At 46.6% G+C, this 57,553-nt stretch carries 56 protein-coding genes (1 of these 56 only partly in view); 19 read left to right on the top strand and 37 right to left on the bottom strand.

The features are described 5' to 3' along the window. From QUA88_RS07285 to QUA88_RS07270, 4 genes are all read right to left on the bottom strand, one after another. On the bottom strand, positions 1-2,686 hold the 5' portion of the coding sequence (locus tag QUA88_RS07285) for a tetratricopeptide repeat protein (RefSeq protein ID WP_333208254.1). It extends 134 nt beyond the left edge of the window; only the first 2,686 of its 2,820 coding nucleotides appear in the window; the start codon lies at positions 2,684-2,686; the stop codon falls past the left edge of the window. Between the two features lie 35 nt (positions 2,687-2,721). Then, positions 2,722-3,591 (bottom strand): DUF928 domain-containing protein, encoded by an 870-nt coding sequence (locus tag QUA88_RS07280; RefSeq protein ID WP_333054781.1) that lies wholly within the window; start codon positions 3,589-3,591, stop codon positions 2,722-2,724. A gap of 489 nt (positions 3,592-4,080) precedes the next feature. Beyond that, positions 4,081-6,012 carry a CHASE2 domain-containing protein gene (locus tag QUA88_RS07275; protein WP_333271023.1) on the bottom strand — a complete coding sequence of 644 codons (1,932 nt, stop codon included), beginning with the start codon at positions 6,010-6,012 and terminating at the stop codon, positions 4,081-4,083. A gap of 95 nt (positions 6,013-6,107) precedes the next feature. After that, positions 6,108-6,779: a response regulator transcription factor gene (locus QUA88_RS07270; RefSeq protein WP_333054779.1), complete on the bottom strand. Its 672-nt coding sequence runs from the start codon at positions 6,777-6,779 to the stop codon at positions 6,108-6,110. Positions 6,780-7,142: 363 nt separating this feature from the next. Between QUA88_RS07270 and QUA88_RS07265 the strand changes: the two genes are divergently transcribed. Next, on the top strand, positions 7,143-7,961 hold the full coding sequence (locus QUA88_RS07265; protein WP_333054778.1) for a class I SAM-dependent methyltransferase: 819 nt from the start codon (positions 7,143-7,145) through the stop codon (positions 7,959-7,961). A 601-nt stretch (positions 7,962-8,562) separates the two neighbouring features. Here the strand turns inward: QUA88_RS07265 and QUA88_RS07260 are convergent. From QUA88_RS07260 to QUA88_RS07235, 6 genes are all read right to left on the bottom strand, one after another. Beyond that, the gene (locus QUA88_RS07260) at positions 8,563-9,162 is read right to left on the bottom strand and encodes a Uma2 family endonuclease (protein ID WP_333208252.1); all 600 of its coding nucleotides are present in this window, start codon (positions 9,160-9,162) and stop codon (positions 8,563-8,565) included. Between the two features lie 117 nt (positions 9,163-9,279). After that, positions 9,280-9,879: a Uma2 family endonuclease gene (locus tag QUA88_RS07255; protein ID WP_333054776.1), complete on the bottom strand. Its 600-nt coding sequence runs from the start codon at positions 9,877-9,879 to the stop codon at positions 9,280-9,282. Between the two features lie 79 nt (positions 9,880-9,958). Beyond that, positions 9,959-12,172 carry a phosphoketolase gene (locus tag QUA88_RS07250; RefSeq protein ID WP_333054774.1) on the bottom strand — a complete coding sequence of 738 codons (2,214 nt, stop codon included), beginning with the start codon at positions 12,170-12,172 and terminating at the stop codon, positions 9,959-9,961. 328 nt (positions 12,173-12,500) lie between these two features. Continuing rightward, positions 12,501-13,724, bottom strand: a complete 1,224-nt coding sequence (locus QUA88_RS07245; RefSeq protein WP_333054773.1) for a COP23 domain-containing protein — start codon at positions 13,722-13,724, stop codon at positions 12,501-12,503. A gap of 414 nt (positions 13,725-14,138) precedes the next feature. Further along, complete coding sequence (locus QUA88_RS07240) at positions 14,139-14,366, bottom strand: hypothetical protein (protein WP_333054772.1); 228 nt, start codon at positions 14,364-14,366, stop codon at positions 14,139-14,141. A gap of 442 nt (positions 14,367-14,808) precedes the next feature. Further along, on the bottom strand, positions 14,809-15,375 hold the full coding sequence (locus QUA88_RS07235) for a COP23 domain-containing protein (protein WP_333233495.1): 567 nt from the start codon (positions 15,373-15,375) through the stop codon (positions 14,809-14,811). 694 nt (positions 15,376-16,069) lie between these two features. Between QUA88_RS07235 and QUA88_RS07230 the strand changes: the two genes are divergently transcribed. The 3 genes from QUA88_RS07230 (at position 16,070) to QUA88_RS07220 (ending at position 18,305) form a co-directional block, all read left to right on the top strand. Beyond that, positions 16,070-16,675, top strand: a complete 606-nt coding sequence (locus QUA88_RS07230) for a hypothetical protein (protein WP_333054770.1) — start codon at positions 16,070-16,072, stop codon at positions 16,673-16,675. A gap of 138 nt (positions 16,676-16,813) precedes the next feature. Next, positions 16,814-18,190, top strand: coding sequence for a cytochrome P450 (locus QUA88_RS07225; protein ID WP_333054769.1), 1,377 nt, complete (start codon positions 16,814-16,816; stop codon positions 18,188-18,190). Further along, positions 18,165-18,305: a hypothetical protein gene (locus QUA88_RS07220; protein ID WP_333054768.1), complete on the top strand. Its 141-nt coding sequence runs from the start codon at positions 18,165-18,167 to the stop codon at positions 18,303-18,305. Before QUA88_RS07225 ends, QUA88_RS07220 begins: the two co-directional genes overlap by 26 nt. Before the next feature lie 424 nt (positions 18,306-18,729). Here QUA88_RS07220 and QUA88_RS07215 read toward each other — a convergent pair whose 3' ends face one another. Continuing rightward, a complete protein-coding gene (locus tag QUA88_RS07215; RefSeq protein ID WP_333054766.1) occupies positions 18,730-19,017 on the bottom strand; it encodes a hypothetical protein in 288 nt (95 codons plus the stop codon). A 494-nt stretch (positions 19,018-19,511) separates the two neighbouring features. On the opposite strand from QUA88_RS07215, the gene QUA88_RS07210 reads away from it, so the two are divergent. From QUA88_RS07210 to QUA88_RS07200, 3 genes are all read left to right on the top strand, one after another. Beyond that, positions 19,512-19,772, top strand: a complete 261-nt coding sequence (locus QUA88_RS07210; protein WP_015179186.1) for a MoaD/ThiS family protein — start codon at positions 19,512-19,514, stop codon at positions 19,770-19,772. Between the two features lie 490 nt (positions 19,773-20,262). Continuing rightward, positions 20,263-21,561 (top strand): threonine synthase, encoded by a 1,299-nt coding sequence (gene thrC, locus QUA88_RS07205; protein WP_333054764.1) that lies wholly within the window; start codon positions 20,263-20,265, stop codon positions 21,559-21,561. 199 nt (positions 21,562-21,760) lie between these two features. Next, positions 21,761-22,036, top strand: a complete 276-nt coding sequence (locus QUA88_RS07200; protein ID WP_333054763.1) for a MoaD/ThiS family protein — start codon at positions 21,761-21,763, stop codon at positions 22,034-22,036. Positions 22,037-22,511: 475 nt separating this feature from the next. On the opposite strand, the gene QUA88_RS07195 is transcribed toward QUA88_RS07200, so the two are convergent. The 4 genes from QUA88_RS07195 to QUA88_RS07180 form a co-directional block, all read right to left on the bottom strand. Continuing rightward, positions 22,512-24,398, bottom strand: coding sequence for a ribonuclease J (locus tag QUA88_RS07195; protein ID WP_333054762.1), 1,887 nt, complete (start codon positions 24,396-24,398; stop codon positions 22,512-22,514). A 297-nt stretch (positions 24,399-24,695) separates the two neighbouring features. Next, entirely contained in the window at positions 24,696-25,589 is an 894-nt protein-coding gene (dapA, locus tag QUA88_RS07190; protein WP_333054761.1) for a 4-hydroxy-tetrahydrodipicolinate synthase, read from the bottom strand. A 106-nt stretch (positions 25,590-25,695) separates the two neighbouring features. After that, positions 25,696-26,739 carry an aspartate-semialdehyde dehydrogenase gene (locus QUA88_RS07185; RefSeq protein ID WP_333054760.1) on the bottom strand — a complete coding sequence of 348 codons (1,044 nt, stop codon included), beginning with the start codon at positions 26,737-26,739 and terminating at the stop codon, positions 25,696-25,698. A gap of 132 nt (positions 26,740-26,871) precedes the next feature. Continuing rightward, complete coding sequence (locus QUA88_RS07180) at positions 26,872-27,075, bottom strand: hypothetical protein (RefSeq protein ID WP_333208246.1); 204 nt, start codon at positions 27,073-27,075, stop codon at positions 26,872-26,874. A gap of 675 nt (positions 27,076-27,750) precedes the next feature. Between QUA88_RS07180 and tig the strand changes: the two genes are divergently transcribed. The 3 genes from tig to clpX all read left to right on the top strand — a co-directional run bounded on the left by tig (position 27,751) and on the right by clpX (position 31,718). Further along, positions 27,751-29,169 (top strand): trigger factor, encoded by a 1,419-nt coding sequence (tig, locus tag QUA88_RS07175; protein WP_333054759.1) that lies wholly within the window; start codon positions 27,751-27,753, stop codon positions 29,167-29,169. A 506-nt stretch (positions 29,170-29,675) separates the two neighbouring features. Next, positions 29,676-30,365 carry an ATP-dependent Clp endopeptidase proteolytic subunit ClpP gene (gene clpP / locus QUA88_RS07170; protein WP_333041644.1) on the top strand — a complete coding sequence of 230 codons (690 nt, stop codon included), beginning with the start codon at positions 29,676-29,678 and terminating at the stop codon, positions 30,363-30,365. A gap of 9 nt (positions 30,366-30,374) precedes the next feature. Further along, positions 30,375-31,718 carry an ATP-dependent protease ATP-binding subunit ClpX gene (gene clpX / locus QUA88_RS07165; protein ID WP_333138491.1) on the top strand — a complete coding sequence of 448 codons (1,344 nt, stop codon included), beginning with the start codon at positions 30,375-30,377 and terminating at the stop codon, positions 31,716-31,718. Between the two features lie 301 nt (positions 31,719-32,019). Here clpX and QUA88_RS07160 read toward each other — a convergent pair whose 3' ends face one another. Further along, positions 32,020-34,101 (bottom strand): DNA polymerase III subunit gamma/tau, encoded by a 2,082-nt coding sequence (locus tag QUA88_RS07160; protein ID WP_333054757.1) that lies wholly within the window; start codon positions 34,099-34,101, stop codon positions 32,020-32,022. On the opposite strand from QUA88_RS07160, the gene QUA88_RS07155 reads away from it, so the two are divergent. Then, positions 34,078-34,314, top strand: a complete 237-nt coding sequence (locus QUA88_RS07155) for a hypothetical protein (protein ID WP_333208245.1) — start codon at positions 34,078-34,080, stop codon at positions 34,312-34,314. The genes QUA88_RS07160 and QUA88_RS07155 overlap by 24 nt on opposite strands. A 325-nt stretch (positions 34,315-34,639) precedes the next feature. Next, positions 34,640-35,551 (top strand): hypothetical protein, encoded by a 912-nt coding sequence (locus QUA88_RS07150; RefSeq protein WP_333054755.1) that lies wholly within the window; start codon positions 34,640-34,642, stop codon positions 35,549-35,551. A 17-nt stretch (positions 35,552-35,568) separates the two neighbouring features. On the opposite strand, the gene QUA88_RS07145 is transcribed toward QUA88_RS07150, so the two are convergent. The 4 genes from QUA88_RS07145 to QUA88_RS07130 all read right to left on the bottom strand — a co-directional run bounded on the left by QUA88_RS07145 (position 35,569) and on the right by QUA88_RS07130 (position 40,219). After that, a complete protein-coding gene (locus QUA88_RS07145; protein WP_333054754.1) occupies positions 35,569-36,291 on the bottom strand; it encodes a DevA family ABC transporter ATP-binding protein in 723 nt (240 codons plus the stop codon). 125 nt (positions 36,292-36,416) lie between these two features. After that, positions 36,417-37,577, bottom strand: coding sequence for an ABC transporter permease DevC (devC, locus tag QUA88_RS07140; RefSeq protein ID WP_333054753.1), 1,161 nt, complete (start codon positions 37,575-37,577; stop codon positions 36,417-36,419). A 189-nt stretch (positions 37,578-37,766) separates the two neighbouring features. Then, entirely contained in the window at positions 37,767-39,410 is a 1,644-nt protein-coding gene (locus tag QUA88_RS07135) for an HlyD family efflux transporter periplasmic adaptor subunit (RefSeq protein ID WP_333233488.1), read from the bottom strand. 71 nt (positions 39,411-39,481) lie between these two features. Beyond that, positions 39,482-40,219 (bottom strand): phycocyanobilin:ferredoxin oxidoreductase, encoded by a 738-nt coding sequence (locus tag QUA88_RS07130; protein ID WP_333208240.1) that lies wholly within the window; start codon positions 40,217-40,219, stop codon positions 39,482-39,484. Between the two features lie 90 nt (positions 40,220-40,309). Between QUA88_RS07130 and tatA the strand changes: the two genes are divergently transcribed. Continuing rightward, positions 40,310-40,540 (top strand): twin-arginine translocase TatA/TatE family subunit, encoded by a 231-nt coding sequence (gene tatA / locus QUA88_RS07125; RefSeq protein ID WP_333271011.1) that lies wholly within the window; start codon positions 40,310-40,312, stop codon positions 40,538-40,540. Positions 40,541-40,601: 61 nt separating this feature from the next. Here tatA and panB read toward each other — a convergent pair whose 3' ends face one another. From panB to QUA88_RS07070, 11 genes are all read right to left on the bottom strand, one after another. Beyond that, entirely contained in the window at positions 40,602-41,378 is a 777-nt protein-coding gene (gene panB, locus QUA88_RS07120) for a 3-methyl-2-oxobutanoate hydroxymethyltransferase (RefSeq protein WP_333271008.1), read from the bottom strand. Between the two features lie 20 nt (positions 41,379-41,398). Further along, positions 41,399-41,698 (bottom strand): type II toxin-antitoxin system RelE/ParE family toxin, encoded by a 300-nt coding sequence (locus QUA88_RS07115; protein ID WP_333054748.1) that lies wholly within the window; start codon positions 41,696-41,698, stop codon positions 41,399-41,401. Then, positions 41,695-41,961, bottom strand: a complete 267-nt coding sequence (locus tag QUA88_RS07110) for a type II toxin-antitoxin system ParD family antitoxin (RefSeq protein ID WP_333054747.1) — start codon at positions 41,959-41,961, stop codon at positions 41,695-41,697. Before QUA88_RS07110 ends, QUA88_RS07115 begins: the two co-directional genes overlap by 4 nt. A 148-nt stretch (positions 41,962-42,109) precedes the next feature. Beyond that, positions 42,110-42,526: an aspartyl protease gene (locus tag QUA88_RS07105; protein ID WP_333054746.1), complete on the bottom strand. Its 417-nt coding sequence runs from the start codon at positions 42,524-42,526 to the stop codon at positions 42,110-42,112. Positions 42,527-42,678: 152 nt separating this feature from the next. Continuing rightward, positions 42,679-43,143 carry a hypothetical protein gene (locus QUA88_RS07100; protein WP_333054745.1) on the bottom strand — a complete coding sequence of 155 codons (465 nt, stop codon included), beginning with the start codon at positions 43,141-43,143 and terminating at the stop codon, positions 42,679-42,681. A 54-nt stretch (positions 43,144-43,197) separates the two neighbouring features. Continuing rightward, positions 43,198-44,004: a hypothetical protein gene (locus QUA88_RS07095; protein WP_333271003.1), complete on the bottom strand. Its 807-nt coding sequence runs from the start codon at positions 44,002-44,004 to the stop codon at positions 43,198-43,200. A 58-nt stretch (positions 44,005-44,062) separates the two neighbouring features. After that, on the bottom strand, positions 44,063-44,542 hold the full coding sequence (locus QUA88_RS07090) for a hypothetical protein (RefSeq protein ID WP_333054743.1): 480 nt from the start codon (positions 44,540-44,542) through the stop codon (positions 44,063-44,065). Positions 44,543-44,632: 90 nt separating this feature from the next. Next, a complete protein-coding gene (locus QUA88_RS07085; RefSeq protein ID WP_333054741.1) occupies positions 44,633-45,016 on the bottom strand; it encodes a toxin-antitoxin system TumE family protein in 384 nt (127 codons plus the stop codon). Between the two features lies 1 nt (position 45,017). After that, positions 45,018-45,395 carry a hypothetical protein gene (locus QUA88_RS07080; protein WP_333054740.1) on the bottom strand — a complete coding sequence of 126 codons (378 nt, stop codon included), beginning with the start codon at positions 45,393-45,395 and terminating at the stop codon, positions 45,018-45,020. 83 nt (positions 45,396-45,478) lie between these two features. Continuing rightward, positions 45,479-47,236: a serine/threonine-protein kinase gene (locus tag QUA88_RS07075; RefSeq protein WP_333054739.1), complete on the bottom strand. Its 1,758-nt coding sequence runs from the start codon at positions 47,234-47,236 to the stop codon at positions 45,479-45,481. 19 nt (positions 47,237-47,255) lie between these two features. Beyond that, positions 47,256-47,552, bottom strand: coding sequence for a hypothetical protein (locus QUA88_RS07070; RefSeq protein ID WP_333208236.1), 297 nt, complete (start codon positions 47,550-47,552; stop codon positions 47,256-47,258). A 557-nt stretch (positions 47,553-48,109) separates the two neighbouring features. On the opposite strand from QUA88_RS07070, the gene QUA88_RS07065 reads away from it, so the two are divergent. The 3 genes from QUA88_RS07065 to QUA88_RS07055 all read left to right on the top strand — a co-directional run bounded on the left by QUA88_RS07065 (position 48,110) and on the right by QUA88_RS07055 (position 50,468). Next, positions 48,110-49,540, top strand: coding sequence for a form I ribulose bisphosphate carboxylase large subunit (locus QUA88_RS07065; protein WP_333045238.1), 1,431 nt, complete (start codon positions 48,110-48,112; stop codon positions 49,538-49,540). Between the two features lie 136 nt (positions 49,541-49,676). Continuing rightward, on the top strand, positions 49,677-50,087 hold the full coding sequence (gene rcbX, locus QUA88_RS07060; RefSeq protein ID WP_333054738.1) for a RuBisCO chaperone RbcX: 411 nt from the start codon (positions 49,677-49,679) through the stop codon (positions 50,085-50,087). Between the two features lie 45 nt (positions 50,088-50,132). Then, complete coding sequence (locus tag QUA88_RS07055) at positions 50,133-50,468, top strand: ribulose bisphosphate carboxylase small subunit (RefSeq protein ID WP_333054737.1); 336 nt, start codon at positions 50,133-50,135, stop codon at positions 50,466-50,468. Positions 50,469-50,548: 80 nt separating this feature from the next. Here the strand turns inward: QUA88_RS07055 and QUA88_RS07050 are convergent, their stop codons facing one another. The 3 genes from QUA88_RS07050 to QUA88_RS07040 form a co-directional block, all read right to left on the bottom strand. Next, the gene (locus QUA88_RS07050) at positions 50,549-51,184 is read right to left on the bottom strand and encodes a restriction endonuclease subunit R (RefSeq protein ID WP_333270997.1); all 636 of its coding nucleotides are present in this window, start codon (positions 51,182-51,184) and stop codon (positions 50,549-50,551) included. Positions 51,185-51,429: 245 nt separating this feature from the next. Next, on the bottom strand, positions 51,430-51,663 hold the full coding sequence (locus tag QUA88_RS07045) for a hypothetical protein (protein WP_333208234.1): 234 nt from the start codon (positions 51,661-51,663) through the stop codon (positions 51,430-51,432). Between the two features lie 10 nt (positions 51,664-51,673). Next, entirely contained in the window at positions 51,674-52,897 is a 1,224-nt protein-coding gene (locus tag QUA88_RS07040) for a hypothetical protein (RefSeq protein WP_333208233.1), read from the bottom strand. Between the two features lie 220 nt (positions 52,898-53,117). On the opposite strand from QUA88_RS07040, the gene QUA88_RS07035 reads away from it, so the two are divergent. Next, entirely contained in the window at positions 53,118-53,387 is a 270-nt protein-coding gene (locus QUA88_RS07035; protein WP_333054733.1) for a hypothetical protein, read from the top strand. 127 nt (positions 53,388-53,514) lie between these two features. Here QUA88_RS07035 and QUA88_RS07030 read toward each other — a convergent pair whose 3' ends face one another. Beyond that, positions 53,515-53,889, bottom strand: a complete 375-nt coding sequence (locus QUA88_RS07030) for a hypothetical protein (protein ID WP_015179219.1) — start codon at positions 53,887-53,889, stop codon at positions 53,515-53,517. A 261-nt stretch (positions 53,890-54,150) separates the two neighbouring features. Here QUA88_RS07030 and QUA88_RS07025 point away from each other — a divergent pair, with 261 nt between their 5' ends. Continuing rightward, on the top strand, positions 54,151-54,720 hold the full coding sequence (locus tag QUA88_RS07025) for a Uma2 family endonuclease (protein WP_333054732.1): 570 nt from the start codon (positions 54,151-54,153) through the stop codon (positions 54,718-54,720). 7 nt (positions 54,721-54,727) lie between these two features. Here QUA88_RS07025 and ruvC read toward each other — a convergent pair whose 3' ends face one another. Continuing rightward, on the bottom strand, positions 54,728-55,261 hold the full coding sequence (ruvC, locus tag QUA88_RS07020; protein WP_333054731.1) for a crossover junction endodeoxyribonuclease RuvC: 534 nt from the start codon (positions 55,259-55,261) through the stop codon (positions 54,728-54,730). A gap of 95 nt (positions 55,262-55,356) precedes the next feature. Then, on the bottom strand, positions 55,357-56,472 hold the full coding sequence (gene bchI / locus QUA88_RS07015) for a magnesium chelatase ATPase subunit I (protein ID WP_333270992.1): 1,116 nt from the start codon (positions 56,470-56,472) through the stop codon (positions 55,357-55,359). Between the two features lie 354 nt (positions 56,473-56,826). On the opposite strand from bchI, the gene QUA88_RS07010 reads away from it, so the two are divergent. Then, positions 56,827-57,553: PPC domain-containing protein (locus tag QUA88_RS07010; RefSeq protein ID WP_333270989.1), on the top strand; the 727-nt coding region annotated here is incomplete at its 3' end.

Here is a 57,553-nt window from a genome sequence, read left to right as displayed (position 1 = left end):
GCATCAATTCCGATGTCGGCGCATCAGGAACCGCCCATAAAGAAACAATCACACTCGGCACTCCTGCCGAAATCAAAGCGCGCGACAAACCAATTACTCCATCCCCGGTAATTCTGCCGAATCCAGTGTTGCAAGCACTCAAAACGACTAAGCTTGCTTGCAGTTTCATGTCGAAAATCTCTTCTGCGGTCAATAAGCCGTCATCGCTACCAGAAGGAGCCATAGCGATCGCACTTCCCAATCCATTTACATCATCGAGCAATCCATGCGTTGCTAAGTGAATAATCGATGCTTGGGGCATTTTTTGGACGATCGCAGCTTTTGTCCCTTGTGCGCCTGTGATGGCTTGAGTATTGAGCAGAGGCGCGATCGCGATCGCTTCAGCTTCGGCTCCAGGTAGAGGAGACAATTGCTGTTTGGGCTCTCCGGGAGACAAAGATACCTGTGGCATCGTGGGATTACCGAGCACCAGAGCATTTCCGCGACCGTTGGCTGGCTGATTGCCTAACTTCTGTCGTTGTTGTCGGGTTAAATCCAATACTTGAATCGAGGGGGCGGTGAGAATGGTGTGTTTTTCGATTAAGTAAGTACCGTTGGCATCTTGCAGGGCGGGAAAAGGCACCTGGAACAGGGAACCTTGGGGAATGAAGATGACGTGGGCATTGGGATCTTTTGGGAGGAGGCTGGCAATGGGCTCGATTAGCAGTTGATGCAGCGTCGGTAAGTTGGGTTGGGGTTGGGCAGAACCAAAACTGCTGCGACTGCGGACAGCGAGAAATTCTTGATTGCCAATAATTAAGCTGGCTAGAGAGGCGTTGTGTTTTTGCCACAGGGGTTGGAGGTCAACTTCGCGGAACGTGATTTCGCCCGTCGGTTGAATCACCCAAATGTAAATCGCGGATTCACGCCCTAGTTGTTTGCCCTCAATCTGGAAGGTGTCGTAGATGATGGAATACTGCACCAAAGTGGCGTTCTGTGCTTTCGCGATTTGGCGGATTTGATCCTGGTTGGGAGCAGTGGCGATGACCGAATTGGCATCACCAGTTGATAAGCGTTGTGTCAGTAGATCGACAAAGGCACGGGCACGTCCCCGTTCGGCAATTTCTAAAGCGGCGATCGGGTTATTCTGAGCCACCCGAACTTTTTCTAACATCCTATAAGTGCTAGCTTGTCCTTCAAAGATGGAGACTTTATTCGCATCGTTGGAGCCTAGCATTTGACGCATCGATTCCCAAACTTGAATGGCATTGACGAGCATTTTTTCAGCTTCTGTTGGGTTGCCAGCTTTTAAGAACGTCGCTCCAAGGTTGTCGAGCGCCGTACCTTCTCCAAGGCGGTCTTTAAGGTCGCGGGCGATGGCTAAGCGCTGCCGTGTATACTCAATGGCTTGGGGATAGTTGCCTAGAGAGCGGTAAGCAAATCCTAAATTGCCCAGTGCCCTACCCTCTCCAAGGCGGTCTTTAGTTTCGCGGGCGATGGCTAAGCACTGCTGTGCATACTTGAGGGCTTGGGCATAGTTGCCCAGAGAGCGGTAAGCGATTCCCAAATTGCCCATTGCTGCACCTTCCCCTCGGCGGTCTTTAATGGAGCGGGCGATGGCTAAACTCTGCTCCATATACTCGATGGCTGTGACATAGTTGCCCAGAGAGAGGTAAGCGGCTCCCAAATTGCCCAGTGCAGCACCTTCCCCTTGGCGGTCTTTAATGGAGCGGGCGATAGCTAAATGTTGCTGTGTATACTCAATGGCTTGGGGATAGTTGCCCAGAGAGCTGTAAGCGATTCCCAAATTCCTCAGTGCAGCACCTTCTCCAAGGCGGTCTTTAAGGTCGCGGGCGATGGCTAACCACTGCTGTGAATACTCAATTGCTTTAGCATAGTTGCCCAGAAAGCGGTAAGCAACTCCCAAATTGCCCAGTGCTGAACCTTCCCCGTAGCGGTCTTTAATGGAGCGGGCGATAGCTAAAGTCTGCTGTGAATACTCAATGGCTTTGGCATAGTTGCCCAGAGAGAGGTAAGCTGCTCCCAAATTGCCCAGTGCCCTACCTTCCCCGTAGCGGTGTTTAATTTCACGGGCGATGGCTAACCACTGCTGCAAATACTCAATGGCTTTGGCATAGTCGCCCAGATAGTGGTAAGAGGTTCCCAAAATACGCAGTGCATTACCCTCCCTTTGGCGGTCTTTAAGGTCGCGGGCGATGGCTAACCACTGCTGTGAATACTCAATGGCTTTGGCCGAGTTGTTCAGAGAGTGGTAAGCGAGTCCCAAATTGCCCAGTGCATTCGCTTCCCCAAGACGGTCTTTAAGTTCGCGGGAGATCGCTAAATTCTGCTCCATATACTCGATGGCTTTGGCATTGTTGCCCAGAAAGCGGTAAGCGACTCCCAAATTGCCCAGTGCTGCACTTTCCCCGTAGCGGTTTTTGATGGCGCGATAAATTTGCAGTGCCTGCTGGAACGAATTCAACGCTGCTGGGAATTGGCTAGTCTCAAGCTGTTGAATTCCTTGCTCCACAAGCCGATCGGCATCTGCATCACGAGCATCCGTAGTTTGAGCACTAGCCGGAAGTGGTGAGTGCATAGGAATATAAAAAGCAACAGACAAAACGCAAAAAGCTAGGGGAAACAGAAAGCCCGATCGCACTTTAAGATCGCTGGATTTAAGCAGTTTTAGCGAGAAAGATTTCATAGGATTTAGTCTGTGGATTGCGAGGGTTAGCGCCGTCATTGTCGCTGTTGTTCGATCGCCCTAATTTGTCGCAATCGATCGCTCCAATCTTTCAAAGGTTCGGCTTCCGAACTAGCAAGAGAATCTAGCAATTCCAGCACAGCCGCTTGGTTTTGAGAAGTCTCAGAGGCTTTCCGCGCTTCCGCGATCGCGTCATACCACAGCCCAGACTCCGCATACAGGTCGATCCGCTGTTGGGGAGTTTGCGCCGCTGCAAGTTGAGTCTGCAACGATGCAGCAGGCGCAACGACTTGGATTTCTGCCGCCGCCACGACATTCCTCGAAGGAACATTCGGATCGCACACCAACACCACTTGCCACTGATAGGATTGCCCGATCGACAGTTGGGGCCCATTTGAAGGCAAAGCAACGGACATTATTCCCGGCTGACTCTGGATCTCGGTTCTGTAAAGCAGTTGTCCCGATCGAGCAAACAGCCTCAATTGCAACGGACGAGAAGTGCGATCGGGTACAAACCAGGTAAAAGTCGGATGCCCAGAAATCGTCTGTCCCACATGGCTAAACGGCACTAAGGCAGTCAATCTCGCCGATGAATTAGCTTCGCAACTGCCCCCGCGAGTGGTATTCGTCCCCGTTTCTTTCGGTTTAGAAGGGTTTTCAGGAGGAGTGTATTGTGCCAGCGCTACAGGAGCGATCCAGAACGAAACACTCAGCATTAAACTCGCAAGGCCCGCAGAGTAAACGGTTCGACGCTTCAACTCGTGAGTCATCATCGCAATCCCCTCTGTAACTATTTCTACAGTAATCAACAATACACAAACACAATAGAGGACTACCCGCAAGCGTCCTTTGCGGGAAGGTGCAAAGATATTGGTGTCAGCAAGCCGTAGGGGCGGGTTCGCCAAGGGCCTTAAAGCTTGCAGACCGGTTAAATAAACCCGCCCTGCCCCATGAAAAATCCCCTTGCTGACATTGGTACAAGATGTCAGTTAGATATGACATCTTGCAGCACGATCGATTTGGGGGTTATTCGGAGTCGGGCGGGTTTATTTAACCTAGGATCGCGAATTAAATAACTTACAATTTTAATTGTTATTGTGGGATGGGCTCTTATAGCCCGTCCACTCATGACGGGCTATAAGAGCCCATCCCACTTTCAAGAGTGGAAGTTATTTAATTCTCATTCCCTATTTGCTACGTTTTTGACTGTTGGCGAACCCGTTCCTTGTATCTTAAAAGAGGTAGATTGCGATTTACTGTTGGGTGGGGGCGGGTTTATTTAGATTGTGGGTACTTGTTAGATATTGTTGGTGAACCCGCCCCTACGGCTAATTGAGAATGCTGCAATATCTCATCTCAATTAGCTCGGATTTGACAAGGGTGAACCCAACCAATTACCAGAACCACCGCCGTTTTGCTGACCAGGTTAACTCGCACACTGTCCCCTTCGGTTGATTCGGGTAGCGCCGAAATGCTCCGCCTAACTGTTTGGCTAAGTTCTTTGCAAGCTGGGTTCCTAATCCTGAAGGTTGAAGTTTAGGGTTTGGATCTTCGGTTATCTCCCTGTCTCGATCGATTTGGGCCAAGCTAAGCGTTTCTGACTGAGACGGTTTCCCCCTACCATTATCCGCCACCCGAATCACCTGCCGATCGCCTTCTTGAGTGCAAATTACGGTCAAGCGAGTGGCTTCGATCGCGTGTTTGCCGACATTGCAGAGCGCTTCTTCCAGAAAGCGGCAGAGTGCTCGCTTGTGTTCCAACCGCAGATGCGAGGTGTTCAAGGGATCGAACTGCACAATTTTGAATTTGAGCGTTTTGAGGTAAGGCAGTTCTTGTTCTAGCGTGTTGCAATAGACTTTGTAGAGCAATTCATGCAATGGAGCCTGCAGGGCTAATTCGATCGCACTTCCCATTCGCAAATGCGGTTCATCTGCGATCGCATCTCGTTGCACCGATCCGTAAACTGCCCGCAATTCTTGATTCAATCGTTGCAACTCCGGTAGAAATAACGGCGGTGTGGCTTGTTCTTGAGCAGTCCTCAAAATCCCAACCAATGTTTGTAACGGGCCGCTATGAATTGCATTAAAGGTCTGCTCGATCGCAAATTGACGTTCCTCCAACCGCAGTCGGAGTTCCTGTTCGTGGCGATAAAATAACGCTGCCGTCAAGCCAGCCCCATTCAACACGAGTACGAGCAATACAGGTACGATTGGCACCCACCATCCCAAAAGAATGAGCCAGTAACAGAGCGCGATCGGGGTAATACTAGCGATTAAGAGCCCGATCACAATTTTCCAGGGCGATCGCAGAAATTGTCCCAAACTCATCCCCAAGAGTCCCCAGACCGCAATCCAGAGCGTTTCCCAGCCCTCCCCCCAAACCTGAAGCAACGGTCGCCGATCGAGCACCGCGCTAATCATCTGGCTGGTTTCGTGGGCCTGCATTTCGACTCCGTAAATCCGTCCGGGATTGATACCTGCGATCGCACCTGAACTTGCCAAATCCTTCGCGCTAAAAGACATCATCCCAATCAGCACAATTTTGCCTCGAATCCAATCCGGGTTGACCTGTCCCGATTTGATTTGCGAGAGAGAAAGCAGGCGAAACGGCATTGTCCCGCTGCGAACATTCAGCAAAATTTGGTTCCCGCCTGCATCCGCCCCCACATATCCGCCAGAGTTTGACTGCACTCTGGTCAATTCAATGCTGCCAAAGCGCTTCGCCTCCCGATCGCGAATTCCATTACCTAACTTAATTCCTCGGGTTGCTAAATAGAGTTGTGCCAGCCGGATTGCGAAGGAAAAACGGTATTCCTGTCGATCGTTGTTAGTGCCCAATAAACTGCGACGCTGGTAGCCATCCGCATCGAGTACGAAATCTGCAAAGCCAACCTGTTCGGGTGGTAGCGCGGGCGGAGGTGCGACGGTAAAGCCACTGCGATCGGGCAGTGCAATCTCCACTCCGATCGTATTCTTGCTGCTGCGAAACACCGATGTCAGTTCAGCATTACCCGGTTCAACCGGAATATCGCGGACAATATCCAGCCCGATCGCGATCGGTTGATAGGCCTGCAAGCGTTTGAGTAAATCTGCAATATCGCGATCGGGAATCGGATAAGTTCTAGCGCGTTGAATATCCTCCTCAGTGATGCCGACAATTACAATCCGTTCATCCATTGGCTCAGGGGGACGCAGCCGCAGAAATCGATCGAACGCAACCAACTCCCAAAACTGAAGCGCACCGCTCAATCTAGCCATCATCACAGCGACAATCACCATCAACCCTGGAAGCGAGCCGCGCCGCCAAGTCGAGATATCTGCTTTCACTGCTTGTTCTCGATCGGGCTTCAATAATAGACATCTCCAATAATTCTTGTGGAACAGGCATCTTGCCTGTTCTGGACTTGGTATTCGGTCGAGGCCTAATCAATCAATCCTTGTTCCCTAGCTCGCACTTCCGTTTGAATCCGCAGATTTTTGTCATTTTCGGTATGCACATCTAGCACATCTCGAATCTTACTCCAGTAACACTGCACAGTGCGTTCAGAAACATTCATCCGTTTGGCGATCGCAGTATCCTGCAAGCTCTCGTGAAAAGCAAATTGCAACACCTGCATCCAGGCGGGTTTGAGTTGGAGCCCATTGCGGATCTCTCTGGGTGTAGAAATCCGCTCGTGCAGCGCCCAATCAACCATTGCTAGCAAGTCTTTGATCGGGTGGCTCTTATCGACAACTGTGAAGCCGCCCATGTGATTGTCGATCGACGGTTTCAGCCAAACTAAAGTCCGAACATGGGCACTCTGCACCACAATATTCAGACTCGGATACTTATCCATCAACGTTTTGAGAAGTTGAAGCCCTGAATTCGCTTGCGCCGTTTCGCCGATCGTCTCTGGCATCACCAGATCCACAATCACCAAATCCGGGGTTCTCTGCGCTATTTGCTCAAGGGCAGCCTGAGCCGTCGAAGCCGTCAGAATCTCTGCCTCTGGATATTCTTGCTTCAGAATGTTAAGCGTGCCACCTAACACCATCGCATGGTCATCCACAACTAAAAAGGTTCGTTTTTCAGATTGAGCTAGAGTTTTGGGCATAGTGCATAAAATAAAAATAGTAAGGGATGCGGGAAAATCAGCATCTTGAGTTTAGGTAATCCGTCATCTTCTTACAATAGAGGAATTACCGGGTTTCCGTCCTGCATCTGTCCGCCAAATGTAGTTGTGGATGTCGGCAACGAGAATTGCGCTAAAGCGCAGTTCTGATGATTGTGTTGCAAAATCCGCACTTCATCGGAATTATTGATCTCTCTCTTCTCGAACTCTGCGTTCTGGAGCGTCCTCTGTGGTTAAATCATTCCCATGCCACCGGAAACGATCTTACGCACAGATAGCTCGATCGGAGATTTGATTATATTTCTATTATAATCCTGGTATCCTAGTAAGAATAAGGATAATTTCATGCCAGCAGAAGGTTCGTATCAAGCAAACACGTACAATCTGGAAATTGACGCAGAAATTCAACGGTTAAAAGCTCAAGTTCTCCTCAGTTGGGAAAAGGAAGCGCGCAATTTAAAGTGGTTCGGTTTAGCCGACGGGATGAATGTTTTAGAAGCCGGTAGCGGGCCTGGATTTTTCACCGAAAAACTGTTAGAATTGCTGCCAAACAGTTCGGTAACAGCGGTAGAAATTGACCCGGTACTGCACGAAAAAGCAGTAGCATATTTGCAGGATAAAGGGGGCGATCGAGTAAATCGCATCCAAGCATCGGTTGCGGATACTGGTTTGGCGGCTAACACTTTCGATTTTGCGATCGCCCGTTTGCTGTTCGTTCACCTCCCAGAGCCCGTCGCAGCAGCTAAAGAAATATTCCGCATCTTGAAGCCTGGGGGAAAACTGGTGATTATTGATAGCGACGCGGATCTGTTTTGGCTGACAAATCCACCGTTGTCAGTCGAGATTGTCAGGGAGAAATTCAAGCAGGTAATCGCATCGCGGGGCGGCAATTTATGCGTCGGGCGAAATCTGTGCCGCATTCTCCAAGAAGCTGGGTTTGTTAGCGTTGATTTAGAAGCCGTTGTCAGCCACAGCGATATAATAGGAATTGAAGCGTTCCAACCTTTACTTGACTCCGGGCCCATTTTGCAAATGGTCAAACAAGGGTTGATTTCAGAGTCGGAAATAGAAAGCTATCTGGTTTCGCGGGATGAGTTTGTAGCTGCGGGCGATCGATCTATGATGAGTTTTTGGTTGATGGCTTGCGGGGAAAAAACTCAATAAAATTAAGACACATATTTCACACAATATTAATGTCCCGTCGCAGCACAATCTCTAGCACTCTCGCTACATTCCCAGCTAACAAATCAAATCCGCGCTTCAGCGTCGGGCGTAAAATCGAGTCAATAGTCAACAATCACAGACGGTGCCACTATAATTTATCTAATTCATCTGCGTTAAGCTGTTCTCCATTTAAATTGTGTGTCAAAAATCACTCAAATTATTGTGGGATGGGCACGCGAACCCGTCCCGAATATGCAATTTAAACGCGCAAAAGTTTAATCTGTGTTTATCTGCCCTCATCTGCGGTGAAAAAAAGATAAATTTTTAACCGCAGATGACAATGGATTGACGCAGATTCACGCAGATTAAGAGAAGAGAGATAGGAATAATTCCGATTCTAAAAGATTTAATATCAAAGTTATAAATTTTCATATTTCTGAGCTTAGTAACTTTACACATACCAGTCTAACAAATCCTTGGAGCCGATCGCGCAAAGGTTTTTTGTGAGAGCCAATGGTTGACTGTCACATTTTAGCTTAACCAATCAAGTCGTTAGGGAAGCTCTCGTAGACGATCGCACTTTTTACCAACTCCTCAGCATTCAACCCACTTGCCGAATTCCATTAAGAAACTCTGTCCTAGCCTCAATCCTTGAAGGCATTAAAACGCAGCGTACCAGCAATTCTAAATCCAATTCCGGCAGCAACTCACTTCTTGAAACTTGCTCATAATTATCATCCCGCAACCCATACACAGCCAACTGATTATTTTCCCAAAACCAGACTTCCGGAATGCGAAGTCGCAGATACTTAGCGAGTTTATTTGTGCTACCGCTAGTAATCGTTACTTCCACGGCTAAATCGGGATGCTCTTTTCTTGAACCTATATAATAAGACTCGTCTGGTTCAAAGGATACATCTCTTGCCCGGTCTCTGCGAGTTGCGCTTCCTACAGGAATATATTCAATTCCCCTTTCACAAAAGTAGAGTTGTAGCAAAAAATTAAGAAGACAACTGATTGTCTCATGTGCTTCACCCAGTGTCATAAACTCGATCCACCCATCAAGATAAGTTATCCGCAAACCAGAAGAATCTGCCATTAAAGATTCGAGCGCCTCAAATTGCTCCCAAGTATAATAACCAGGGAGAACCAATCGCTGTTCCGCAAGCGTAACTATTTCTTCTAAAACTTTTGCTGTCATGATTGTATAGTTGGAAGTTAGGAAAAAGTAGAAATTCTCCCGGCTAAAAACTGGGAGATTCTCGCATTATAACTTAACCAATCAGGTCGATCGCACTTTTTACCAACTCCTCAGCATTCAACCCACTTGCCGAATTCCATTAATAAACTCTGTCCTTGCCTCAATTATTGAAGGCATTAAAACGCAGCGTACCAACAATGCTAAATCCAACTCCGGCAAAAACTCACTTCTTGAAACTTGCTCGTAATCATCCTCGCGCAGCCGATAGACAGCAAGCCGATTATTTTCCCAAAACCAAACTTCAGCAATGCGAAGTCGCAGATATTTAGCGAGTTTATTTGTGCTACCGCTAGTAATCGTTACTTCCACGGCTAAATCGGGATGCTCTTTTCTTGAACCTATATAATAAGACTCGTCTGGTTCAAATGATACATCTCTTGCCCGGTCTCTGCGAGTTGCACTCCCTACAGGAAAGAATTCAATTCCGAGTTCAAAAAAGTATGCTTCCAGTAATATAGCGATCGCTTTTTTAAAGCTTTCATGTGCTTCGCCCACTGTCATAAACTCGATCCACCCATCAAGATAAGTTATCCGCAAACCCGGAGAGTCGGCCATCAAAGATTCGAGCTCCTCAAATTGCTCCCAACTATAGTAACCAGGGAGAATCAATCGCTGTTCTGCAAGCGTACCTATTTCTTCTAAAATTTTTGCTGTCATAGGTATCACCATCCTATTTTAAATATTACTAGCCCCTACCCAGTACAAACCAGGCAGGGGCATTCACTCACATTCTAACTTAATGAACTAGCTCGATCGCCCTTTTAGTCAACGCCTCAGCAGTCAACCCATTAAACGCCATCAACTGACCAGCACTAGCAGTAGTTTCCCCCCGCTTCCAAGCGAAAGTATCCCGCTGGCAATTGCTGCGGAGCATCACAGGTTCCAACATCCCAGAAGCACCGCCTGTCACGCCAATCAAGGCATCTCCGCCAAACAATTCGGCAAATTTCTCATCGCTCAAAAAGCCGCCGTCAGATTCCGAACAAGTATCCCAAGCAACATCGCTAGCACGATACAAACGCCGGGGATTCACAACAGAAACAATTCGCACTCCAATCCCTTCTGTTTCCAAAAATGCCGCAGCTTCAAACACTGGCATTAACGTCATGTCGCCGACAACTGCAAACACAACTGTCTTATCTCCTGCTATTTCGTGCAGCACTATTCCACCGTCTTGCAAACCTTGGCGAGTCTGTTCAAGAGTAGTGCGAATTGGCAGCGGCGACTTGCTTGCAGTAATCACAACTCCCTTATTTTTAGCAGTCAAAGCCCACTCATAACAAGCTTGAATGCTGTTAGCATCCGGTGGAAACAAAGGAAACACATTGCCGTTCCGCATCATCGCCGCAAAATAAGCCTCAATTTCCGGCCGCTGGTGCGTCCAACCATTGCGGCCTTGTTCCAATGCACCCGCTGTAAATAAAGTGACAGTTGCCGGAGTTGGACGGCGCAATTCTGCCATTGCTTGGGTTACAGTTTGCCAAATTGGTAAACCGTTGATGGCAAAAGATTCGTAGGAACACCACAAACTCCGCGCTCCAAATAGCGATAAACCTACCGCTAAACCAGCGCAAGCATCTTCGCTCAAAGGTTCGTAAACTTGACCGTTGGGCGATTGATTGTACAGGTCATCTGTCGTTGGGTGAATAATCTTTAGAGCTTGGTTGATATTGGCAATTGCCGATGCTTCGTTGCCGTCAGCATTAGTCACAAGAAAAGTCCGATCGCACTCGCCGACTTTCCCTACCAAACGTCCCATTGCTGTTGTCGAAATCTTCGGTTCTCCCCCAACGGCAAATTCTTCTAAAGGCAATTCGCCTAAATCTGCCAGCGGCAATGTAAACTCAGTCACAACTGTTTTCGCCGCCGGCCCGCCGCCCGCACGCTCGCAATTTGTCCGCACCAATTGCCAAGCAGCAGCAGTTAAAGCGCGCTCTTTTAAAGCACTGACAATGTGCGGAGCATCCAGCGTATCTTTCGGATAAAGGTTGTGAGATTTTGCTCCGCGCGCGTGGACGCCGGCACCTTTCAACTGTTTGATAATAAACGCAGTTAATTTGCCGCCGAGAGCAGATTTTGCCGCTTTGTCTACTCCTTGTAAAACAGCTTTGGTAAATGCCATCCGCTGTTCGAGCGAAAAAGCAGTGCTGTCCACATAATCTTCCGGTTGATTTTTATCGTCAAATTCCTTAGCATCAACTAAGATAACTTCTTCAAAACCGTTGCCTTGCCAATAAGCAATCATTTCAGCATTAGTTTTAGTCGAAACCATGCTGTGATGTTCCTGAGAATATCCGTTCCAAACCAACACAGGCAAAAAGTTAGTAACACTCGGATAAGCAGTGTGGAAATGCGCCATACTGCTCATCGGATAGGGTTCGCCCATGCCGCCGTCGCCCATTGTGAAAGCAAACAGTTTTTCGCGGTGCAAAAGCGCTCCCGCCATTGCGAAATGCTGCCCTTGTCCGAGGGGGCCGGCCGGTGCTAAAAGGCCGGGAATGAAACCGGAAAGATGTCCTAACAAACCGTCTTTTTCTCGGAATTTATCGCGTACTTGCTGCACGTTAACAATTCCCATATCCTCCAAAGATCGATCGAGAAACATGGCGCTGTAAAAGCCGGGGGCGTGATGGCCGACTTCGGTGACAATGTTTTTGTGTCCGAGCATCACCAAAGCGGCATAGGCCTCAGCTTGGCTAGCAAAACCCCCCGGATGTCCCGATGCCTTGCTAGCGGTGACTTGTAGCGTCAGGTAGCGCAGGGCGTCTGCTCCCAGCATCGTTTGAAAGACGGCGACGGGATCGGCAGAATCGGCGATCGACTTGCTCCCCTCGGCGATCGCAGGTGTTTTCCCATAAGTATCAAAACCAGGGACTGTTTCAGAAAAATATTGAATGCCTTCGCAAAAAGCGGGCGTTGTTGACGTTGCCTGCGGGGTAGTTGCTGTCATGCTTGATACCGGAAAAATTTGAATTGGATTAATATAATAGTAATTTTATAGCTTCCGTGTTCCAAAAAATCATGAGTTCTATTAAGCTGTTGCGGCCTTTAAATTGTCTGTCAAAAAACAATCAAAGTCTTGTGGGGAGTAGGGCCCTAGCGTCCCGCCCGCCTCGAATATGCAATTTAAATGCGCGACAGCTTATGTCAGTGATAAATAAGTAAAATCTCTCAAATTTTCAGCTAATAAGTAGTTGTTTGAGAACCCGGAGTTTTTTAATAAATCCGGGTTCTGTGTTTACCCATTACTAATCCCTCTCAAATCTCAAATCGCCAATCTAAAATTGTTCCAGCCGTTCCCGCACATCGATATACAGCACAGTACCGCTTTCAGAAAGAGAAGGCACAGCTTTTTGATTCCGCAGCCAAACAAAAAAACTGCTAAGTGCAGGAGTCGGATCTTGATCGCGGCGCAGCGTGTAGATCAAACCTTCGCAAGGCCCATTAACGCGGCTAGTCGTGCAAATCGCTTTCTGGTTATTTACTATACCCACCGTCACATAATTTAGCTGTTTATTTCGGTTATAATTCTCAAGGCGCTGAGTCACTTGTTGGCAGCGAGTTAAAGGATCGTAGCCAGAACTAGAAAAGAAATTAGAATTCCAGCGAATCCAAGGCTCCCTGAACCCTTGCGGATTTTGATACACAGTCACCGGCTCGCCCGTGGAGGTATCGCATACAAATCCTCCATAACTCCGATTCGGCTGGTTTTGATCCGAGGCGCTGCTGAGAGAAAGATTGCTGAGAATGTCCCAGCCGTTACGCTTGTTTTGTGAAAGCAATGCCATAAAAGCATCGATCGGGATTGCCGCATTTAACCCCGTTTTTATCTCCTCAATCTGACCGTTCCACTGACTTCTAATTGTGCCAACAGTATCCCCCTGACCGTGAATTCCTATTACCCTGCCATCAGCATTAAATACAGGCCCGCCGCTCATCCCGCGCCTGGTTACAGCTTGGTAGCGCAGACGATACCCTGATGAGGCGCTGCCCAAGCGAGAAGAGATGATACCAGTAGTAAACTCAAGTTTTCGTTCAACTCCCGAAATTGGCAGCGGATAGCCAGAAACGTAAATAGCAGAACCAACAACAGCACGTTCTGACTCGCCCATTGGTGCTACTGGATACTGTTCTCGGCTCTGAAACTGGATCAAAGCCAAGTCTATATCCGTGTCATTTTTCGGTAGGCGCTGTATTCTAATCGCAGCATAATCCTTCTCTAAATGAGTGCGAATGCTGTATTTTTGAGCGAGGCTTGCCACTACATGATTAGCTGTCAAAACAGTGTAAATATTACCCTGTTTGGCAATAATTACTCCCGAACCACTAGCAAAAAAACCCAGCGTATTGTTGACTTCCACAGTTGTCAAGGTCGCTAGCTGGGCAATTTCTTCTGCTGTTTTGGCACAGGCAGCATATTGTTGACTGACAAGGGCCGTCACTGTTAATGCACCTGTCAAGATGATTGTCAGCGCGTCAAACCGCAAACTCCACACATTCATCGATAACTCCCTAGATGAAACGAGGCGAACTGCCAATATATACTAATTGGAATTCCCCAACTGGATTTAACCATTTTTTCCGATAATTCCGCTGTTGGTTCACTTCCCTCTTCAAAAGCATAAACGCAAAAATTTGGATCTCGATACTTGCCCCTACAGTTAATCCCAATCAAGAAACCTTTGGCATTAAAAATCGGGTCGCCACTCATACCGATTTTACCTCATTTGTATAGCCCAACCTATAACCTTGAGGCAAAGATTTGGCTAGCGGCACCGAAACGAAGCCCGCGTCAATCGATTTTAGATTTTAGATTTGAGATTTTAGAGGCGACCCCACGGATAAATGCTCTTTCTTGAGGATTTTCGATTTTCGATTTGGGATTGACTTGCGCGAGATAAATCACGTGGCGGGTACTACCTTTGAAATTCGTGGTCAGCGAAACTCCTAACCTCAGCACCCCCAGGAAAGCCGACTGCCAACACTGGCTCAGACACCGCTCCGGGTTCAAGGCTGAATAGTGCTATTTTATACTCGATCGCGCTGCGAAACAGAACGATCGCCCGATCGGTATTGCCCAGCCGCCTCAGAACTCCTAGCAGTGGGTGGAGGAGGCCGTCGTCGGTGACAAGTCCGATCGCCACAACCTGCTAGTTAGTGAGCACCCTATAGGTTTGGCCCTGCAGCCGGACGATCGTCTCGGAACCAGAAGATTTCCCCGTCGGGATGCGTACCGCTGTTTGACGAAGAATTTCAAAGGTGGTATCCGCCACGTGCTTGATCCGTGGAATCAATCGAAAGCATCTAAGGAATGAGAATTAAATAACTTAGAATGCGTGATGCTTCTTGTGGGATGGGCTTTCAGGCCCATCCAGAAAGGGCGGGCTTTCAGGCCCAACCCACTTTCAAGAGTGTAAATTATTTAATTCGCGATCCTAAAATCTAAAATCCTCAAGCCCCCGAATTTATCCGTGGGGTCGCCTCCAACATCCAAAATCTCAAATCTAAAATCTAAAATCGAATGACGCGCCAAACTTTCCACCTCAATCCTTGGAATTGGTGACGGGATGGAAAATTTGCCCATCTTTAAGGCTGTCCCGACGGCGGAGAAAAAGAAGGCTGTTGCACCTCATCATCCGTGTTTTCCCCTAGCTTTTCCCTGACATCAATGTAAGGAATTTTACTGGTCTCATCAAAAGACGGCATCCCGACATATCCTTGGCGCCAAGCCAACAAATTATACAAAGAGCCGATCGGGTCTTGGCCGGGTCTGAGGGTATAAATCAAATTTTGACACCGCCCATTGACTTGATTCGCCGTGCAGATGACGTTCTGGCCGTTCATTTGGCCTGCTGTAATGTACTTAAGCATTCGTTGGCGGCGATAGGTTTCGAGGCGTTGACTCACTAATTGACACCGAGTTGCCGGATCGTAGCCAGAACCGGAGAAATAATCGGAAGTCCACTCAATCCAAGGCTCTACAGCACCTTGAGCGTTTTGGTACACCGTCACCGGCGCACCAGTCGAGGTATTGCACCAAAATCCACTTTCCCCCGACGCTCGCCGACCGTAACTCGGTTCAGAAGCAACCGTCAGGCCGCTGAGGGCGATGGCTGTTGCCGCCAAAACTTTTGTCCATAATTGCTGTTTCATGATGTTCTCACTCTTTTTGATGGGATGCGACACAAAAATCACCGAATGCTGCGATAACACCCTTGACACGCCTGTTCGTTACAGATCCGCTGACTGAGGAATTATGTGATTCGCGACTTGACCAGAAACCAGTTTTTTTTACGAAAACACTTCGTTGCAGCCCTTATGCCTGGTTAAACAACCCGGTTTCTTTGCTTTTGATCCGTAAGTTTTGATATTGTTCGCGACTTGGACATTCCCTCTAACCGCGATTATCGGCGCTGTTAAAAAGGCGCTCCGAAACCGAGCTTAAAATGCGCGCGCCAGTCTGAATTCTGTCCTCATTACTACTAATCCAGCTCGGGCTGTCGCAAACCGGAAAGAGGCTCTTTACCTCAGATATTGGAATTGCTCGAATTGCAACGGTACATCACACCTACTGACACGGTATTTGATATCACTTTGCGATCGAAGTCCCTAGCTCGATCTGCTGCGATACCGAGACGGCAGGGTTGCACAAATGAGGACTAATACTTCCTGTGCCCGATCGATCGAACGTGAAAATGAAGGTATTGACCAGAACTCTTAACTTGTTTTCATCTCCGTATTACGGATACCTAGAAATACTTCTAAGTGAGTGTAATCAGGGACTAAATGCTTTCTACTACCAAAGTTCACCCTCCGTACACTGAAGTTTAGTTGAGTATTAAAAACTATGAACCGTATCTGCAAACAGTTAGGATATTTAGGCGTTTGGTTAATTTTGATAGGCGGTAGCGGTTGTTCTACCTCAGATGCAGCTACCTCAACCGAAAACCAGAGCCAACTCTCCCGAAGCGCCCCTCAGTTCCAACACCTACAGCTAACGGGAAATCAAATTGAGGCTCGATCGAGTCAATTAACGCAGCCTTATAAATCTGTTGCCTCAGTTTTAGGCAGTGCTACCCTCTCAGAAAATACTGCCACCGTTACGGTTTATAAGGTAGATAATTTATGTCAAAATCTGAAGCCGGAAACAGTTACAGGCCCAGAGAACCAGTTAATGTCATCGGCGGTTAATGAAGTGTTAAAGCAGCAGATTTTCGATAGTCTTGGTTTGGCTGGCTATCGCCTCAAGATCGATCGCGACCTCGGAATAGCTACCGTGGATCTGCGAGCCTCCGGAAATTCGCGGCAGAAATTGCAAAATTTGTCCAGTTGTCAAATGTTAGGTTTGTTCGGGGGCGTGCGCCAAACTTTAACCAGTTATGCTCCTTGGCAAATCAAAACTGTTCGTTTTACAGAGCTTGGAGAGGATATTTTGAGCACAGTTCGAGAATAAGCGATTAAAATTATTGGAGATGGGAATTACACAATTCTCCCCTTAAAAACAAGGGTTGGGAGGGATTGAATAAACCTTCAAACCCTTTGAAGTTTTTTGATACTGCTAAGTCCTGTGACCCAAACCCCGGTAATTCCTATGACACTACCTGACGGCCCCAAAAGCCCCCGCTTCGTGCAGCTAATTCAATGGATTGGCGATCCGCTGACATACCTGGATCTATCTGCCAAAAAGTACGGGGAGATTTTCACGACTCGATGGGGCAAGCTCAAACCATTCGTGATGATCCACAACCCGCAAGCCATCCAGGAAATGTTCAACAGCAAAGCTTTTGACGCTCCAGGCGAGATCAACGGTATTCTTAAACCCTTGCTGGGAGAACAATCCATGATTGTGCTCTCTGGAGAAAAGCACAAACGCGATCGCCAATTATTAATGCCACCTTTTCATGGGGAACGGATGCGGAATTACGGCCAACTAATTTGCGATATCGCTCGAGATGTTGCCTGCAAATGGTCTGTCGATCGACCTTTTGTTGCCCGCAGCGCCATGCAGGAAGTCACCATGCGGGTAATCTTGCAGGCTGTCTTCGGTCTGGATGACGGGCCACGGTTGCAGCAACTGTCCCCGCTGCTGGCTGCGATTATCGATACGATCGGCTCTCCTTTGCGATCGAGTATGCTGTTTCTAGGCTGGATGCAGCAAGATTGGGGGCCCTGGAGTCCTTGGGGACGGATGAAACAGCAGCAGCGGAAAATTAACGAACTGATGGACGGCGAAATTGCAGAACGCAGACTGCAACCTGATGCCAACCGCACCGACATTCTCAGCTTAATGATGGCCGCGCGCGACGAAAACGGGCAACCAATGACCGATGAAGAATTGCGCGACGAGTTGATGACGCTGCTGTTTGCAGGCCACGAAACCACAGCAACTGCCCTAGCTTGGGCATTTTACTGGATTCACAGTTTGCCCTCGGTGCGCCAGAAGTTGCTGCAAGAATTGGACAGTTTGGGGGAAAATCCCGATCCGATGGAGATTTCCCGCTTGCCTTATCTGAGTGCAGTTTGTCAGGAAACGCTGCGAATTTACCCGGTGGGAATGCTGACGTTTCCGCGAGTGGTACGATCGCCCGTGGAACTGATGGGACATCAACTCGAACCGGGCACGGTTGTTTTCGCCTCAATTTATTTGACCCACAGACGGGAGGATTTATATCCAGAACCGCTGCAATTTAAACCGGAACGGTTTTTGGAGAGGCAATTCTCGCCTTACGAGTATTTGCCCTTTGGAGGCGGCAGCCGCCGCTGTATCGGCTTGGCGCTGGCGCAGTTGGAGATGAAACTGGTGCTGGCAACCATTTTGCGGGATTTCGACCTAGTATTGGCCGAGAAAAAGCCCGTACAGGCCAAACGCCGAGGGGTGACTTTAGGGCCAGCCGGTGGCGTGCGGATGGCCCTGCTGGGGCGGCGGATGTCGCAGCAGAAGCGTGAACCTGTTGTTAGTGGAGTTTGAAGTCGCAGCAGTTGCAGGGGACGATCGAACTTTGGGCTTTGAGTGCAAACAATTTAGCGAGAAAGTGCGATCGTCCGCCAATGCCACAATTTTTTGTAGCACCCGCTACAGATAAATAGCTAGAATCCTTAACCTGTAAGCCTCCCCTCTCTCAATTTTCAAATTCTCAGTCTAAAATAATAGGAGCCTCGCAAACACAGCCTGAAAGCAAAAGTGGGTGATTGCAATAGTCCTCTTGATATCTCAAAAGCCTCCCTGCCATACTTTAAAAACATATGCATACCCTGTTATTCAGCAAGGTCGGAAGCGTGTTGGCAATGCCACCAATCTTCCGGCCTCTTTATTTTTTGGGCTACTTCAGGCATTGGAGACAAGATGCAGAAGGCAAGGCAAAACTATAAATTCTCCCCCTGTCCCCCTCTGCCCCTCTCCCCAATGTAGAGATTCTGCCTCTAATTCCAATAGAATCCGACAGCAAGTTTAAGGAATCACTAAGGAATAATTAATAACTTGTTAAATTATCTCCTTTGGCCCTTCTCTCAATCTTCTGTTTTCAGAAATTCTGACACCGAGACAGACTTCGGGAGACTCTCCATATCTTGAATTTCGCTTTCGTGGGCAAAAAACTCGACTTCTTTGTCGTCAATCTGGATTTGATAGCTAGCGGTAGCTGTCACAACCCGTCGCTTTTTTTTATCTTCTATTAAAACCCAACACACTACAGGTCTTACCCATCTCTCAACGTGCTGGCTTTGCTTGGTACTGCCAAAGGCATACCAGCCTTTAGCTTCAATAATCTGAAGCACTTTAAAATCGTTATTTGCCATATATTTCTATCGCGTTAACTTCAGTATTCTTCTTAGATAGAACGGGTAGCTTGCTAAGCATGGCAAAGGTTTGGCAATTCCAATCCACACTTTATAACCTGATTTTTTGTCAGGAAAAGCGGGTTGACAGGGCCTTGTCTGCGTTGTTGCCTGCTAAATGTAGTGCGAGCTTTTTGTACTCTCCCACAATTACCGTAAAGTATCTATACCGCATCCTCAAAAAATATTCTCGCATTAGCCTCAACAGCAGCCAACTAGACCTTAGCTAGCTGCATCTAAGTGGATGCAAACTGCTTCTAACACCTGGTTGGTGAGAGCGATCGGCATACAATCCTGTTAAGACTTTTTGCTGCAATCAACTATCATCTTTACCCGGTGGGGTAAAACTTAACTAGAGGTTGCCGCTTTCAATTCTAAGCCTCGGCGCGCCTAATTACTAATTAATTGTATGGTGTAGTTGATAATTGCCAAACCGTCGATCGCACTCAACAGCCGTGTCTAACTCTTCGATTACCATCACCGTTAAACTGTTCGCCGCCTTCGGTGAAGCCTACGGCGTTTCGGAACTTACATTAGAACTTCCTCCCGAAACCCCAGTGTCTCAAGTGCTCGAAAGCTCGATCGCCCAATATCCTCAATTAGAACAATGGCGCGATCGCACCCGCTTCGGCCTCAACCTGGAATTCGTCTCCCCCGATACCATCCTCCAAGACGGTGACGAAGTTGTCCTCATCCCTCCCGTCAGCGGCGGGTAGGCTAAGTTGGTTAATCTGAAATGTTGCACCATTCTCAATAAGCTTTTTATGAACAGGCTTTTCGGCCTGTTCCACAAAGAGTGAATTTTCTTGTGGAACAGGCCGAAAAGCCTGTTAAGCGAGAATCGTGCAACATCTCAGTTAATCAAAAATTCGAGGTTTTGTAGTTGTGTTCGATCGCACGACTGCCCAATTCTTAGCCAAAAAAAGATTTATTAAGTTTTGTAACAATTTCGTCGGCAAATCATCCTTGAGATCGATCGGGCTGGCGTGCGGGCCTGAAAATCTGGGTTAAGAACCCGATCCTGAAAACAACTCAAATCCTTGTGGTATGGGCGTCCCGCCCGCCCAAATATCAAAGTTAAATACACCACTGTTTAATTGAAAAATCAATCCCGACTAAAAAAATCGGGTATGGTTGACGCACTAATTTGAGCGTGGTATTCTGCGAAAAGAATTAACAAACATCGCAAAACTAGAGAGTTGAGCTATGACCCAGGCCACCAGAACACAATCCACAGCAGCAACCTTCACAGCCCTCAAATGTAAAGAATGCGGTGAAGAGTACGAACTCCAAGCCAAGCACGTCTGCGATTGCTGTTTTGGCCCGCTTGAAGTCAAGTACGACTACGACGCCATCCGCCGCACCGTCACTCGCCAAACCATCGAAGCCGGCCCCAACTCGATCTGGCGCTACCGCGCATTTTTACCAGTCGCTACAGATAACGTCATCGATGTCGGCACGGGGATGACTCCTCTATTAAAATCCCACCGCTTGGCCCGCCGCCTCGGTCTAAAAAATCTTTATATTAAAAACGATGCCGTCAATATGCCCACTCTCAGCTTTAAAGACAGAGTGGTGTCAGTCGCCCTCAGCAGAGCCAGAGAATTGGGTTTCACAACGGTATCCTGTGCCAGCACCGGCAATTTAGCTAACTCTACGGCTGCGATCGCCGCCCACGCCGGACTCGACTGCGTAGTCTTCATCCCCTCCGACTTAGAAGCAGGCAAAGTCCTCGGCACTCTGATTTACAATCCAACTGTCATGGCAGTTCACGGCAACTACGATCAAGTTAACCGTCTCTGTTGCGAAGTCGCCAATACACATGGCTGGGGATTTGTCAATATCAACTTGCGTCCCTACTATTCCGAAGGCTCAAAAACCCTCGGTTACGAAGTTGCCGAACAGCTAGGCTGGCAATTGCCCGATCACATCGTCGCTCCCCTCGCCTCCGGCTCTTTGTTCACAAAGATTTACAAAGGCTTTAATGAATTCATCGAAGTCGGTTTAGTGGACGAAAAGAAAGTCAGATTCAGCGGTGCCCAAGCTGACGGCTGTTCCCCCATCGCCCAAGCCTTCCGCGAAGGCCGTGATTTCGTCAAACCGGTGAAACCGAATACAATTGCTAAGTCGATCGCGATCGGCAATCCAGCCGACGGTATGTACGCCTTGGAAATCGCCCGCAAAACAGGCGGCAACATTGAATCCGTCAGCGACACCGAAATCATCGAAGGCATGAAACTGCTAGCAGAAACTGAAGGCATATTCACTGAAACCGCAGGCGGCACCACAATCGCAGTCTTGAAGAAACTCGTAGAAGCAGGTAAAATCAATCCCGATGAAACCACAGTCGTTTACATCACCGGCAACGGTTTGAAAACGCAAGAAGCAGTTCAAGGCTACATCGGCGAACCAATCACCCTCGAACCGAAACTAGAAGCATTCGAGCGCGCCCTAGAACGCGCCCGCACGCTCGAACGCCTAGAATGGCAACAAGTTTCGGTTTAATAAATAGTCATTAGTCATCAGTCATTAGTCATTAGTTATTAGTTATTAAGCTGTTGACTACTGACTGAGGACTACTGATTAATAGTCATCAGTCATTAGTCATTAGTTATTAGTTATTAAGCTACTGACTACTGACTACTGACTACTGACTACTGACTACTGACTACTGACTACTGACTACTGACTAAGGACTAAAAAAATGACCGTCAAAGTTTTAATTCCAACCCCCCTGCAAAAATTTACCAACAATCAAGCCACCATCGAATGCGCCGGCGATAACATTTCCGAATTAATTGAATCGCTGGAAACCAATTGTCCCGGCATCAAAAAAAGCCTGTGCGACGAAAAGGGAGAACCCCGCCGATTTCTCAACTTCTACGTCAACAGCGAAGACATCCGCTTTTTGGATGGCTCAAACACAGCCCTCCAAGATGGCGATGAAGTCAGCATTGTTCCTGCTGTTGCTGGTGGCTGATTAATTTTCAAATAAACGCAAGTGAACGCAGATAGTTATTTAAATCTATCTGCGTTCATTTGTGTTTATTTACGGTTTAAAAACTACTCCTTCGCTAAGCTGTTCGGCATTTAAAGGGCTTGCGTAAGGTGCGTCAGCATCTAAGGTTTTCCGTTTCAGCGTAAGGGTTATAAGCTGACGCACCCTACTAGCCTCGTTACTGGTTTAAATGCTCCACAGCTTAACCGAGAAAATCCTACAAATCCCGGATTAGGTAAGGAATGAGAATTAAATAACTTACAATTTTAATTGTTATTGTGGGATGGGCGTCCCGCCCGTCCAAAAAGGACGGGCGGGACGCCATCCCACAATCTTGTGGAAGTTATTTAATTCTCATTTCTTATATCTAGGCTGGTAGTTGCGCTTGGGTACCCAAGCGCAACTACCAAACCTAAAACTCCTTTCTTTGTTCGCAGTGCGTCCGAGAATTATCCTACTAGGAAGCTGCCCTTGCAGCAGTCCGGGGACGGCGCCGGCCCGTCACCTGATTGGCAGGAGATGGCAAGGATGGGGATGATGGCGATGACGGCGATGATGGCGATGATTGCGAGGATAATAGCTTAGGTGCTTCCAGGGCACCTGGAGATACTGCTGCTTTTTCCGATCGCACTGCTTCTTCAGGAATTTGCATCAGGAATACCAACAGCGGATTGCTTTGCAGTTCCCGGCGCATCACTCGCTGAATTGCTTTTTCTATTTGCGTTTGCACTCCTACCCAGTCAACATCAACTTGTGAGTCAGCAGTGGCAGGTTTTACAAATTCTGACCAACGATCGCTCAAAACTGTTTCAATGGTTTGAGTGATTAATTTGATAACCTCCGCGCGATCGGCTGATGTCACTACACCTTTCAAGTGGACTTCTGGTTTAGCAACTAATTTGCCTTCCCAATTCAAAGCCGCCGCTACAGTTACAACGCCATCTCCCGCCAACTGCTGACGTTCCTTGAGGACGCTAGCTTTGACAACGCCCGATCTAGAAGCATCTACCAATTCAATTCCTGAAGGCACTTGACCAGCAACTCGTATCGAATTTTCGGTCAATTCTACGACATCGCCGTTATCAATAACCACCATATTGCTAGCGGGAATGCCCATGCTTTGAGCCGTCTTGGAGTGCTGGATCAGCATCCGGTGTTCCCCGTGAACCGGCAAGAAGAACTTGGGACGAGTCATGTTAATCATTAACTTTTGGTCTTCTTGACAACCGTGGCCGGAAACGTGAATGCCTTTGTCGCGGCCGTAAACCACGTGTGCTCCTAGCATCATCAGTTTATCGATCGTGTTTACCACTGCGATCGTATTTCCCGGAATCGGATTAGCTGAGAAAATGACAGTATCGCCCTTTCTGATTTTCAGTTCGTGATGTTCGCCGTTAGCAATGCGAGTCATCGCCGCCATCGGTTCGCCTTGGGAACCTGTAGTTAAAATCAGCACCTTGTCTTCTGCCAAATTGCGGATTTCTTTCAGCGGTTTGAAAATACTATCTTCGCATTTGATGTAGCCAAGATTGCGGCAGTGAGCGATGACGTTAAGCATCGACCGGCCAACCACTCCGACATACCGATTGTTTTTCTTAGCCAAGTCCAAAACAATTTGCAATCGGTGTACCGACGAAGCAAAAGTCGTCAGCATTATCCGTCCCGGTGCTTGAGCGATAATTCTGTCTAAATTCGGCGCCACAGAACTTTCCGAAGCGGTAAAACCGGGAACTTCCGAGTTAGTAGAATCGCTGATCAAGCACAGCACGCCTCTCTCGCCGTACTCCGCCAGCTTTTGCAAATCAAAATGCTCGCCGTCTACAGGAGTGTGGTCAATTTTAAAGTCTCCGGTGTGGATCACAATTCCGACGGGAGTGTGAATTGCCACCGTAAAACTGTCGGCCATCGAGTGAGTGTTGCGGATGTATTCGACTAAGAAATTCTTGCCAATTCTGACAGTATCCCTGGGTCTAACCGTTCTCAATTCAGTGCGGTGAGACACTCCGGCTTCTTCGAGTTTTCCGGCTAGCAAAGCCATCGCCAAACGCGGGCCGTAGATGACTGGAATTTCAAATTGTTTGAGGTGATAAGGGATACCACCTATGTGGTCTTCGTGACCGTGAGTCACGATCATACCTTTAATTTTGTGGCTGTTTTCCCGCAGGTAAGTCATGTCGGGAAGGACAATATTTACCCCGTGCATTCCATCTGTCGGGAACGCTAAACCGGCATCTAAAAGAATGATTTCGTCGCCGTACTCGAACACACAAGTGTTTTTACCGATTTCGTGCAGCCCGCCGAGGGGAATAACTTTTAGAGCAGATGCAGTTGTATTTTTGATCATGCGTATCCTTTGTTAGTTATTTTTGTTATTGGTCTGTGGTCTATGGTCTGTCGTCTTTCGTCTTTCGTCTACGGTTCGTTGGTAGGGCGATATTTTTCCAAATATTTATGGAAAAATCCCTGGCGGGTTTTACTCTCCCGTACAGTCAGTTGTCTTTGGCCTTCATTCTTCTATCTTCAGTCTTTAATGCTTGACTGTTAGCTACTTACTAACACTTAATTACTAATGACTGATAACTCAGAACTAATGACTGATAACAACCAATATTCAGTTGTCTGAAAACTCGTTCTCGCTCGTCTAGCTAGCTGATACTGCTGCTAGCTGACTCAGTACGTCCTTTAACTTTTGAGTTACCTCAACGGGCGGATCGCACAGGGGCGGACGGGTGGAGCCGACATCCCAGCCTTGAAGCTTGAGAGCTGTCTTGACTGGAATGGGATTTGTGGTGAGAAAAAGAGCTTTAAACAGGTCAAAAAGTTGCAAGTGAATCTGGGTAGCGACTTGAACTTGACCGGCCTCGAAAGCTTTGATCATCTGTTGCAGTTGTTCTCCTACCAGATGGCTGGCTACGCTAACTACACCAGATCCTCCTACCGCCAACATTGGCAAAGTTAGGGAATCATCTCCAGAATAGATGGCAAATTCAGGGGATGTCAAGCACCGAATTTGACTTGCTTGATCCAAGTTGCCACTTGCTTCTTTTACGGCCACAATGTTGGGAATTTGGGCCAATCGAGCCACCGTCTCCGGCAACATATTCTGACCAGTGCGACCGGGGATGTTATATAACATTATAGGCAATTCTGGAGCAGATTGCGCGATCGCCCGAAAATGATTATATAAACCTTCTTGCGGGGGTTTGTTGTAATAAGGAACCACCTGCAAACAACCGTCTAACCCTAGTTTAGCTGCTTTTTGGGTAGCTGCGACTGCTTCTGAAGTAGAATTCGAGCCTGCTCCGGCGATTACCAACGCCTTACCGGCCACCGCCTTTTGTACCACCTGAAATAATTCGTACTCTTCATCCCACGTCATAGTGGGAGACTCGCCAGTAGTGCCGCACACTACCAAGCTATCTGTACCGCGATCGGCTAAATGAACTGCCAATTGTTCTGCTACCGCATAGTTAACGCTGCCGTCTTCCTTAAACGGCGTAATCATTGCAGTCAGAACCCGTCCAAACTTTACCACACTTTCTCCGATTTTAGACTGTTGATGTTTGATTTTAAATTTTTGATTTCAGATGAAAGGTTTATCTAAAATCCCCAATTTCAATTTTCAAGTTGCGAGGCTTCCCCTAATTAGAAGCCGCCGCCACTTGGCTTCGCAACAAATTTTTTTCTACCAGCAACTCAGCTATCTGCACCGCATTTAAAGCCGCCCCTTTGCGAATTTGATCGCCCGACAGCCACATTTCCAACCCGCAGGGGTGAGAAATATCTTGGCGAATCCTGCCGACTAACACGTCATCCTTACCGCTGGCTTCTGCGGGCATCGGGAAATAATTAGCTTGCCAGTCTTCTACCAGCTTAACCCCGCTTGCCTGCTTTAAGATTTCCCTGGCCTCGATCGCGCTAAAAGGCTCTGCAAACTCTAGATTAATCGCTTCCGAATGAGCCCGCAGTACGGGAACCCGCACACAAGTTGCCGTAATTTTAATCTCGTCCGTACCAAATATCTTCCGAGTTTCGTTTACCATTTTCATTTCTTCTTCACAATACCCCAAATCGTTAATCGGGGTGTTGTGCGGAAACAAATTAAATGCTAACGGGTAGGGAAATATATCTGTTTTGGGAGTTTCTCCCTGCAAAATTGCTCTTGCTTGAGCTTTCATTTCCTCCATTGCCCTGGCCCCCGCCCCGCTGGCAGACTGGTAAGTTGCTACAACGATGCGCTGTATCGGCCTAACTTTGTGAAGTGGCCAAACGGCAACCGCCATCAAAATAGTCGTGCAGTTGGGATTTGCAATTATACCTCGGTGAGCTGCTGCCGCTTGGGGATTGACTTCGGGAACCACTAGCGGTACCGTCGCATCCATGCGGAAAGCGCTAGAATTGTCAATTACCACTGCCCCGGCTGCCACAGCTTGCGGAGCCCATAATTTAGAAGTAGAGCCGCCGGCAGAGGCGAGCACCAAATCTACATTATCAAAAGATCGCGCCGAAACTGCTTCCACCTGCAGCATCTCGCCCCCAAAAGGCAAGGTAGTGCCTGCTGAACGTTCCGAAGCCAGCAGCTTCAAGTGAGAAATCGGAAAAGTCCGGCTGTGCAAGAGTTCTAGCAACTCGGCCCCGACTGCGCCGGTAGCTCCTAAAATGGCAACTCGATAGGATTGAGACAAATTAGTTTCCTCCACAAATTAGAGTCTAAAGGATCGAAATCAAAAATTTAAATAACTGCAATTCTCAATATCAAACTTAATTAATGTTATGCGATATCAGGAGCATGAGAGGATAGCAATGGTGCAGTTAACCTAAAAGGGCGATCGAACTTCCCGATCGATCCGTGCGATCGTACCCAATGCCAGTTTAGCATCTTTTGTCGCTCGCCCACGCCCAATCCGCATCCGGTTAAGTTTTGCGATATATCTGCATTTTCGCAGGCGCATCCATTGACTTTGACTGGCCGCAGAGACCGGCAAGATTGACATCACAGGGCGATATGTGCTATGGTGCATCGGCAATTAGTGGACTTAACCTCCACATTCCTAGCAAAAGCTAGTATCCTCAAACCCAAACTATTTGGCAAGAGCCAAAAAAGTAGCCGGCAATGACTTACAGTCTCATCCGGTAAAGGTGTTGTAGTTGTGCCGTTACGAGTCAAAGCGTACAAAATTAAAATGCAGGCAAAGTCAGATTTGTATGTATTTTATCAAGGAAATTGGGTCTAAAACCCTGTCCTTCTAGGACGGCTTTAATTTCTTAAATCCCTTCCTAAAAGTCAGGAAATTTCTAGTATTCTAGAGTAGTCAAGGTTAAACTCCTGCGCCCTAGTGCATAAAAACAGTTAACGACACACTTTGGCGCGTAAACCGGGGGACAAAGAGCGGCGAAAACTCTATAAACAGCTAGGGGCTTAACACAGTTCCTTTAACCAGAGAAACAAACTATTTAGTCTTGTTAAGTAGGGTAGGGCATACCCGAACTCTAGGTAAATATCCTAGTACGCTTTTGGAGATAGACCAAGAGGGATGACTGCGAATCAGGCTCGTTAATTGGTAGGATTTCTACGGTTAAAAAGTTTGAGGATTGCCGAAAGGACGCAACATTTTAAGGTCAGTCGCTGAATTAAGAATCCCTGACCTAAAGGACAGGGAGTGTCAATACACTATTGTTAAATATCAAAAAAGCCGATGAAAGTAACCCAGGAAAAACTTCCAGCTAGCCAAATTGGTCTGGAAATCGAAGTACCGTCAGAAAAGTCAAAACAAGCTTACGAGCAAGTAATTAAACAATTTGCTCGCGAGGTTAGTATTCCTGGGTTCCGCAAAGGCAAAGTTCCCCGTCAAGTTTTGCTACAGCGCCTAGGCCAGAGTCGTTTGAAGGCGACGGCTTTGGAAAATTTGATTAATGATTCCCTGCAAAAAGCCCTCGAACAAGAAAAAATTGCGGCAATTGGCAGTTTTGAACTTCGCACCGAGTTTGAAGAATTACTAGAGAAGTTCGATCCAGAACAGCCTCTGATTTTTTCGGCGAAGGTTGATGTACAACCCGAAGTAAAAATGGGTCAGTACACAGGTTTGCAGCTTCAAGCAGAAGAAGCTAAGTATGATGAGGGTCAGGTAGATGAGGTATTGGCAAAATATCGATCGGACAAAGCTACTTTAATCCCCGTAGAAGGCCGGCCAGCTCAGTTGGGAGACACGGCTTTGGTTGATTTCTCCGGTAGATTTGCGGAAGCACCAGAAGGCGAAACTCCCGCAGAAATTCCCGGTGGCGAAGCAGAAGACTTCCAAGTAGAATTGTCGGAAAATCAGTTTGTACCGGGCTTTATCCAAGGCATGATCGGGATGAATCCAGGAGAAACGAGAGAAGTTTCTGTACAGTTCCCCGAAGAGTATAGCAGTGAAGAATTAGCCGGAAAACCAGCAGTCTTTACGATTACCCTCAAAGAACTTAAGGAAAAAGAATTGCCGGAGTTGGACGACGACTTCGCCCAAGAAGTCAGCGAGTTTGAAACCTTAGCAGAACTGCGCGAATCGCTGGAAACTCGGTTTAAAGCCGACCAAGAAAACCAGACATCAGCTAATAAGGAAAAAGCTATATCAGCAGCACTTGTGCAGCTAATAGAAGTGGAAATTCCCGAAACAATGGTCGATCGCGAAATCGATTATTTGTTGAATCAACAAGCCCTCCAATTGAAAAATTACGGCATAGATATCAACCAACTGTTTACCGAAGAAAATATGGGGCCGATGCGGGAACGCTCGCGCCCGGAAGCAATCGAGCGCCTCAAGCAGAATTTAGCTCTGGCAGAAGTAGCCAAGCTGGAATCCTTATCTGTTGAACCAGCAGAAGTAAAAGCAGAAGTAGCAAAAATCAGAAAGCAGTTTCCCAAAGGAGATTTTGACCCCCAAAGGTTGCAGGAATTTGTAGCAGAAGACTTGCTCAAACAAAAAACCCTGAAATGGTTGGAAGAAAAAGGAACAATCGAACTCGTACCTGAAGGCTCACTGACTCCTGCAGCAGCAGAAGAATCAGAAGAATCGGACGCTGAAGATTCAGCAGAAGCAGCCACGAGCGTTGAAGTGGAAGTCGTAGGCGAAGAATAGGGCGCAGAATCAAAGTAGTAGGGACACCGCACGCCAGCCCTTCTTCGTGTCAACAAACACGTTAAACCCGCAGTCGGGCAGGGGTTTAAACCCCTGCCTCAAAGCGCAAGTCCTCGCTATGAGGACTGAATAATTCATTAGTCCTCATAGTGAGGACTTTAGCTATAAGCCCCGTGGAATTGATTCCCTGGCGGACTAGCGGGCCCACTGGTGGACTTGGCAGGCTGAAAGCTTAAGTGGACACTAATTGGCTCTTGGAGTGTGCCTAGGGCGGGGATCGGGGGTATCTGAAGTGCGATCGAATTTTACGTTTAATGTCGAGCTACTGTTGAATTTGGGTTAAATAGTCACAAGATTTTTGCTCGACTATGCCCTGTTTGGCCAATGCCCAATTCCCCATTCCCCCGATATCTGTTCAGAAGAGGCATAATAGTTAAAAGCTGGCGGCTTAATTTAAAGCTTTCATCAGCAGCAGCAAATTGTCTAGAATCCTTGACTGGTGTCTTATGGTTGTATCTCAATCTTCCAATTACCTAATTACAAGCTATAACGATTTTGATGTCAGTTCCAGCCCCAGCAATGTAGTGCCGATGGTGCTAGAACAGTCGGGGATGGGCGAGCGGGCTTTTGACATTTACTCGCGCTTGCTGCGGGAGCGAATTGTGTTTTTAGGAACTCCCGTAACCGACGAAGTTGCTGACTCAATAGTGGCTCAGCTATTGTATCTAGATGCCGAAGACCCAGAAAAAGATGTCCAAATGTACATTAATTCCCCCGGTGGCTCGGTGACGGCCGGCATGGCAATTTATGACACAATGCAGCAAATCCGCCCGGATGTGGTGACGATTTGTTACGGTTTGGCAGCGAGTATGGGCGCATTTCTGCTGACAGCAGGAGCTCACGGTAAGCGGATGTCTCTTCCGAGTTCCCGGATTATGATTCACCAGCCGCTTGGAGGTGCTCAAGGTCAAGCAGTTGATATTGAGATTCAAGCCAAAGAAATCCTTTATCATAAGCGTAAGCTGAATCAACTGCTAGCGCACCACACGGGTCAACCGATCGACAAATTAGAGGCGGATACAGAGCGCGACTTTTTTATGTCAGCCGAGGAAGCCAAAAATTACGGTTTGGTCGATCGAGTTATCGCTAAGGAAAACCTTCCGACGGCGGGAGAGAATGTCACTGCACTGAATTAAGAGGCTGTTATGTCTAAGTACGACTCCCATCTAAAATGTTCGTTTTGTGGCAAGTCTCAAGAGCAAGTACGCAAGTTGATCGCAGGGCCAGGGGTGTATATCTGCGACGAATGCGTAGACTTGTGCAATGAAATTTTAGATGAGGAGTTGTTTGATTCGAGTGCAGTACCCGCAGCAGCGGTGCCCCCGAAGCAGGAAACGACGCAAAAGCGCCGCGCTACATCGGGCAAAAGTATGTCGCTGAGCCAAATTCCCAAGCCGAGGGAAATTAAAAATTATCTCGACGAAAATGCGATCGGGCAAGATGAGGCGAAAAAGGTGCTCTCGGTGGCAGTTTACAACCACTACAAGCGCCTCAGCTTTATCCATGCCAAAAATAGCGGCAAGCACCCGCCGGAAGAAGTAGAACTGCAAAAATCGAATATTTTGTTAATCGGGCCGACTGGTTGCGGCAAAACTCTGCTGGCTCAGACTTTGGCAGATATGCTAGACGTGCCGTTTGCGGTGGCTGACGCGACGACGCTGACGGAAGCGGGCTATGTCGGGGAAGATGTGGAAAATATTTTGCTGCGGCTGCTGCAAGTGGCAGATATGGACGTGGAAGAGGCGCAGCGCGGAATTATTTATATTGATGAAATTGACAAAATAGCCCGCAAGAGCGAAAATCCTTCGATTACGCGGGATGTTTCTGGGGAAGGCGTGCAGCAGGCGCTGCTGAAAATGCTGGAGGGGACGATCGCCAATGTACCTCCCCAAGGCGGGCGCAAGCATCCCTACCAAGACTGCATCCAAATTGATACCAGCAATATCATGTTTATCTGCGGTGGTGCTTTTGTCGGTCTGGAGAAAGTGATAGAGCAGAGAACGGGCAAAAAGTCAATGGGCTTTATTCAGCCCGGAGAAGCTCAGCCGAAGGAAAAGCGGGCTGCTGATGTACTCAAGCAACTGGAACCGGATGATTTGGTGAAGTTTGGGATGATTCCTGAGTTTATCGGGCGGGTGCCGGTGGCGGCGGTGTTAGAACCGCTGGATGAGGAAACGCTGATGGCGATTTTGACGGAACCCCGAAATGCTTTGGTTAAGCAGTATCAAAAGCTGCTGAAGATGGATAATGTGCAGTTGGACTTTAAGCCAGAGGCGATTCGGGCGATCGCCCAGGAAGCATACCGCCGCAAAACTGGAGCACGGGCGCTGCGGGGAATTGTCGAAGAATTGATGTTGGATGTGATGTACGAGTTGCCGTCGCGCAAGGATGTTGCCCGGTGTACGATTACTAAGGAAATGGTCGAGAAGCGATCGACTGCTGAGTTATTGGTACTTCCGTCTTCGCTACCAAAACCGGAATCGGCTTAAAAGTTTTCACATTGTCAATAAGTCTTTTAGGGCGGGATCTCCTGCCCAACCCATACTCCCCACAAGAAAATTCACTCTTTGTGGAACAGGCCGGAAAGCCTGTTCTTGAGCATGGTACAACATATCATATCGTTTCCGGTTGCATCGAAATTATTAGTAGCCGAAATTAGGAGACGGCAGTGCCGTCTCCCTACCCAAAATAACATTGTAGGGAGATGGCACTGCCGTCTCCTCTATCATTTCCAAGAGTGCAACCGAAATTGATATCATATCAAGCCAATGCCCAATGCCCAATTCTCATTTACCAATCAATAAAATCATCCTCACCTAACTCAGAAGATAACTCGGAAAAATCAGGTTCAGATTCCAATCTAAAAGTTTCCGACTCCCAAATCTCCAAGTCATCCGACAAATCGACTACTTGCCCGTCAAACATATCAGCCCATTGCCTAGCCCTATTCGCGACATCTCGCGCGTCATCACGCACCGCTATAGCCTGAGCGTTAAAGTCAGTTTGAGAGTCTGTAGAACCGTTTGTGGGCGATCGCGATTCGGAAATTGCCGGCACATTAACAGCGGTATTTTCAGTCGCAGGCGGGTGTTTTTGTTCTTCTCTACCCTTCCCCAAAAAATCATCTGTAATCTCAGAAGCCGCCGACTTCTGCACCTGTTGGCCCGCATCATCCGCAGGATGAGAATTGCTGGCATTTTCGCCACCACGTCCGTTAGAAGTTGGCAAATTCTTGGTGCGGGAACTATTAGTTTCAGCGGGATTTGTCAAGCCCACCTTTACTGTTACTCGACGGTTAAAAATTTGCAAAAAAGCTTCTGCAATATTAGCTACTTTGTCTTTAACCATATTGAGCAACGGCTGCGAACTAATCTTAACATAAGCAGTATCATTGCTAAAAATTACTAGCTGTCCATGTTGACGAAGCAGCGATTGAGTTCCATGGGGCCGCACGCGGTCAAGTACCTGTTCCCACACTCGATTTAAATCGATTTCATCGCCTGAATTAGCCGGGGAATAATTTGTTTGATTCGTTTCCGCAGTTGGTGCAGGTGCAGGAATCGCTGCAGGAGGTGTGTTTTCTATTCGATTAGCCACAGGCGGCGACTGCGGCGGAGGATTTTGCGAATTGGGAACAGAAGATTGTTCAATATTAGATGTTTGACTTCCTCCCGATTGTAGGGGCGGTGCCCCCGTGCCCGCCCTTGGTTGGGGGGGGTAATTTTGTGGTGGTTGAGCAACATTTTTCGCTGGTTCGGCTGTTGGTTGCTGCTGAGTTCTAATTGCTGATGGCAATAATCCCAACAGCGTTACTTCCAGCCACAAACGCGGCTGAGTGGTGTTTTTAATTTGCACTTCGTGGGTTTGCAAATGTTTCTGACCGGCCAAAATCAACTCGGCATCCCAATTGCGGGCAAAATCCCCCAGTTTTTCCCAAGTGGCCGATGTTAAAGCTACTAAATCTGACCGTTTCGGGGCAGCTTTGGCTATTAGCAAATCTCGGTAAAAGCTCGCGAGACTTTGCAGCACGATTAGCGGTTCCCGACCGCGATCCATTAGGTGACGAGTCATGTCTATTAATGCTGTAGCGTTATCTGTATCAATAGCTTGCAGCAAATCCATTAAATCATTTTCGGGAACCGCACCGACTAAATCCCAAACTTTTTCGACTGTTACTTGACCGGGAAATAAGCTCAGTTGGTCGAGCAAACTTTCGGCATCTCGCAGACCTCCTTGGGCGATTTGAGCAACCATTTGTACTGCATCACTGGCAATATTGATGTTTTCTAATTGGGCAATTTTGTGCAAGTGAGCAATCATTGCTTCGAGTGGTATGCGGCGGAAGTCGAACTTTTGGCAACGAGAAATAATAGTTGGTAATACTCTTTGTGGGTCGGTTGTGGCGAGGACGAATACAACGCGATCTGGCGGTTCTTCTAATGTTTTCAATAAGGCATTAAATGCCTGGGTACTGAGCATATGAACTTCGTCGATTACATATACTTTATAGCGGCACTGTACGGGCGAAAATTGAGCTCGTTCAATCAAATCCCGAATGTTATCTACTCCGGTGTTGCTGGCGGCGTCAATTTCGATGACATCTAGTGTCGAACCTCGGGCAATTTCTTGGCAAACGTTGCATTTGCCACAGGGTGTGGGGGTGGGGGCTACCGTAGAAATACAGTTGAGGGATTTGGCGAAAATTCGGGCACTGGAGGTTTTACCGGTGCCTCTGGGGCCGGTGAATAGATATGCTGGTGCTATGCGCTCTTGTAGGATGGCGCTGGTGAGGGTTTGGGCGATCGCCTCTTGACCGACTAATTCGGCAAATGTCTGAGGGCGATATTTGTGGTGCAGGGGTTCGTAGGTCACGATCGAATATTGGTGGTATTAGCTGTAATCTTAGCTAAGGAGACGTTGTTCGATCGCAAAGAGAGCTCGACTCTCACAGCAAGCCGCCCGGTGGGCTTGCACGGGGGGAGTGAGCCAACAGTAGGAATTAGCACTCTTCAATGTCCGCCCCTCGATCGTCCGGGCGATCGACTGTTCTGCTTGATGTTTTCCGCAGCTCGCTTCCAGAGTTAGTATTAATTTATGTGTATTTCTTTTTATTTTTCTAGAAAAGGAGACCCCCGAACCAACATTTTTTTTAGCTGTATTGGTATAATATCTTACAGACAATTCACCATTTCTATTGGCCAGTACCAGCGCACGATTTTCCGATATTTCGGAAACCTGCTTGCAGTTAAAGATAAAGTATTAATTAGAGGGTGCGTGTTCCAGTTGCAGAAATCCAGTTGTACCAAGATGATGGTGGAATGATGTCAATGTTGGTTGATCCAGTTGCACTACCAGCTCTACTCTGGAGTCCTGTATAAATATAGCGTCAAATTTTACCCTTTAAAAGCCCATGTCAACCCAAATAATCCTTGTAGAACCAAGGTTGGCAGTAGCCTCTCCCAAACCTAAACAGGCTAAACCCGGAGATCCGTCCTCAGACCAACTCTTCATGGGAGCGTCGGGATTACTGTTGTTATTGCTTATCGGTTTAGCTGTGTTTACCAAGCTAAAACTCGACGATTTGAGCAAAAAGCTCAAGTTTGAGGAGTTTAGAAATCGAGAACTCCAGAAAAAATACAAAATGGCTCTGGAAACCATGTCAAAGATGGAAAAGAATCCCGACCTTATCCACTCGCGAGACTTTAATTTAGACTACCTGAGAATGCGAATGGCGGAAGAAGTCTTTCACTTTGCCATTGTGAATCAGATTAAGGTAAAAGTCAAAGAGAAAATTAGTATTGCCCTGCGTCCGACTCAGGCTGCAGTGGGAGATAAAAACGGGAATGCCGGCAGTGGCAGGCAAGTGGATTCGATGTTTGATATCGAATACGAAACTGGCGATCCGGCGGTAAAAATAGAAAAACGAGTGCTGTTTCGGATTCAAATTAAGCTGATGAAACTGCCGACTCAGGCTACATCAGCGACAATTAATCAAATTATTGACTGTTTGGAAACTTATCTGAGTCCTTCAGACGACCACGACAGTTGGCAGCCGACAATTCAAGGTCGCATCGTTCATATTGAGTGGGATCAAAAAGCCAAGCCGACGCCGATGTTGGTGCTGGAACAGTCGAATGAAGGGGTGAATGTTACCTTTAGGACTACGAGAACGCCTGCGGGCCGACCTGCAAATGACCTTGAGAGCCAGTTGACAGGAGCGAAAGGCCAAAAAAACGGCAAAAGTAGTTCTAAAACTCCAGCCAAAGGTGCAACAAAAAGTCCTGCCAAGGTAGGAGGAAAGCGTCCCGGTTCTCGGAAATAAGTTGAGGTGGATTAATATTATTTTCCCGAAAGAACGCCTGTGGCAGCCGCTGTTGATGTATCTTGTGCGAGGTAGCCGTCTTCCATGTGAATAATGCGATCGGCTATGTCTAAAATGCGGTTGTCATGGGTGACAAGCAAAATAGTGCTGTGCTGTTCTTTGGCTAAACCTCGCATGATTTCTACCACATCTCGACCTGATTTACTGTCTAGTGCTGCTGTGGGTTCGTCTGCTAATACTAATTTCGGCTGGCTGACTAATGCGCGGGCGATCGCAACTCTTTGTTTTTGGCCGCCCGAAAGACTGCTTGGGTAATAATCTATTCTGTCTCCCAACCCCACAGCTTCCAGAATCCCTTCTATTTTATCATTAGTTTCTTTGTTAGAAAGATGGTTGTGTAGGTCGAGGGACATTTGCACATTTTGCCTAGCACTCAAGCATTTCAGCAAATTATGAGCTTGGAAAATATAACCGATGTCGCGACGGACTTGTACTAATTTATTTTTCGGCGTTCCCCGCAATTCTTGGTCGAGAATTTTCAGACTACCTTCTTGGATAGATCGCAAAGCTCCAATCAAGGTTAACAATGTTGTTTTACCAGACCCCGAAGGCCCCGTCATTAGCACGATTTCGCCCGGATAAATTTCTAGGTTGATGTCAAATAATGTCTGTTTGCGAAGTTGACCTTCGCCGAAAGAATGGTTTAGATTTTTAATTGAGACAACTGGTAGAGTGTTCATGGTTATTAGTTATTAGTTATTAGTTATTAGTTATTAGTTATGAGTTATGAGTGTTTTTTTATTTCATAATTCCTCATTCTTTAATCCGTGTATCCGTGTCAGAATCCGTGTCGTGCCTTCCTTCCTTAAAAAATATCCGCCGGATCTGCCGCCTGCAACTTCCTAACCGCGATCGCCCCCGATACAAAACACATGACTGTTGTCATGACAAACACAGTTACAACTTTCCCCAAAGTCATGTACATCGGCAAACTCGTAGCAGTTCTCGCTAAATTGTACAGCACCACAGAAATCCCAAGTCCGGGCAAATAGCCCAGGATTGCCAAAATTAAAGCCTCTTGAAAAACCACACTCAAAAAGTAACTGTCTTTATATCCCATCGCCTTCAAAGTAGCGTATTCTGGCAAATGGTCAGTAACATCAGTATAGAGAATTTGATAGACAATCACGATGCCGACAATAAATCCCATAGCCGCGCCGAGAGTGAAAATAAATCCGATCGCCGTGCTTTCCTCCCAATATTTTCTCTCAAAAGCTACAAACTCTTCTTTAGAAGCAATAGTCACGTCTTGTGGTAAAGTTGCCCTCATTTTTTCAATAACCGCCTTGACATCAGTTCCCGGCTGCAAGTGAACAATTCCGACATCAATTAAGCCTCTAGTTCTTCTACTGTTAAAAATCCGCAGAAAGTTCAAATCGCTGGTAATAATATTGCCATCAGCACCGAAAGATGCTCCTAGAGTAAATAACCCCTCTACAGTAACGCGGCGGTTGTCTATTTCAGTTTCCACAGGCTTTCCCTGGTTGAAATAGTCTGCTACTGGCCCAAACTCCGGGCGGGAAGCTCGATCGAATAAAACGACATCTGAAATTTTGATTTTGTCCAAATTATCCTTAACTTCCGGCAGATCAAAGATGGGACGATTGGGGTCAAAACCGATTATCATCAGTTGGCGGGTATTGTTTTTGTCTGGTGCGGGATTTTTCCACAAACCAAAGCCTAGATATACCGGGCTGATTCCGGTAACGCCGTTAAAACTCAAAGCTTGATACAAACGCCGTTGGGGAAAACTTTTCATGGCTATTAAAGCCGTTGACTGGGTGCTGGTGATAAAAATATCTCCTTTTAATTGCGAGTGAAAGCTGATGGAACTTTCAAACAGCGCATCTCTAAATCCAAACTGGATAAACATCAGCAAGTCGGCAAATCCAATGCCGGCTAGCGCGATTACTAAGCGCATTTTTTCGCGAGTTAACTGTGCCCAAGCTAGCGGTATTTTTGCCATAAGAGTCAATCAATTTTAGATTTTAGATTTTAGATTTTAGATTGGGGATTTTGGATTGAATAATTTTAGGATTTAAGCACGGGTGTTGAGAAACCGGGTTTTTTACCCTTATATTTGATTCACACCCTTAATCTCGGTAAAAAACCCGGTTTCTTGAGTGCCCATGCGTAAGTTTGGTCAACGTAAAATTTAGATATCTATTTTAACTTCAACCTGCAAGTTTGTTAAGGTTGCAACTTTTTTGCTCGACTCGGGATCGAGGCGAATTCTTACTTCGATAACTCTAGCATCAGTGTCGGCGGCGGGGTCGGTATTCAGGACATCTTTTTTGCCGATTTGTTTGCCGATGCGAGCGACTGTTCCTGCCAAAGTGCCTGCCAAAACGGGGCTGGTGACTGCTGCGCGCTGGCCGTTTCGCACTTTGGCGATGTCGGTTTCATAAACTTCTGCTACGGCGTACATTTGGTCGGTGCCGCCTAGTTCTACGATGCCGTCTTGGGTGTTGACGCGTTCTCCTTGTCGGCTGTGAACTTTGAGAATGTAGCCGGATACGGGTGCTTTGATGTAACTTAAGTTTAAGTCTACTTGAGCTTTTTGTTTGGCGGCGATCGCACTTTCTACGGCGGCTTGGGCTGCTTGCACATCTTCGGGACGTACTTCGGCAATTTGGTCTAGATTTGCTTTGGCTTGATTGATTTCTTCTTGGCCAGTTTCTGCTTTTTGTTTGAGTATTGCTTCGGCTTGATTAATTTGTTCTCTACCTGTTTCTATCTTTTGATTTAAGGTGGCTCTGGCTTGGTTAATTTCCTGCCTACCAGTTTCTAATTTGCGTTTGAGATTGGCTCGCGATTGATTGATTTCCTGCTGGCCTGTTTCTACTGTTTGTTTGATTGTTGCTTTCGTTTCGACTATTTGCTCTTGCAGTGTTTGCACGGTTTTTTCTAATATAGCTTGCGCTTCTTTGACTCTCTGGCGAGCCGTCTCTACTGCTAAGCGTTTGGTGTCGTAGGCGGAAGCAGAAATTGCGCCTGTTTCGGAGAGTTCTTTATTGCGTTTTTCCTCGGCTTCGGCGTTGGTTAATTCGGCTTTTAGCCGATCGACTGTAGCGTTTTGAGAGGCAATTTCGCCCCGCAATTGAGCTTCTAACCTAGCCAATTTGGCTTGCTGCACCTCTGTTTCTCTTTGGAGTTGTGCCTCAAATTTAGCAAGATTAGCTTGTTCCGCTTCGGTTTCTCTTTGCAGCGCGGCCTCGAATTTGGCGACGTTAGCTTGTTCGGCTTCGGTTTCTCTTCGCAGTTGAGCTTCTAAGCGGGCGACATTGGCGGCTTCGGCTTCGGTTTCTCTTTGCACTTGTGCTTCAAACTTGGCAACTTCTGCTTTCCCGGCGCCGACAACGCCTGTTTTTGCGCCTGCTTGAATTTTCGCTAATTCTGCTTGTTTGACTTTGACTTCTTTGTCGGCTTGTTGGAGGATTGCTTGGAGCCGATCGCGCGTATCGAGAACTGCTATGATTTGTCCTTGACTGACTCGATCGCCCTCTTCCACCTGCAACTGTTCAATTCTTGCTCCCTCCGACGCCGAAGGGGCCGACAATTTGATAACTTCCCCCTGGGGAGTCAACCTACCCAAAGCGGTAACGCTGTTGCGGGTGGCGACGGAAGTTGCAGCCGCCGTTGCAGCCGCCGCCTTTAACTCTTCGGCTTTTCTAATTTGAGATACTTGCCAAAAACCGACTCCTGTGGTAATTACAGTGGCGGCGATCGCTAAACCGATGACTCCTCGCCCTGGGGGTTTTAAAAATGATTTATCCTTAACCCGTGATTCCTTTACCATTACTTATAAAGTAGGTGATTTCCTGATTAAGTTTTTTCCACCCACTATGAAGTATTGTAAACCAATTTCAGCTATTTAGGGATATCAAAAAGCACCTCGGTCATGTAATGTTCTGCCCAATCTTGACCGAAAGCTTTTTCGAGTACGCGGCGGGTTTTGTCGTTTTGCTGCTGCTGGGTGCAGTAGTAAATTTGAGCGTCTAGAATTTTCGATCCTTCTGCGGCAGAGACTGGTTCGCAAGCGACTGCCTGTTGGCAGTGAATTTCAACGTAGGATTGAACAATATCCAGAAACCGAGTTTCTTCTTCGAGAGACTCTGGCCGCACAAACAGACAAAATTCTGAGAAAATATCCCCCCATTCGGGAATTTGGCGGGGACAAGAAAATTGGTCTATCTGCAAACTTTCCAGTTGGGTTCGGTAGGTTTCCGACAAAGTTCGATCGGGATTGAGGGGAGAAAGGTCTGCGATCGCGGCGCTAACTTGGCCTTTGCCTGCTACTATATCCGTACCGAACATCGGCAAAGCATAATTCGGTCTGGGAAACATCACGCAGTGCAGTATGTCAAGTACCGGCCCGACTTTAGCGAGTTCGAGGTGTATTTTGCGGAACTGGGGCGTTTGATAGCAGCGGTTTTCAATGATCAGTTTTTCTCCTTCCAAGCGCCCTTCTACGTATCCCAACTCAGCGGGCAGGTGGTAGGGTTCGAGGTCGAGATAGCGGTGCCATACTGCTTCCATCCGGTCTGCTAAATCGCGGATGAGATGGTGCTGTTGTTCGCGCAGAGAAGGCTGGGATATTTCTAACATTCCTATTTATCGGGGGATAGCTTAATAAAACTTGATTCTACTCTTGCAGGATGCAGGAAAAAACGTAGATACTTTAACAATATCAGTAGATTGACTTACGATCGAGCAAGTTTTACAGGAGATGAGTGTATGTTTGGTCTGGGATTGCCCGAAATGGGCATTATTGCGGTAGTCGCTATTCTAATTTTCGGCCCCAAGAAGATTCCTGAGTTAGGAAATGCTTTGGGTAAAACGCTGCGGAGTTTTAAGGAAGGGGTTGGTCAATCTGAGGATGAAGCTGTTGAGAAGGATAAAGAGGAAGAGGGTCAGCCGAAAGTGTAAATTAGGTTTGTAGTGAGGATTTTAGTCCTCATTTTTAAGGGTTCAAGCGCTCACTACGAACCTATTCGGGAAATTTGCCTTCTCTAACTTCAAGGGAATAATCTTTCACAGCTTGGGTAATTGTTTCTCGCAAATTCGCGTAAGCTTTCGCAAAAGGCGGCTGTTTTTCAGAAAGTCCCAGCAAATCGGAAGTAACTAAAACTTGACCGTCGCAGTGCGGCCCTGCGCCGATACCAATGGTGGGAATAGTTAATTTTTGGGTAATTTGAGCGGCTAAGTCTGCGGGAATGTGTTCTAAGACGATCGCAAAGGCACCGGCTTCTTGAAGCGCGATCGACTCTGCTATGATGCGATCGGCAGCTTCAACAGTTTTTCCTTGTTTTTTGTAGCCGAGTTGGTGTACCGACTGCGGAGTTAAACCGACGTGTCCCATCACTGGAATTCCGGCGGATGTTAGCTGCGAAACTGTGGCGGCCATTGCTGGATATCCACCTTCTAATTTTACAGCTTGAGCGCCGGTTTCTTTCAAAACTCTCCCCGCCGATTGCATGGCTTGCTGGGGACTTTCTTGATAGGTTAAAAACGGCAAATCGACAACAATTAATGCTTGTTTAACACCGCGACGCACTGCTTTAGCGTGGTGCAGCATTTCATCGAGAGTGAGGGGCAGTGTTGTCTCGTAGCCCAATATGGGCATTGCCAGAGAATCGCCGACTAGGATGATATCTACGCCTGCTCGATCGATGAGTTGGGCGATCGCATAATCATAAGCTGTCAGGGCAACAATTGACCGCCCTTGTTGTTTCCACTGAATTAATTGATGAGTAGTGACTGACATTTTAGTGCAAAAATATAATATTATCTGTCTTCTACAAAAACATCCTCAAAGTCTCTATAACCACTCAACACCCTTTCAATTTGGATACCATTTTTAATAACGCGGTAAAAAATTACATATTTATCTACAGGGAAACTGCGTAGAGACGGTGCTAATTCCTCACGACTGCGCCCCATTTCTGGAAAATCTGCTAATAAACGAAATTTTTCCTGAAAAACATTAAGAAAATGGTTGGCTGCATTGGCGCTAAACTGCAACAGATAGTTCGTGAGTTCCCTTAAATCTTGCTTGGCGGGGGCACTCAAAGTGTATCGACTCATTTTTCACCCTCATCGGCTTGCTGAATCTCCTCACGCAGTTCTCTTAACACTTCTTCACCATCAAAAACCTCTCCGCGATCGGAAGCTTCAATTCCAATCATTATTTCCTTGCGGAGTTCCTCTAAACGCACCAAGCGTTCCATTTCTCGTTGTTCTAGCAATCGTAACGCAGCCCATACCACTTCAGAAGCTGATGAGTATCTACCGTTGTTGACTGTTGACTGAACAAACTGCTCTAGTTCGGGAGTTAAGGATATGTTCATTACGTTGAGTCACCTATTTGAGTCAACTACTATTTCCCATAATAACAAAAAACTATCAAATTTTGCGATCGGGATTTTAAACAATGAATCAGAGACAAGTAAGCTCTCATGTAGGTATAGCCAGCATTTAACGTTAATAATTTAGATTTTACACCCGAATATAGCTTTGCATTCCCTCCGCCGGCAAAACAATCAACCGCTGATTTTTAAAGTCCGGTTCTAAACCCAAATCTTCGAGGGGAATTAAGCCGAGTAAAGGTTCTTCTCCTGCGGGAATTTCTACACAATCATACCTGCCTTCCCGTTCAGCTACGGCAAGACTGACATCTTTGAACAGACGAAATGGTCGAGTTCCTATTGCTGTATTTCCTTGGATTTCACCAACTAAAGTTAAACCTAACTGACTGATAATATCTGCTGGTAAACAGAGTCGAGTTGCTTTTTTATCTACTAGGACGTTATCGATGGTGACCGATCGTATTTGCTCTGTGGCGATAAATCCTCTTTCTGCTAGCATCTTGTCTACTTCGTTGGTGACGGTTATTGTTGCGGTAAGTCGGCCCATTTTTTATCCTTTTGTTTTGCTATAGAATGTTGCCGTTGCCTTTCGACTAAACGATCTACAATCGAGGTTGCCTATTTTACATTTTAACAATATTTGTAACTAAAAGCGCTGTTGTTCTTTATTCTTTAAATTGGGTTGAGAAATATGGCAACTTAATAGCAAAAATGTTCTCTAATTATTGAATTACGAAGCTTCTGCCATTCTTGTTTAGAAACATCTGCACGAGTTTTGTCACCCGATGGATCGCGGATATCCCAAATTGTATCTGCAATCCGATCTAGCGATCGCCCATGATAACGATAATCGAAGTCCCAGAAAGCATCACCGACGCAATCTCCTTGTGTAGTAATCATTTCTCGATCGACTGTACTACGAATAGCATTCCATTCGCGGATGTAGGCCGAAGAATCGTCAGAACGCAATTTGCGACCTCCTAATTGAGGATTCACTCTATAAAAAAACCAATCCGTAAACCTATCCACAGCTTGAGTGCGTGATTCATAATCGCGCGCTGTAGCAATGTCTAGATTGGAACCAGCGAGTACAAGGGCTATAGCTAACGCACACAACCCTAAAAACTTCGATTTTGACTTAAGTGAAAGTGATTTAGTTAGCACGATTAAACCCAATAAAAATTATCAATATCCCAGATATAGCTGCCAATAAATCTTTTATTTCCATCCATCTTTAGAACAAGAAATTCCTCCGGTTTTAGGTGCGAGAGTAGATAAACACCAATAACTTTTTCCATCAAACACAACGCCTTTTGTGATATATTGTAACTCAGATAGAGGTTGCCACGGTCGGTCGATATTAGACTCATCATAATATCGATATTGTTTTCCCTTTACCTCTAAACCCTGAGCCGAACCTCCCAACCAATAACGACCTTCTTGAATTATGTTTGATGACGATTTTTGTTGATTGCTATCTGTCTTTTTCTCAATCCACCAATTCCTCACAAAACGTTTTGTATTTTCAGAACCTCTTGTTGTAGCGACTATAACTAGCAGTTCTCCTTGTTGATTGATAAACTCAAAACGACAAGGCCCTTCTCCTGTACCCGAACAATCCTTAATCTCTTTATATCCTAAATCAAATAGCTCTTTAACCGAACGATCTCTGAGGTTAGGTTGACTTTGTAAGCTTGGCTGCCACCCTTGTTTAATCAGGATTTGACGCGCCTCTTTGTATGGCATACCTTGTTGAAGAGGGATTTTTTTGGGGGCATTTACAGAAGTTTCAAGGCTGACTAGAACTTTTTTATTCAAAGCCTCGATAGTTGAATTTTCTTCTGGATGATTCAGGTGATTTTTTTTAGTTGTTGTATCGATGTTTGCACTATTTAGGCTGGGAAGTTGTTGCTGTGTGGCAGCATCGGCCAAACTTGTAGATCCAATGGCGATTAGTCCCATCAAGGCTGCAATAATTCTGGTTGTAACAAGAGTGCGATCGCATATCCAATTTTTCATACTCATCGGTTTAAAACCTTTCTTTTTACAATCAATGCTGCTTGCGGCGTAAGGCGATCGAGTCTCACAATCCACAATTGGAAATATACATTTCGCGTCGAATTGCTGACCATTCACTAATGCCGATCCGATCGCTTTTGGGAATGGGCTGTCCGGTTCGTTGAGGATGGCGGCTGTAAAAAATTGTATCTGCAAGTAAATCGTAGGTTTGCTCGTAGGTTTCGCCGTTAATTGTCGTGAATTCCCATCCTGTCTCTTCTGGGGCTGGCATAAAACAGACTTCTTGTACCGACTTAACTCGCGGATCGATCGCTTCGCGCAATCTCCGCCATTGATTGCTATATTCGCGATCGCCCCCATGGAGTTTGCGATTGTTTAACTGAGGATTAACCCTGTAGAATAAGAAATCAGTCAATCGATCGACGGCTTGTTCTCGCGATTCGGCTTTGGCTAGATTGGGGCTGCTGAGGACAAGGGCGATCGCGATCGCACAAATTATTGATAATCTGGAGACGGGTTTAATTGACAGCGACTTGATTAGCATAAGAGTCTATAAACCGGGTTTTCATGAAAATACTTGGTTACCGTCCGTAGACTCCGCAAAAACCCGGTTTCTTTGGTATTTATGAACATATTACAACAATAACCTGTTGATTTCATGTAACACTTCAGCTAACGTGGGTGCGGAAGAGGCCACAATATTTTCTTCACTCTCTTCATGCTTATGGTGAGGTAAATTAGGTAAATTCAACTTAGGTTTATGGTCAGCATTATCATAACGAAAAATTAGATTTTCCGACGAATTAACATAGTGATATGAATACATATCCCGCTCAACTTCTGTAATTACATAGACAAACTCGCGCAGATGAAGTAATGAGCCATCTGGAAAGTAAACCCTCCCCCGCAAAAACCCGGTATAACTATCACGTTTGGCTTCTGTCAGTTGAAAAGACTCAACTGCTGTACAAGCAGCAATAGCCTCCCGAATTTGCTCAAAATACTCCTCAATGAACAAACTATGCCTCCCTCATTTCACTCACTAATTGAGCTGTGGCTAAATCGGCGGTGATTGTGGCTATAGTGCCATACCGCCGGGACTGCGGCGTTACAAAAAATTCAATACTGTTTAATTCCTTAGCATTATCTTGCAATCTCTTCAGCATCCTAGATTCACCAATCCACTCATCAAAGTCGGGACTATGATGTAATTCATCATTGCTAAACTTGCTTAAAAACTCTTGAGTGGAAAATTGATATTGAGTTTCAAACTCTCTCAATCTCTCCTCAGTGACTCTAATTCCATCGGCGAGTAATTGTAACTCTTTAGTAATCGCATCTGTGACGAAACGCAGGATTGAGTCTGGGCGTTCACAGATGATTTTGATTTCAGCCATTCTTGTGACTCCTTTTGAAGCTTAGATTATTATACCAAATCCGGTGGCATTGGAATTGATATTACGCAAAACAATCATAACCATTACTTCCATCCCAACCACCTGAGCACCGGCACAACTAAATAATGACTAACTCCCAAACAAAGCCCGATCGCACTTCCCAACAAACCAAAAAACACAATTGAGCCCCAAACTTGCAGCCAGCCGAAGGTAACGTTAGACAGTGACAAAATCCCAAAGAAACTCCCCGGAAAAATGTTCCACGCATTCAGAAACAGAAACATTCCCGTAGAGAAAACAGCCACTACCAAAGCGTGAACTAATTGATGGCTCCGCAAACCCATTCCCACAGTCATAGAGGCGATCGCAAAAGCTCCCAAAATAACCCCCTGCACACCACTAGAAGCTGTTGCTTCCATCCAGCACAAACCCGCCAACAAATAACCCTGAGCTCCCATCAATCCAGACAGCCAATACTGTTTTTGCTGGCGAAAACTCCCCGCATCAGTCAAACCGATCGCAGTTCCCAATCCCGCAAATCCAAACAGCAGCACTTCCGGCCCGACAGCGAAAGTCATATTAGGAATTAATTGCTGCAAACCTTCATTCAGAAAACTGGCAATTTCCGGGCCAATAGGCGAAGCATAACCCAAAACCAAACCGCCGATCGCCCCCGCACTTCCACCAACGGCACCCAGCACCATTTCCCAGCCCGTATCCAGAGAAGCTACCACGATTTGGGCGATCGCGCCGAACAGCGCAACCGTCAAACTTCCCGTTTTTTGCGCCCCCGCCACCACTATTTGCCGACAGAATTCTACAATAGCTTGACCCATGGGGGCGATGGCAATTTTGCCCTTACTCCTAGCATAAATCTCCTGCAAACGCGCCCGAACATCCCCAGCCGTCGCCGGACGTTCCCGCACGTTCGATCGCACCATATCGTCCAACAAATTCGCAAAAGGCGGACTCACAGATACAATGTGGCGCCACCGCAACTCACCCGTCATCGGATCTTCAATTTGGGCCGGATACTTCCCCGTCAGCAAATGAATGCAAGTCCGCCCCAGCGCATAAAAATCCGTCGCCGGCACCACACCGCCGCCCACAATTTGTTCCGGCGGACTGTACCCAGGCGAAATCAACCGCGTCGAACTCGGAGAATCTTTCCCCACCGGTTCGACACCGCCCATCTGTTTAACTCCCCCAAAGTCGATCGTCACCAATTGCAGTCCGCCCAAACCCTTGCTTAGCAAAACTTGGGGCGATTCCGGGTCTCGCAGCATCAAATTTGAGGGTTTAATATCGCGGTGAATAATCTGACACCTGTGCAACTCCTCTAAAATTTCCACAGCTTGACTCAGCCAACTAAACACCCATTCCTGCGGACATCCTTGAGGGTGCTCGTCGAGAACTTCTTCTAAAGTTTTGCCGTGAATCTTTTCCATTACCAAACAAGGCAGCCGCTTCGCCGCAGGATTTCCCTCCCCGCCTGCAAAATTTTGTGTTTGGACGTGAAAATAACCGTCAGGATCGACTCTAGGGACGCCAGGGTGCCGCAAAAGTGCCAAAACCCAAGCTTCTTGCTCGAACAGTTTCAGGGCTTTCGGGGCCGTTTCGAGCAACACTTTCAGGACGCGCTCGGTTTCAGTTTCTGTGTCCCAAACTGTGAAAATCGCTGCAAAACCCCCGGAACCGAGGCTTTCTAGAGGCACGTAGCGATTTTTTAGTCGCAGGGGAGCTCCGCAACTATGACAAAAATTGTTGCCCCAAGTCTGAGGGTAGGGCCTTGGGCAATCTGGATTGATGCAGTGGACGGCTTTTGAAGGGGGGTGAGGCACAACCAGAGTAAAAATGGGGCTAAATATCCATAGTAGACTTACGCGCCGCTAACGCAGAAACCCGGTTTTCAGCGTGGTCAAATGGCTGTAACGACGGATTTGGTTTGAGAGCACAAGTCCTGTCCATATTATGTGCTATGCTGTCGATTTTTGAGTTGGCGGTCTCCGATTCACGGGATTTTAGATTTTCGATTTTAGATTGTGGATTTTGCCAGAGTTGGCGCGATCGCAGCAGCAACCTCAGAAACCGGGTTTCTTGGTATATTTCTCGTTTAGCACCAATTTTTCGTAGAAACCCGGTTTCTCGCCCACCCACGGGATTTTGGATTTTGGATTTTCGATTTTGGATTGTGCCAGAGTTGGCGCGATCGGGCTTTACAACCTCAGAAACCCGGTTTCTTGCTATATTTCTCGTTAATATACCCAAATTTTTCCCATCAACCCGGTTTCTTGGCCCCCCACGGGATTTTCAATTAAATAATTGCATACTCGATTGCAGTTGAGCTCGATCTCCTACCCTAAAATTAAGTATTTATAACTAACTTTTCCTCCCCCCAACCTAAAATTTACAATCTCAAATTTAATCGATCTCCACCATAAAATTAAGTATTTATGACTAATCTTTCCTGTTTCCTCAATCTAAAATCCAAAATCTAAAATCCAAAATCTCTTCGATCCCCAGCCTTTCCTCCTGCATCCTTCGTCGCTGGTATTTCATAAGATATGTTACAAATATTTGCCTAATGTAAAGCAAAATAAATAATACTTATGATGATTAAAAGAATATTAAAATTTGAGAGTGACACTTTGTTGATATATTTTTAACAGCCTGCGATCGGGCAAAAAAATTAAGCGAATACTAGGAAGCGAGATATGGCTTACGCGCAAACCCAAACTCAATCAAAGGCTGGGTATAAAGCCGGAGTTCAAGACTATAAACTAACGTATTACACGCCGGACTACACGCCGAAAGATACAGATATTTTGGCAGCCTTCCGCGTCACACCGCAGCCGGGAGTTCCCCCAGAAGAAGCAGGCGCTGCTGTGGCTGCTGAATCTTCTACAGGTACATGGACGACTGTTTGGACAGACCTCCTGACCGACCTCGACCGCTACAAAGGTCGCTGCTACGACATCGAACCAGTTCCCGGTGAAGACAACCAATATATCTGCTTCATTGCTTATCCTTTGGATTTGTTTGAAGAAGGTTCCGTCACCAACTTGCTGACCTCTTTGGTCGGTAACGTGTTCGGTTTCAAAGCTCTGCGCGCTCTGCGTTTGGAAGATTTGCGGATTCCCATCGCTTACCTGAAAACCTTCCAAGGCCCTCCTCACGGTATTACCGTTGAGCGGGACAAATTGAACAAGTACGGCCGTCCTTTGCTGGGTTGTACAATTAAGCCCAAATTGGGTCTGTCTGCTAAGAACTACGGCCGTGCCGTTTACGAAGTTCTGCGCGGCGGTTTGGACTTCACCAAAGACGACGAAAACATCAACTCGCAACCGTTCATGCGTTGGCGCGATCGTTTCTTGTTCGTTCAAGAAGCTATTGAAAAAGCCCAAGCAGAAACCGGCGAAGTCAAGGGTCACTACCTCAACGTAACTGCCCCTACCTGCGAAGAAATGATGGAGCGGGCTGAGTTCGCTAAGGAAATCAAAACCCCCATCATCATGCACGACTACCTGACCGGTGGTTTCACTGCAAACACCACCTTGGCTAAATGGTGCCGCCGCAACGGTATTTTGCTGCACATTCACCGCGCCATGCACGCAGTTATCGACCGTCAGAAAAACCACGGTATCCACTTCCGCGTGCTTGCCAAGTGCTTGCGGATGTCCGGTGGAGACCACCTGCACTCCGGTACAGTTGTGGGTAAACTCGAAGGCGAAAAAGGCATCACGATGGGCTTCGTAGACTTGATGCGCGAAGACCACATCGAAGAAGACCGCAGCCGCGGTATTTACTTCACCCAAGATTGGGCCTCCATGCCTGGTGTCATGCCAGTTGCATCCGGTGGTATCCACATCTGGCACATGCCAGCCTTGGTGGAAATCTTCGGCGACGACTCCTGCTTACAGTTCGGCGGCGGCACCTTGGGCCACCCTTGGGGTAACGCACCTGGTGCAACTGCTAACCGCGTTGCTTTGGAAGCTTGCGTCCAAGCTCGTAACGAAGGCCGCAACTTGATGCGCGAAGGCGGCGACGTAATTCGCGAAGCTTGCAAATGGTCTCCTGAACTGGCTGTTGCTTGCGAACTCTGGAAAGAAATCAAGTTTGAGTTTGAGGCAATGGATACCCTTTAAGGATTTTTGGTTTGAGATTTTAGGTTTTAGGTCGCAAACTTGCTGGGAAGTCTTTATCTTTGAAGAAGATTTACAAGTAAGTTTGCATCCAAAATCTAAAATCCAAAATCTAAAATTTGAGGGAGCTGGGGTCAAAATGGATCTCAAACAAGTTGCGAAAGACACCGCTAAGGTGCTGGCAAGTTACCTAACCTATCAATCCGTGCGGATGGTGGTCGCTCAGTTGAGCGAAACCAATCCTCCTCTGGCAATCTGGTTGAATGACTTTTCCACTAAGGGCAAAATCCAAGATGGAGAAGCTTATATTCAAGAGTTGCTTTTGGAAAATCAAGATTTAGGCTTTCGGATCATGACTGTGCGAGAGTATCTGGCTCACGATGTGACGGAATTTTTGCCAGAAATGGTTTGTACTGGCATTCAACAGGCGAATATGGAACACAGACGCCAGCATTTAGAGCGAACTACGCAACTTAATTGGTCTGTTTCTAGCAGTAATCCTGAAACATCAATAGATTCTGAACCGAATCTGGATAATTTGTCGAGTTAATCGATCGACAAGTGCGATCGAACACACACCTTAGAGATACAAAAAATGAAGACTTTACCTAAAGAGCGTCGTTACGAAACTCTGTCCTATTTGCCCCCGCTGACAGACGCCCAAATTGCCAAGCAACTCCAATACATCTTGGATCAAGGCTACATTCCCGGCGTAGAATTCAACGAAACCTCTGCCGCTGAAATGCGCTACTGGACTATGTGGAAGTTGCCTTTGTTTGGTGCTCGCAGCGTCCAAGAAATCATGACAGAAGTTCAAGCTTGCCGTCAAGAAAATCCTAGCTGCTACATCCGCGTCATGGGTTTTGACAACGTGAAGCAGTGCCAAGTGCTCAGCTTCATCGTCCACAAGCCGAACACCAGAGGCTACTAAAAAGTATTGGCTGGCTAATCTAACTTTTAGGTTAACAGTCATTGCAGATTGGAGGCGGGGAATTTTCTCTGCCTCTTTTTTTATAGCTTACAAATAGCTTTTAACACTTGCAGCAACAAAATTGAAGAGTCGGACTCCATCAGGTTTAGCAAAGGCATTAGGTGATAGGTTGGGTTATTGCCCCCCTGAATATTGACGAACTGATAGTGCATTCCGTTTGTTGTCAAGCCCCAGATTGTGTCTTGATATTTTAAATTTTGATAAGCATAGGTTAGCAATTGGGATAAACCCATCAATGCGTTGATTCCAGAATTTTTACTTTCAATCACCAAAACCCAAAAATATGTATCGCTTCTGATAGGTTTTATCCTGTTGACAGCCAAGATATCAAACCGTCCTTTAATGATAGTATCTTCATCTTCAATGCTAATTTCAGCGATGTCTTGTTCTAAACTAATTTTAATCGGGCGGCGGTAGAAGCCAGCTAATCGCATTAGGGGAAAGGTAGTCAGAGCTTTTACCAGTCCTTCAGAAACTCTATCAGTTGAAATGTAGTCATCGAAATCATCCCTAATTTGTATAAGTTCCTCCTTTTCGTGTTCTGTGATATCTTCAAAGGATAACAGAGAGGTAAATGAGTTCGTGTACTGCTTTTGAAAGCCGAACAGACGGTGTACTTCTGCTAATGTTAGGTTTTTGGCATTAATAGTTGTCATTGTATAATAGTTATTTAAGTTTTAGTGATAATTATAACATAGACATTGCGGTAGTCAATTTGCACCATTCTTAGGAACAGGCAAGATGCCTGTTCCACAACATATCAAGTTTCTTGTGGGGTATGCCGGAGAGCCGGCTCATATTCTTAGGAACAGGCAAGATGCCTGTTCCACGACATATTAATTTTTTTGTGGGGCGGGCATCTTGCCCGCCCAAGAAAGTGACAAATGGGATAACTGCGAACCTAATCTATCCTTTCCATCACAATTCCATCAACTATTTCATAACCCCAATTAGAGTTGCGGTTGGCAAGCTGTTTTGCCATATCATATTCGCCTAAATTGCAGAGTTCAACTAACTTTTGATATCCTTCATCTATTTCTCGCTGCAACCTCTCCCCCCGCAGTTTTTCTCTCTCTTCCTCAGAAGGATTTGGTCGCTCTTCTCCCAGTGGATTGATATCGCTAATTCGTTTCATATCCGTCTCATTAAAAAGGAATTGATTCGACTATTTCACCGTCAACTATTTCGTAGCCCCATTCTGGGTTGGCAGCGATTTGTTTTTCTACTAGACTTCGACCTAGAGGAGTTTTGTAAGCTTTTTGCAAAGAGGAAATACTGGGGATTTCGGTGGCGGTTGATGGCTCTTTTTGTTCGAGTTTTGGTGGTTCAGCAATTGTTTCAGATGTGGATTGATTGAGGGCAAATTGCGGGGCGATCGCCCCTAACTTCCGCATAACGCTATCCTTGGTGATTTGCGGTTTTTCGTTGAAGGAAGACGGCAGATATGGTGTGTCAACGCCCTGCTGTTTTGCTTTGAGTGCATCATCAGCAATACGATCGCACTTTCGCAAAAAACCCTCCCACAAATCTTTGCCCAAAACCGGGTTTCTCAAATCAGCACGGGCTTTAGAGACTGCTGCTTCCAGCGGTTCGCCTTTGTGCACGTAATACTGAATTCGCTCCTCTTCAAAGGCGGGATAAGGCACTTCCGGCTCGATTTCCCAATCCCGCTTGACTTTCTGACTTTCTCCTAAAGGGATTCCGGCGATAAATTCATCCCAAAAAGTCGAGGTTAAGCCTTTTGTCATGCTGTCAATAATTTTAAATGCCCATCCAGAAGGATTGCCAAATCCTAAATTATGCTCTTGAGCATATGCTTCTAAAGCTCGCTGAAAGTTGTGGAGTTCTTCTTGGGAATTCCAAGGGCCGCTAAATCGGTAATTCGGGGTGACAGCAACGGCTATTTGCTGGCGGGGTTGCCCGAAATATTTGTCGGTTTTAACTACATGATTTGGGGGTGATGTTTCGGGGATTATTTCTACAGGGTGATTGTTGTTTTCCCGGGTTGTCTGTGGTATAATTCCGGCAGGATTGGATGTCCAAAAGTGATTGAGTTTTTCCTCCAAAGCGTCAATGTCCGCCCAGAGTTCTAGGGTGTCGGTGTTGGGATTTGGTAGTTTTTCTTTCAGGAGCGATCGCACTTTGAGCTGCTTTCTCGCTAATTCCTGTTCTTCCTGATTTAAACCCGTTGCTTTTTCTATTTCTGTGCTCTTAGTTTTCACCCATTCGCCGGAGTTGGACTTTTGTGATTGCCATTGCAATAATTGGCAAAGAAAAATACTCGCCGCGACTCCGCCAGTAATTGTGGCGAGTTTGGGATAGTAGATGGCGGGGTTTCCGAGATTTCCTAAAAATATTCCTATTTTCATTTTTTATATTCCTAATTCCCTTGAATAGTAGGGTGATTTTCGGCGCACCATACCTCGACTAAACTAGCATTGAAAAACTTAAGATTTTCTTTAAACTCCTGTCTATTCCTGACTGAATGGAGTTCCTAGAGTAAAAACGGGGATCGCTTATTCGATCGCCTGATTGACAGGACTGAGTTAAACGTAATAATAAATTATTTACTGTAAAGCTCCTGCCAAAATGAATCCAGAACGTCAAGAGGCTTATTTGAACTTAATCGAGCGAGTGCTTACCTGTCCCAACGGCCAAGAACCAGAAGTTTTGAGTTCCCGTTCGGATTTAATTGATGCGGGATTTGTGCAAATGCTAATCCAGATATCGGCTTCAATGGCCCGCGAAGGTGACGAAGATACTGCTAATTTTTTAGTGCAACTTGCTCGTTTGCTGGGGAAATCTTTGGGTTTGTCGCCGGATTTGATGCTGGCTGGGTACAGTAGTGGACAGGGGTAGAGAAAAAGTGCGTTAGCGAAGCCCTCGAAGAGGATCGTCTCGTTGTATCATGTTTTGAGAAATGAGGGCGATTCCCTACCCTTTGGGATAGCTTTGTGTCACCTAATTTTTAAATGCAGCTATGGCTTTACAGTTTATATTCGAGAGGTTCACAAAAATCATTTACCCCAGTTTTAAATACATAAATAATCACCGAAGTCACCAAAATATCAGGGCAAATTTTTGCGGCAACTAAATCTCTAAATGCTGCATTCAATTGTCCGTTTGTTAACTCTTCTTTAACCTCTGATTTGCAGATAGCAACGCGGCATCTTTTAGCCAATCCGTCTAACCAATTTTCCGAGATATTCGGTTCTTGTCCGGCTTGAATTGCTAGAGATATCGCTGCATCTTCGATGTTACCTTCGCAATCTTCGATGGCGTCTAGGGCTTTTAGGGCTTCGGGATATTCTGCTAATTGCGATCGAAATTGGGCAATTTGTTGTGAGGTAATAATCACCATATTATTTTCCTGTGTTTTTTGCTGGTGGGATAAGTTTAGCAATTAAAGTGGCTATTATAGCATTTTTTGATTGAGATGGGAATTGGGCGATCGAACTTAATTACATTTTCAACTAATATTTTGCACTTCGCAATGGTCGGGCTGGGGCTTAAGCCCTGGTATTAAAGCTTAAGTCCAGGCTATGAGGAGTGATGTTGAAATTGACAAAATGTGGGGCTAAAATAGGTTTGCAGGACTCATATTTCTAGGGAGTTAGGAAAAATGACAACCATTATTTTAAACTTAGATACTGTCGAACTAACAGATGAACAGTTTTACCGTTTATGCCAGATGAATCGAGATTGGCAATTTGAACGGACACCTAAAGGAGAAATCATTATTATGTCACCCGTAGGCGGAGTCAGTGGCAATCGAAAAGCCTATTTAATTACAGATTTGGGCTTGTGGAACCGTAAAACGCAGCTAGGGAGAGTGTTTAGTTCTTCTACAATTTTTCGCTTGCCTAATAATGGCTATCGAGCTCCAGACGTGGCTTGGGTTAGCCTAGAAAGATGGTCTGCTTTAACAGCAGAAGAACAAGAGAAATTTCCGCCAATTTGTCCTGATTTTGCCATTGAATTGCGATCGCGCCCAGACCCGCTGCGGCCGCTGCAGGAGAAAATGCAGGAGTATCTAAACAGCGGTTTACGCTTGGGTTGGTTAATTAATCCTCTAGACGAACAAGTTGAGATTTATCGCCCTTCTCGCCAAGTAGAGATTGTACAATTTCCTGTAAATTTATCGGGAGAAGATGTCTTGCCCGGATTTGTGCTTAATTTGCCGATGATTTGATATTGCATCAAATTTTTCCTGTTTCCAACTGTATTTTCTTCGGACAAATATCATCATCGTACCAACCAGTCAAAGCCACCGCCAAAGCATCTGCCGCATCGTCGGGTTTCGGAATATAACCCAACTCCAACTCCCGCGCCACGGCATCTTGCACTTCGGATTTATCCGCATTACCGCGGCCCGTCAAAGCTTGCTTAATTTGAGCCGGCGTAAACTCGAACAGCGGCACTCCACACTGCGCCAATACTAGCGTCAAAACGCCCCGCGCTTGCGCTACAAGTATGGTATTTCCCATCTTGTAAAAAAACAGTTTTTCGGCAATTGCTATATCAGGTTTAATCTGTTCAATTACCTCGTGCAAATCGTCGTAAATTGTTTTCAAGCGCTGTCCCATTTCCTGTTTTGGCGTTGTTTGTATGACGCCGCAATCAATCATGGAAACGCTGTTTTTATCTTGTTTGCCGGGGACAATTTGACAGGAAATTGCCCCGTAGCCAAGATTTGCTAAGCCCGGATCTAATCCTAAAATTCGTTTTTCCATTGCCAGAATTAGTAATTGGGAATGGGGAATTAGGTATGAAAATTTGGGAAGGTTTCATCACCACCAATTACCCATTACCAATTACCAATTACCCATTACCCCTCAGTTGATTCTAGACCGAATACCCGATCGAACACTTTAGTCACTTTATACCCCGAATCTATTGATTCTAGCGGGTCTTTCCGCAACCGGTGCCGCAAACACAGAGTCATCACCCGGCGAATATCGTCCACAGTCACCTCCGTGCGGCATTCCAAAGCCGTGAAAGCTTTCGCAGCCCGATTCGTCACCAAATCGCCCCGCAGCCCGTCTACGTCCAATTCCGCGCAAACTTGGGAGATTTTTACCCGCAACTCTCGATCAATAGTTACCGATTTCAACCTTTCCTGAGCTTCCACCAACTTCTGCTGCATATCATCTTGTTCGTGCTGATATTTCGCGAGAAACTCCGGCGGATTTTGGTCAAAACTCGATCGCTGTTCGACAATTTCCACTCTTAAATTCGGGTCTTTTACAGTCCGAATTTCTGCGTGCATCCCGAATCTGTCGAGCAACTGCGGCCGCAATTCTCCTTCTTCTGGATTCCCGGAACCGATGAGAATAAACTTAGCCGGGTGGCGGATCGAAATGCCTTCTCTTTCCACAGTATTCCAACCGCTGGCGGCGGAGTCGAGCAAAACATCGACTAAATGATCGTCGAGCAAATTGACTTCATCAACGTACAGAATGCCACGGTTAGCTTTAGCTAAAAGCCCCGGTTCAAAAGCTTTAACACCTTCTGACAAAGCTTTCTCGATGTCGATCGTACCGCAAACTCGGTCTTCGGTCGCGCCCAAAGGTAAATCTACCATTTGGACTTTTTTGCGGGCGATTTTAATGTCAGTTTGAGATAAAGTGCGATCGCGCACCTCATCACTCATCAAATCTGGATCAGTGGGATGACTGTTAAAAGGATCGTCAGCCACCACCTCAATTTCCGGCAGCAAATCAGTGAGGGCGCGGATTGTGGTAGATTTACCAGTACCTCGATCGCCCATAATCATCACTCCGCCAATTTTGGGATCGATGACATTCAACAGCAGCGCCAGTTTCATCTCCTCCTGGCCAACAATTGCAGTGAAGGGAAAAACAGCGCGACGGGCTGCGGTAGCGGTAACGGTTGGTAGGACGCCCGCATTTAGGGTATTGCTGACTTCGGCAGTAGGACTCACAGGATAACTCAAAATATAATAATTGCTTGTTTATTGTAGGGGATAAGGGATTGTCTGGGGCGATCGCACTTGTAGGGTATGGTTCCCACAGAGCACTGAGCCCCTTTAAAACCTAAGCGCCACTAAGATTTGCTGCATTTACATTGTAGATTTGCGCGGACTCTCCTGCCCACCTCACAAGAGTTTGAAGCAACATCACCAAGTACATTAAATGCGGGTAGATTGCAAATTTTGGGCGATCGGCAACCCTAATGTAAACTTATGTAACGATTCACCGCGCTTCGCATAAAAACCTCAACTTCCCCCAGATAGATAATTAAGAGCGTTTTCAACCAACTATTTTTCAGGGGTAGTATGACTGAACTTAACATCGGGGCATTGGCTGACGGCAAAACCTACACAGGTAGTGTTGACACTACAAATATTTTTGACCTTTACAAATTTAACCTCAACAGTCCGGGAAGTTTCAAATTCACGATCGACGGTTTGAGCGGGAATGCCGACGTATTTTTGTTAAACTCTAGTGGCGCACCACTTTACAGTTCCACAAACGCGGGAACCAGTGCAGAAACAATTAGTGTTGACAGCTTACTAGCCGGAGACTATTCAGTCAAAGTTTTGCAAATCAGTGGCGACATCAAATACACGCTGAATTTAGCACCAACTAGCACTCAAAAATCATCCGACGCAGACACCCTCACCGGTGCACAATCAGATTCTCTACTTCCCTCAAACAGCGCCGAAACTTCGGAAAAACCCACTGCAAACATAGATGTAATTACAGGAACTCCTGTTGAAGACAAGACTGTCACCGCAGAAACAACATCAACAACTACCGACAAACCAGTCACTACCGACTCCGAAACAACTCTCACATCTGAACAGGAAAAACCTATAGCAACGACTGAATCTGCCACAGAAACATCAACAACTACCGACAAACCAGTCACTACAGACTCCGAAACAACTCTCACATCTGAACCAGAAAAACCTGTAGCAACAAGTGAATCTGCCACAGAAACATCAACAACTACCGACAAACCAGTCACTACAGACTCCGAAACAACTCTCACATCTGAAC

This window comes from Microcoleus sp. D3_18_C2 (assembly GCF_036702395.1).
Taxonomy (GTDB): domain Bacteria; phylum Cyanobacteriota; class Cyanobacteriia; order Cyanobacteriales; family Microcoleaceae; genus Microcoleus.
The sequence above is the reverse complement of the archived record's forward strand: the minus strand, read 5'-3'. Positions and strand labels throughout refer to the sequence as shown.

Excerpts from the sequence above, each read along its gene's own strand:
- devC (WP_333054753.1), bottom strand. The coding sequence starts at position 37,577 with ATGGCAAAAATACCGCTAGCTTGGGCACAGTTAACTCGCGAAAAAATG.
- QUA88_RS07040 (WP_333208233.1), bottom strand. The coding sequence starts at position 52,897 with ATGAAAATAGGAATATTTTTAGGAAATCTCGGAAACCCCGCCATCTAC.
- QUA88_RS07030 (WP_015179219.1), bottom strand. The coding sequence starts at position 53,889 with ATGGTGATTATTACCTCACAACAAATTGCCCAATTTCGATCGCAATTA.
- QUA88_RS07115 (WP_333054748.1), bottom strand. The coding sequence starts at position 41,698 with ATGAGTCGATACACTTTGAGTGCCCCCGCCAAGCAAGATTTAAGGGAA.
- ruvC (WP_333054731.1), bottom strand. The coding sequence starts at position 55,261 with ATGGAAAAACGAATTTTAGGATTAGATCCGGGCTTAGCAAATCTTGGC.
- QUA88_RS07035 (WP_333054733.1), top strand. The coding sequence starts at position 53,118 with ATGAATCCAGAACGTCAAGAGGCTTATTTGAACTTAATCGAGCGAGTG.
- QUA88_RS07080 (WP_333054740.1), bottom strand. The coding sequence starts at position 45,395 with ATGGCTGAAATCAAAATCATCTGTGAACGCCCAGACTCAATCCTGCGT.
- panB (WP_333271008.1), bottom strand. The coding sequence starts at position 41,378 with ATGTCAGTCACTACTCATCAATTAATTCAGTGGAAACAACAAGGGCGG.
- QUA88_RS07045 (WP_333208234.1), bottom strand. The coding sequence starts at position 51,663 with ATGAAACGAATTAGCGATATCAATCCACTGGGAGAAGAGCGACCAAAT.
- QUA88_RS07090 (WP_333054743.1), bottom strand. The coding sequence starts at position 44,542 with ATGCTAATCAAGTCGCTGTCAATTAAACCCGTCTCCAGATTATCAATA.
- QUA88_RS07025 (WP_333054732.1), top strand. The coding sequence starts at position 54,151 with ATGACAACCATTATTTTAAACTTAGATACTGTCGAACTAACAGATGAA.
- QUA88_RS07200 (WP_333054763.1), top strand. The coding sequence starts at position 21,761 with ATGACCGTCAAAGTTTTAATTCCAACCCCCCTGCAAAAATTTACCAAC.
- QUA88_RS07225 (WP_333054769.1), top strand. The coding sequence starts at position 16,814 with ATGACACTACCTGACGGCCCCAAAAGCCCCCGCTTCGTGCAGCTAATT.
- QUA88_RS07265 (WP_333054778.1), top strand. The coding sequence starts at position 7,143 with ATGCCAGCAGAAGGTTCGTATCAAGCAAACACGTACAATCTGGAAATT.
- QUA88_RS07150 (WP_333054755.1), top strand. The coding sequence starts at position 34,640 with ATGTCAACCCAAATAATCCTTGTAGAACCAAGGTTGGCAGTAGCCTCT.
- QUA88_RS07135 (WP_333233488.1), bottom strand. The coding sequence starts at position 39,410 with ATGGTAAAGGAATCACGGGTTAAGGATAAATCATTTTTAAAACCCCCA.
- clpX (WP_333138491.1), top strand. The coding sequence starts at position 30,375 with ATGTCTAAGTACGACTCCCATCTAAAATGTTCGTTTTGTGGCAAGTCT.
- thrC (WP_333054764.1), top strand. The coding sequence starts at position 20,263 with ATGACCCAGGCCACCAGAACACAATCCACAGCAGCAACCTTCACAGCC.
- QUA88_RS07250 (WP_333054774.1), bottom strand. The coding sequence starts at position 12,172 with ATGACAGCAACTACCCCGCAGGCAACGTCAACAACGCCCGCTTTTTGC.
- QUA88_RS07055 (WP_333054737.1), top strand. The coding sequence starts at position 50,133 with ATGAAGACTTTACCTAAAGAGCGTCGTTACGAAACTCTGTCCTATTTG.
- QUA88_RS07095 (WP_333271003.1), bottom strand. The coding sequence starts at position 44,004 with ATGAGTATGAAAAATTGGATATGCGATCGCACTCTTGTTACAACCAGA.
- tig (WP_333054759.1), top strand. The coding sequence starts at position 27,751 with ATGAAAGTAACCCAGGAAAAACTTCCAGCTAGCCAAATTGGTCTGGAA.
- QUA88_RS07105 (WP_333054746.1), bottom strand. The coding sequence starts at position 42,526 with ATGGGCCGACTTACCGCAACAATAACCGTCACCAACGAAGTAGACAAG.
- QUA88_RS07110 (WP_333054747.1), bottom strand. The coding sequence starts at position 41,961 with ATGAACATATCCTTAACTCCCGAACTAGAGCAGTTTGTTCAGTCAACA.
- QUA88_RS07230 (WP_333054770.1), top strand. The coding sequence starts at position 16,070 with ATGAACCGTATCTGCAAACAGTTAGGATATTTAGGCGTTTGGTTAATT.
- QUA88_RS07145 (WP_333054754.1), bottom strand. The coding sequence starts at position 36,291 with ATGAACACTCTACCAGTTGTCTCAATTAAAAATCTAAACCATTCTTTC.
- QUA88_RS07195 (WP_333054762.1), bottom strand. The coding sequence starts at position 24,398 with ATGATCAAAAATACAACTGCATCTGCTCTAAAAGTTATTCCCCTCGGC.
- QUA88_RS07180 (WP_333208246.1), bottom strand. The coding sequence starts at position 27,075 with ATGCACCATAGCACATATCGCCCTGTGATGTCAATCTTGCCGGTCTCT.
- QUA88_RS07255 (WP_333054776.1), bottom strand. The coding sequence starts at position 9,879 with ATGACAGCAAAAATTTTAGAAGAAATAGGTACGCTTGCAGAACAGCGA.
- QUA88_RS07065 (WP_333045238.1), top strand. The coding sequence starts at position 48,110 with ATGGCTTACGCGCAAACCCAAACTCAATCAAAGGCTGGGTATAAAGCC.
- QUA88_RS07260 (WP_333208252.1), bottom strand. The coding sequence starts at position 9,162 with ATGACAGCAAAAGTTTTAGAAGAAATAGTTACGCTTGCGGAACAGCGA.
- QUA88_RS07245 (WP_333054773.1), bottom strand. The coding sequence starts at position 13,724 with ATGAATGTGTGGAGTTTGCGGTTTGACGCGCTGACAATCATCTTGACA.
- QUA88_RS07130 (WP_333208240.1), bottom strand. The coding sequence starts at position 40,219 with ATGTTAGAAATATCCCAGCCTTCTCTGCGCGAACAACAGCACCATCTC.
- rcbX (WP_333054738.1), top strand. The coding sequence starts at position 49,677 with ATGGATCTCAAACAAGTTGCGAAAGACACCGCTAAGGTGCTGGCAAGT.
- QUA88_RS07215 (WP_333054766.1), bottom strand. The coding sequence starts at position 19,017 with ATGGCAAATAACGATTTTAAAGTGCTTCAGATTATTGAAGCTAAAGGC.
- QUA88_RS07270 (WP_333054779.1), bottom strand. The coding sequence starts at position 6,779 with ATGCCCAAAACTCTAGCTCAATCTGAAAAACGAACCTTTTTAGTTGTG.
- QUA88_RS07235 (WP_333233495.1), bottom strand. The coding sequence starts at position 15,375 with ATGAAACAGCAATTATGGACAAAAGTTTTGGCGGCAACAGCCATCGCC.
- clpP (WP_333041644.1), top strand. The coding sequence starts at position 29,676 with ATGGTTGTATCTCAATCTTCCAATTACCTAATTACAAGCTATAACGAT.
- QUA88_RS07050 (WP_333270997.1), bottom strand. The coding sequence starts at position 51,184 with ATGACAACTATTAATGCCAAAAACCTAACATTAGCAGAAGTACACCGT.